Source organism: Nocardia sp. NPDC050435 (assembly GCF_040655395.1).
GTDB lineage: Bacteria > Actinomycetota > Actinomycetes > Mycobacteriales > Mycobacteriaceae > Nocardia.
In genome coordinates, this window is record NZ_JBFAJW010000002.1 from 115,344 (window position 1) to 166,066 (window position 50,723).

Sequence of the window (50,723 nt, forward strand, 5' to 3'; positions counted from 1 at the left end):
TCGATGGTGGGGACGGTGATGGTCCATTCCGGCAGGTCGGGCATGACCTGCCGGAGAGCGTTCCACGCATCCCGTAGCCCTTTGTTGATCACGTTTTCGAGGACCCATTTGATGGGCTCGGCCAGCGCGCGTTTGACGCCGGACCAGTGCAGCCAGATCGCGCCGACGCCGGTTTTGAAGTTGTTGGTCAAGCCTTCGAGAGCGGTACTGAGCTTGGGGAACATGTCCAACGTGATGTCGGCTATGTCCAAACCCATTGCCGGGCGAAGCTTTTGGAAGCTGACCAGTGCGCCTTCGGCGATCTGCTGGGTGAAGGTGATGTTCAGTCCGGCAGCCGCGATGCCGAGTTCGGTGAGCGCGGGTTCGGCGAGTTTGCGAGCGTCGACGATCGCTGAGGCCATCGCTGCGGTCTTGTCCGCAATCCCAGTGAGCGCTGGCGCGATCTGCTTGTCGTACGCCCCTGAGACCGTGTCGGCGAAGGCGCTGAAATTCGTCGCGCTGGATGTGAAGTCCGGTGCGGCGGCAGGGGCGACTTCGGCGGGCGTATCGGTGCCGGGCGCGGGTGTCGGTGCTGGTGCGGCGGCATCTGGTGCGGGCGTCGTCGACGGGGCCGGTGTGGTGGCCGGGTCGGTCGTTGCCGGTGGCGTGTTTGGTTGCGGGCCCGGCGTAGTGGGCGTGGCGGTGCCTGGCGCGGTGCGTTGGTTGCGGCTGCTGACGATTCCGCCCAGGTATCCCGGTGCGACGCCGAGAGCGCGGTTGTAGGCGGCCAGCTCCGTGATCAGGTTGCTGTACTCGATAGGGCTGGGGTTCTTCGCGAGCGCGCGCAGGGTTTGAGCGCGGAAGTCGATCATTTGATCGCGCGACATCGCCGCGATCTTGGGTGCGCTCTTGTCCAGGCTGGGGACGCGGTCGGTGAGCACTTCGGTGGGGGTGGAAGGCTTGTCGAGCGTTGCGCGTTGATTCGCGGTGAACCCGGTGTTGTACGGGTCGGCGTTGTCGCCGAACCAGGCAGGGTCGGTGGTGGCGAGCTTGGCGGCGTGCTCGGCGAGGTCGTTCAGTTTGGCCTTCGCTGGTTCGGTATCCAGATCGACCTTGAGCGGGTCCGCCAGCGCTTCAGGGATCAACCTGAACGAGGCCAGCAGGTCATCGATCTTCTGCTTGGGAACGTCGGCGTCGACAAGCATCTGCCGAAGGCGGTCCTGTAGACCCTGCATGGCTTCGATGCGTGCTGCGTGAGCTTCAGCTTCGGACTTGCCAGCGTCGCGGGCCGAAACGTAGGCGGCCGAACCGACTTCGGCGAAGCTGGTGGACAGTTGTTTGAGGCTGTCGCGCAGCTGGCGGCCGGAGTTGTCTAGGGTATCGATTTCGCCGTTGGCCTTGATCAGGCTGGCCAGCCACATGGGTTCGCCGTTGTCGCCGACCAGATTTCCGCTGAGGAGTTCGCTGATGCTGTCCAAGGCGGCGTTGGCGGACTGCTCGGCGTCTTCGAGGATCGTGGCGTCGCGACGCTGAGCCTCGAATGCTGCTGTCAGTTTGTCGACAGCGTCCGCTGCGCCGGTGGAGTTCTTGCGGATGCTGTCGTAGGCGCTGGCCATCCGGCTGGCATCGCGCACGGAGTCGTTGAACTCCGCGCGCAGGTATTTCAGCGTCGGCAAGAGGCTTTCACCTTCGGTGCCGGTCGCTCGGACCTTGGCGACCAATGCATCGAACTGAGCGTTGGTGCCCACCAGGGCGTCGCTGATGTCGGTGACTGGAAGGCGTAGCCGTTCAAGGGATGTCAGCGCGTTCTTGCCGTACTCGACGCCGCCCGCGTTGTAGTCCCAGTCGGTCCCCTTCAGTCCTGCGCTGTTGAAGGTGAGGCCAGCGCCGAGCGCCGACATCAGCACACCAAAGGTACTGACCTCGTTGTTCTTGAGCTGTTCGAAGCCCTTCTGGAATTCCCGGAACCTGTTGGCCATTTTGGCGCGCACGTTTTCGTCGGCGATGCCGTCCGCCTCGTTCAAGGCGTTGGTGAGGTCGCGACGGAAATCCGGGACGCTGGTGGCCCAGCCCTGGAACACATCTTTGGTGGACTGGATCTTGGACGCCACGTCAGAGGCTTTCGAGCCCAGAAGGCCAACCGTGAGGATGACGCCAGCGATGATGCCGCTCCAGCGGCCCAGGCCCCCGCCTATCGCAGACACCGTGTTCTGGACGCGGCTTAGCGCACCGCTGCGGGTGGCCATCCCGTTGACTCGGTTGTTGAACACATCCACATTCCGGGAGGCTGCGAAGAAGCCGCCGGAGATGGCGGTGACAATGCCGGAGACCGCGTTGAACGCTTTGATCGCCAGAACGCCGGTGACCAGCCACTCCAGTGCCGGAATCAACTCCGAGACAGCAGCGAACATGCTCGCCAGTAATCCGACCAAGTTCAGGATCGGGCCACCGACGTTTTGGAAGGCCGGAATCACGTCGCGGGCAATGACTTTCACGACGTCGGCGAGAATCGGGTAGAGGTCGTTCCATGCGTCGCGAGCGCCGTCGAAGAACGCGCGCAGCGAGTTCTGGCCCGAAGCCGAATCCAGCTTCTGGTGGAACTCGGTGACACGGCGTTCCAGACCGTCAAGCATCGAGTCGCCCTGGCTGCTCGTTGCGCGGAAGACCGCCTGGAGGACTCCGAAGGATTCCTTGATCACTCGGCCGAGCTGTTTGGACTTCTCGATGCCGGAGTCGATCATCATGGCCAGCTCGCCGCTGGCCCGCATTTTGCCGATCTTGTCGTCGAACTTCTCGATCACCTCGGTTACGCCGCCGAGGATTTGAGGCAAGAACGCCGATCCTGTCGTCGACAGATTCAGCAGTGACTGTGTCAGTGGCGCGAACGCATCACCTGCCAGCACGGCGGCGCGGCTGGTGTTGGTGAAGAAGGCTTCGAGGTTGGTTTGCGCGAGGTCGGTCGTCAGGTATCTCACGGCGCTGCGAAGCCCCGTGTTGATGCCGGTGGCGATCCCGGTCAGCCCGTCCTTGAGTGTGGGGAGTTGCTTGTCCCCGAGCAGTTGGACTTCGTCACCGAGACCGTCGAAAAGGCTGTCTTGCACCTGAGTTCGTAGCGCGCGCCATGAATCGCCCATCGCGCGAAGGTCTTCCACGAATTCCCGGGCGCGGGGCGAGAGGTTCTTCAGTGCTTCCTGGTACTTGCGTTCCCAGCTCGATGCATTCTCGGTCGCGGCGGCGAACGCTTCCTGCTGCGCCTCCAGCGCTTCGGTGATGCCGCGCTGAGCATCGGCGTTGGCTTCAGCGGTATCGCGCAGTGTGCGTTGCAGGTCGCGCTGCGCTTCGGCCTGAGCTTCGATGGCGTCAGTGACTGACCGCTTGGCGTTGACGACACCTTCGTCGCCTTCGATGCCCGCTCGGTTTGTCTCGGTGGCCTCTTCTCGCAATTGCTTGTTGCGGCGGCGGACGGCTTCGTAATCCTCGTCAGCGGCGGTGACGGCGAGCTGCAGTTCGGCGATGTCGAGGCCGTCCGCGTCGCCGGAGGAGAAGGCTTCGGCGAGGTTTTGCCGGGCTCGCAGGGTCGCGAGATACGCCTGTTTCTCCGAGGTGGCGCTACCACGTAGGGCGTCGTTGACGTCGCGAATGCGTAGCGCGGCGGCTTTGCGGGCGTCGTTCAGGCTCTTCTGCGCGTCCAGGGCGGTGCGCTGTGCGCGTTCTAGGCTGCGTTCGGCCGAGGCGACTGATTCTTGCCCCTGCACGGCCGTTCGCGAGGCCGACCGGTAGGCGTCCTCCACCGAGCGCTGGGCTTGCTGTACTCGTTTGGCGGCTGACTCACGGGCCTTGGTGTCAGCCTCGGAGTTCTTGGTCAGTTGGCTGGCGGCTTTGAACGCCGCGACGACGCCGCTACTGCCGACCACGATGGCGGCGATACCTGCAGCTGCGCCGGTGGCGAGGGCGGGCAGTACTGCCAAGGCCGACCCCGCCTGCAACAGCGAACCGACCAGCGGCACCAGATTCACCGCGCCGAGAGCGGCCAGCGCGAATCCGGTACCGGCGGCGACCTGACTTGTCGCGGTGAGCAGTCGGCCGGTCAGCAACAGTTTCTCGGTGAAGTTGCTCAGAGCCTTGGTGGTGCCTTGATCGATGCCCTCGAACATGCGGCGGGCAATCGGTAGGTTCACTCGGCGGTCGAGGGTGCCTTCGTCGCGCTGGAATGCTTTGCGGGAGTAGTCGCGGCGCAGCATGGCCGAGGAGTAGTCCTCGGCGGTGCTGACGCGGCGGGCACGCAACGCTGCGACTGTCCGTTCGGCGCGCGCGGTTTCCTCGGCTGTGGCAGCGGAGTTGCGCTGCAGCTCGGCATGGTGGGCTTCCGCCGCGTTGACTGCGTTGGTCGCGGCCTCGTAGGCGACGCGGGTCTTTGTGACGGCGCGTTCTGCGTTGTCCAAGCGCTCGGCGGACCGGGCGGCGTTGCGGATGGCGCGCCGATCGTCTTCGAGTGCCGACCCCAACGGCCGGTCTCTGAGGATGCTTTGGGCCTTCTCACGGATGCGATCCGAGGAGGACGCTGGGCGCGCGAAGATGCGGCGGATCTCGGTGCCGTCAGGATCAGGATCTGGGCTGGATTTCTGGAACGCTTTGCGGGCGGCGCGGTATCGAGCTGCTGACTGCTGCGGCTTCTGCCGCAGGGAGGTTTCGGTGGCGGCGGCCGCGTTGTATCGGGCTTCGGTTTCGCGCAGCAGTCGTTGCAGTCGGGTGAGTAGCTGGCGACCCGAGCGGCCGGGAAGCGCGCCGACCGTACCTTCGTTCTCGCTGTAGGCCAGTGCTTCCTGCAGCTGCTGGACCAGGCGCGCGCGCTCGGAGCGGCGCATGTTCCGTCCGCCGCCAGCAGTGCGGTTCTTGACCGCTTTGAGGTCGTCGCCCAGCGCACTCTTGTACGCGTCGCGGAGTTGCCGTTCCAGCTCGGTGCCGCGCGCGGCTTTGACCGCGCCTTGTAGCAATCGTTCCAGTTCCGGTGTGTTGCCGGAGACCGCATCGGCGCGGAACCGCAACCGTTTGACCTGACGATAACGGCGCTGTGCATCGCCGGTGAGCGCGGCCGCTTGCCCGGCGGCGGCGTTGTCGTGATCGACTTGGCGGGCTGCCGACTGCATCGCCTCGGCCAGTCGCTTTTGGGTGTCGTTGAGGCGCGGGTAGCGTGCCAATTCTTTGAGGACCAGGCCCTCACGTCTGCCGTATCGCTTAGCGGCGCGTGCTTGTCCCTCAGCTTGGCCTCGTGCGACCTGTTCGCCAGCCGTGCGCCCGGCTCGGCGGGCTGCGTTGTTGTCGACCGTGGGGGTGACGGTGCTTGCACGGTTGAAGCCTTCGCGGATCTGCTTCTCTGCCCGCTTCTGGGCGACTTCGTCGACGTAGGCTTCGACCTTGACGCGCTTGTTGTCGGGCAGACTTTCGATTTCCGCGCGGGCCTCGGCGGTGTCGACCTCGAGGCGGATGTGAGCGACGACGCCAGCGACGGCCGCTTGAGCGATGGCCTCGAACTTCTGCTTGAGGCCGGTGCCGTCGGGAGCCATCGCGATCTTCGCGGTGCCCGCGCTATATCGTGATGGCATTTCCGATCCTCTATTCGGTTGTCAGAACCCCAGTTCCGCCAGGGTGGCGTCAACTTCTTGCTTCTCGCGTCGGGCTCGTTCTCGGTCTACGGCGGATACTGGACGCGGGAGAGGCCGGACTTTGGGGGGCTTCTTGCCCTTCGGCAGGTTCACCGCGATCACCGTGGAGGTGAGCTGCTGGACGTAGTCGCACAGCAGCATCAGCAGGTAGGTTTCTTGGCTGTATCCGGCTGACGAGGTCACCCGAGGCAAAGACGGCTCGTCTTCGGATGCCTCTGCTAAACCTGCTGTCTCCCTCAGTGTTTCGAGGTCGACGATGCGGCGGGCAAGGTCTTCGTCCATGTCCTGGGCGGCTCTATATCGCGACCCGTGTGGGAGGTTGGACAGGAAGCGATACAGCTTGGGCCACCCGTAGTGTCCGCGCACGAAGTCCACTAGATCGATCTGCCAGTACTGGTGGAGGTCCCATTCGATGGACTCGCAGTGCTCTTGGAGCAGTACTACGAGTCCTGCTCTCCCCCCGGCAGTTCAGCGGCGCTCTCGTCCGGCGCGGCATCGAAGTGGGCGTTGATGTCTTCGACCAGCGCCATCGTCACTTCGACCGGCTCATCGCGGATCTCGTCCCAAACCAATGGGAAGGCGTCGCGACCGACCAGCGCCTGAATCAGCGATTCGAGGTCACGGACCGCGACGGTGCCTGCGCTGTCGAGCAGCGTTACCAGCGCCAGCGAGCGTTCCAGGGAATCGGGTGCGGAAATCAACACCGGCGGGTCGACGGCATCGAAAACGTAGGGTTCAGCGGGCTTGTAGTTCTTTTTGGCCTCGGCCTTGAGTTTGGCCCAGCGGCTGATCTTTGGCGCGGTCTTCTTCGCAGCCATAGGTTACTCCCCGATATTCAGTTGTTTGTCAGTGCTACTTGGGATCTCGCGCTACCGGGCGCGATTCGACGACAGCCTTACCGGTCTTACCCGCACCGTCATTTCCGGTTTCGGCGGGGACTCGCGCTGTCTGAGGTTCAGTCTTCCGCACATACCCGGCGCATACAAGATTATTGAGTTCCACTGCGTTGTAGCAGAGGTATTCGCGACCGTCCGGCGCGGTGAGAGTGACAGGGAACGGCGACATCGGTTTCTCCTGGAGGTTATCCCCGGCAGTTCGAGAGGGCCGCTCTGGTGCAGGCCGGGGAGGAACCTGCACCAGAGCGGAGTTCGAGGTCGATTACGGGGTCGCTGCCTCGAAACCGGCGTCGGCGGCGAGGGCCTTCCAACCGGGACCGCCGAAGATGTATCGCATGCTGTATCCGGCGACGTCGTCGACGAACGCGCGGCCGGTGATCGGGTATTCGATCGCCGATTCCTGGTTGAGCTGCTGCTCACCGACTTCGGTCACGCTGAACTTGGGGCATTCGCGGATCATGTAGATGCGGTTCGCGCCCGCGCCGTCGACGGAGAGAAACACCGCGCGCCGATAGGTGATGGAGGGTTCCACCGGATCGGCGTAGGCGGTCTCACCGGTGGTGGCGTCGTACTTCACGTTCGACAGGTCAGCGTTCGACCACAGTTCCAGGTTCAGCTTGTGGGTTTCCAAACCGGTCCAGGCGATCGTGGTCTTTCGGGAGATCATGTCCATACGAGCCGACTCCAGAAGGCCCCAGGCTTCTACTTCGGAGGTTTCAACCTCCGGTGTGAAAGTGGGCGCGTTCTCTTTCGAGACGTGGCCGATGCTCATGAAACCGGCCGTCTTCAGGTCGGTCAGATCCGAAGTCGCACCGATGAAATACTTTGTCGGCAACACCGTTGCGTAGGGGGCAAGCAGAACCGCTCCGGCCAAAGGCTTCCGGATCAGTTTCTGCTTGAGATCACGAATGGTTGAAAAATCCGCCATAGCAGGCTCCAAATATTCAGTTGTTATTCAGTTGTCAGAACGCGTCTTGCGCCCCGATATACTCTGCGGCTCGCGCCATCACCACCGAGTTGTCACCAAACAGCCCCAGCGCGGTGTTGCAGTTGCCGCACAGCAGCGCCCGAACTCGCATCGGTTCTCGATGCGAGTGGTCGACAACCAAGGGCCCCTTAGCGGGAGGCTGAATACAGATGCGACACCTTCCGCCTTGAGCCGACACGAGGCTGTTGTAGTCAGACCGGCTGATTCCGTAGCGGCGCAACAGTTTTCGATCTGCGGCACAACTTCGACACTGGCGCTCCAACCCGCCAGCCTTTGTCGCGTTGCGGTGGAACTCGCTGGCCGCCTTTAGTTCTCGGCATCGTGTGCAGCGAATCATTAGGGCTGCTCTCGGAAGCTGAGGAAGAAGCTGGCATCGACGAAGCGGTTGTCCTCGGTCAGGTCGGGGACCTGGGTAGTGCCGATCGCTTCCTCGGCAGCGTCGATGAGAACGCCTTCGACCTCGGTGCCGCCCGAGTTCAGCAGGCGCTTGCGGACCTGCCCGGCGGCGGCCCAGGCTTTGGGGCGGGTGTCGTCGATGACCACGACCGACATCAACGCCTTGTCGGTGACTCCCTCGGCGTCGACGCCACCCCCGATGCGATTGACGGCGATGATCGGGAACAGCGACGGCCACTGCTCACCATCGGGCAAACCCGTGCATGTGTAGCCGAGGTCGGCCAGCAAGTTCAGGCAGACCAGTTCGGCATCGGGGAACATCAATGGCCCTCGATCCATGCCACAATCGCGCGCGGGTCGCGACGGTTGTCGCCACCGAAGGTGTGCGCGCCTTGCGTGCGAGCGGGGAAAGAGCCGGGTGTCACACGCCGTTTGGCTTTGGGCCGAGGGTGACCCTTCGCTGCGGTTTGGGCCTTGCCGAACTCGACGGCGGCAGAGTAGTTCGTGACTGCTTCCACGATCGCGACCCACCGGTCCGGCTTGGCACCGAGGTTGCCGCTGCCGAGCTGAGTCGTAACGCGGACGTGGGAGGCCATGCGGCCGGTGACCCTAGGCGCGCGACCTGCGTAGAGGGCTTGGGCCTGGTAGCCGATCCGGCGCATGGTGTTGCGCATCTTCGGACCGACCATGATTTCGGCGATGGCGGGGTTTTGCCAACCGTCGCCGTCTCGGTGACCGGCGTAGTCGAAGCTTGAACTCATCCGCTCACTCGCTTCGCGTTCACCACGACGCCGGGGGCCCAGCCGGTCATCGGGGATTTCCAGGGTGCGGGTTTGCCGACGACTGAGTAGAGCTGCCCGTCTGGCAGTTCTACTTGGTCGGAGGCCAGGATGTCGGCCCCGCGCGGGCAGTAGAGAACGACGTCGCTGACGATGTTGGCGCGAAACTGTGCTTCACCGGCGGCGTTGTCGGCACTCGTTGCAGCCCAGTCGATTCCGACGCCAGCGATGGTGTGATGGGCGTCGTAGGACTGGTCGCCGAACTTGTCCCGGGCGGGCCGACGCAGAACGGTGATCGTGTCTCCGAATCCCATCACGACACCCACCGGCCCGCCTTGACGCCGATCATTCCGAAACGGCGTCGACGCGGGGCGAAGACTGCAAGCTCGGCGTCAGTGAAAAAGACCGCAGCTGCGGCATTTTCACCAAGTGCGTATGAGACTCGGAACGGTCCCACGGTCTGCTCGCGCGCGCCGGTCGGGTTGCGCATGACACGTAGGACGGCATCGACGACCAACCGGCGCGCATTGGCGGTCATGACCGGCGATACCAGTACGGACGCGGCGAGGCTAGGAACCTTGGCTTTCAGGAGCGCTTCAGCGTCGGCGATGCGGGCCTCGATCCATGGCGTCTGGTCGGGAGCCAGTTCGCCTTCGAAGCGTGCCGTGACGTCGGCGACGGTCGCGTAATCGCCCACTAGCCAGAGGCTTTCGCGGTCGCCTTGCGGGGCGCGCGCTTGGCGGTTTCCGGCTCGTCGGCGAGACTGTCGGGCTTGTCGAGAACGGTGGCGGGCGGGATCTCCCACACATCGGGATTGGTGATCGCCGATGCGGCCCAAGCCGGGATCTCGCTTCCAGGACCGAACTCGTGGTTCTCACCGGTGTGGTCCTGGACGTGGACATAGGTATTCAGTTGTGGCATTGCGTTTTCCCCATTTGTGCCGGGTGTCCGCGTCGACGCGGTCACCCGGCTGCTCGACCAGTGATCAGAAGACGTCGGCGACCATCAGCGCTTCCGGCCGTTCGAGAACGGGCAGCAGCAAGCTGTCGACGACGGTGGTTTCCCGGTACGGCGGGCCATCCTTGATGACGACGCCAGTCAGGCCGGGCGCATCGGCGAAGCTCAAGTCGGTCTGGGCGGCCGAGACCAGCTCCAGGGCGGTGGCAGTGATCCCCCAAGCGACGTAGGCGAACGGCGAGCTCGCGGGCGGCAGGAAGATCACGCGATCCTCCGGGATCACTCGGGTATCGACGCCCTGCACGTTGATCACCGTGTCGTACACAGCCGCGATCGGAGGCAGGTTGAAATCCTCCAACACGCTGTTCACGATCGTTCGCGACACGATCTGCGGAGTGCCCGCGACCGAGTTCGCATAGGCCCGGAACTCAGCGTTCCTCTGCAACAGTCCGGCGATCTTGCGGGAGATGATCATGCCCGAAGGCGGGGCACCGACGTCCTTGGTGTACTTCTCGACCCAGGTGGTCAGGTCGGTCACGACCGGCGCGGTCGCGACTGTGGTCCAAGGCGTTGCGGCCGCCACAAAGTGATCGGCAGGCACCTGATAGTCCGCGGTGAGGCTGACCCCGTTCTCGTTCAGGGTGATCTTGCCGGTCGTCAAGAGCTCGCCACGAGCGACCTCGACACGGTTGCGGATCGCCCGCACCCCGGACTCGAGATCGTTGTAGATGGCGTTGGTGATCGCACCCGTGTTGCCGCCGTCCTGGCGGGCCTTCTCCAGCTGCAAACGCTCCAACTCGCCCTTGTTGCCCTGCACGCTCATCGGCAGCAGATCAACTTCGCGAGTGGTGAACGAATCTCGTTCCAGCTGAGGGATATTGCCATCAAACGAACGAAAGACGGCAGTGCGATTCACCCGCGTCACATTCGCGAGCCGCACTGTCTGCTCTTCGACGAGCTTGTCCGGAACAAACTGGGCCAGAACATGATCCGCTGGCGTGGGGACCTGCCGCACAAACCACGTTGCATCATCGGGCGTTACCGGCCCGTCAAAAATCAGAGGCATGGAAATCCTTATTCAATTGTGTTGTTCGCGCGGCGGATCAGAAGAACTTGAACCAGCCAGCCAAATCGGTCTTCGCAGCCGCGTCCAGGCCATGCCCGGAAGGAAGCTTGTTCTCCTGAATCAGGCCGACGCCAACCCACAGAGGCGCGGATTCCTTGCCGGTCGTATCGGTGGGCGTAAATGCGTCCCAAAGGAAACCAGCCGCGACTTCACGGCCATCAGTGGCAGTGTTGTCATAAGGGCCGTACAAACCGCTTGCGGTGATCTTGCCCAGCACAATGCCGGATGGCAGGTACCCCTTCGGGTAATGGGTTGCGGGCGTAAACTTCGACATGTCCAGAGTGACCGAGGCACGGCCCCTCTGCTCGGACTGATCGGCGTAAACCCAAACCCGCGAATCGCCGTACCGGATACCGGTCTGGCGCACAGCGATATTGCTCATTACAAACCCCTCCAGGGGAAACTAGAAGAAATTCACGGCGTCTGCTCGGAACCGAACCGTCGCGCAGCCTCGGCGCGCCCACCCTCACCGCGCTTGCTCTTGACCTGCGAGGTGCTGCCCTGACCGAAGTTCGGACGCTGCGCATTGGCCACACCAGACGGCTTGTCGCCGTACATGTCGGTGAGGTGCTTGACCACCTTGTCTCCGTCGACATGGCCGTCCGAGTCGAGGAAGGCGGTCGCGTTGACCGTGTCGAGCCAGCCGTCGAGTTTGGCTCCGGCCAACACGATCGAGGCGTAACCCCGCATCTCGGCGGCCCGCAGCTGCGGAAGTAGCTCGTCGCGGGCGGCGGCTGCCGCCTCGGCCTTCGCCGCTTCCAGCGCTTCGGAATGAGCGCGCTGTTCGTCGGTCAGCTGTGCGCTTTCCAGTTCACTGATTCGGTCGCGCAGCTTCTGCGCATCCTCGGCAGTGACGGAGTCCTTGAGAGCCTTGGCGTTGGCCTCATGCTTACGGCTCTGGTGCTTCCAATACGCCACCAGCTGCTCAGTGCTCATCTCGGCCAGCGGAGTGTCCTCCGGGAAGCCGTGGCGGCCGACCTTCGGCGTGGGGCTGGTGTCCGGATCTGGCACCGGCGGCGTTTCGATGTCGGCGGGCTCGCCTGTCTTGGCATCGGGGCGCGAGGACGGTTCGTTCATATTCAGTTGTTCCCTGTCGGGGTGGGGTGTTGGCCGCCCTGGCGGGCCGCCTGGAATGGACTCAGGGTTGTGAGTCCCTATGGGAGTGCGTTCAATTCGCGAGCGAAGGCGTCCAGGTCCACAGGTTTCTGACGCTGTGTCGCGAGTTCACGGGGCACTGTTTCGCGGCGGGCCGGAACCAGGACTGCTTGCAGTTCGCCGTGGTTGTCGACTTTGTAGCGTGTCCGCTTCAGTTGCTCGCGGCCAGTTCCACCAGCGTCACCGTAGAGTCGTTTCAGATCCTCGCGGTTCAGCTCGTCCCCGGGGTCGTTATCGGCCGTGACTGGCAGAGTTTCGCAACAACAGTGATCGTGGATAGGCTTCAATTCCTCTACGGTGTAGAGGCGATCAGAGGCCGCGATGCACAACCCGCACGAACCGGACTTCGACTCTTCAGGATGGATGACTCGTCGCCATCCGATTACAGCGACACCTTGCCGGGTCGCTTCCTTGAGAATCAAATGTTCGGCTTCTCGTTCTGCAAGAGCCAAATTGGTTCCTGCAATGATTTTCGCACGCTGAATCGTGGCTTCAAGAGCTTTCGCAGGATCAGTTCCTGTCGACACTGCTGCTCTGTACTGGCGAGCCGGTCGGTTGAACGGTTCGGTTGTCGAAAGCCGCTGCGACTCAATGCCTCCAGAGAGAACCACCGTCGGCTTAGCGAACTGCGATGCGGCTTCTTCGGAGAAGAACCGCACTTCCGGCGGCACCTCGGGAAAGAAGTCCTCCAGCTCTAAGCCGAGCTCTCGGAAGTACACGAGCTGAGCCGCCGTTGCCAGCGACACCATTGCGCCCTGGGCGGCCACCGACAGTTCAGCGGCGGCCGCCGCGAACTCCCCCACCGCCTCGCCGTCCCAGGGATCGGTTCGACGCCAACGCGCTTCGATCCGGGCAGAGGTCGACGCGATGATCGCGTCGCGTCGCGCCGCGCGCGAGAGGATCACTCTGCGCAACACCGCCGACACCGTCATCAGGCCGCCGCCGGTTCAGTCGGCGCGTCGTCCTGAGCCTGCGCACGCGCAACGCTGTCACCACCGGCTGGGGCGACAAATCCGCCGAACCCAGCGTCCAGCGACATCGATTCCTGAATCAGCTCTGCTTCGTTGAGTTTCGCCTCTTCAGGGCTCATCTCCAAGATGTTGACCAACTGGCGCTTCCTGGAAAGCACTCCTCGAGTCTTCGCGATCGCGTCGGCGCGGGCCTGCAGGCTGGACCTGTCGACCTTGGCCCACAGCAGACGCACACCCCGCGTCCGGGCTTCCTGGGCGGCCAACGCGAAGGCGATCTGCCACACCAGTTTCCATGGACTCGTCTGCCGCGCCTGGCGGTCAGTAATCTTGTCCACCAATGCTTCTCGCATGAGGCTTGCACCTTCTGCGGTTTGATTCGCCGCATCCGGGGTGATGATATGCAGCGGCGTCCTGGTCGCGGCGGCGAACTCCTTGACATCATCTCTGATCGCGGTAATCAATGGGGTCAGGTCAGCTTGCTCAGACTCCCAAAAATCTACGCCTTCCGGCACAAGCCATAGTGCGCCCGGATCGGCCTGAAAGAGGTCGACCAGCTCATCATCAGAGACGGTTCGAATGAAGTTCTCGGAATCGTCTTCCTGACTGAAATCCTCAGCGCCATCAAGGTTTCCACGTACCGCGCGTTGCCGGAAACTTTGGTACCACCCGACGACAATGCGCTGAAAAACCCCGTCCATAATTCTGTCCAACAGATCGATGTGCGGTTCGAACTCTCCCATGCTCAGCTTGTTCTCGAACCGCACAGCAGGAATTCCCCCGAGCAGTTCCAAGCCAACCGTCGATTCGGTAGCGACCAACTCCCACTCGTCGAGTTTGAAACTTGTCGAATACTGCCCAACCTCGCGCCGCCACGTGTGCCGGACGCCAGGAACGAACAGCACCGCCACCTGCTGATCAGCCAGGTCATCGGTGAAGAACTTCACGAACGCGGTGAGCTTGCGCGGGTTGAGGGGATCACGTTGTCCCACTGCGTTTCTCGGGTCCTCGGCGAGCATCAGTGGAAATTCGTCAGCACTGTCGGGCGCGGGCGGCACAATCGACACGTACGCTTCGCCGAGGACGAATAGATAGGTTTGCAGATCACGTTGCAGCGCTGCGAAACCCGACTCGTCTGCGATCTGCCGACCGAGGTCGTCGCCGTCTACGTCCTTATCTGCTTCGGTCGTGACACCCTGCAGGATACTGCGATCGGTCATGACATCGACGCTCATCGTCGCGTAGTTTGATCGCGCTTTTCGCATAACCTCTTTGAAGGTCGGCTTGTATTTATCCGACACAGTCGGCAACGGTGGGTCGCCGATGTAGTAGGACCACAACAAGCTCAACCGCTCCCGCCTGGTTTTGGGGGTATTCGCGGTGACCGCTCGCCGTTCGGGGAGTTCTTCGTCGAACTTTTTCATGAGATGTTCGAACCATTGCTCGGGTGTCCAATCGGACCCGGCGGTTGCCTCTTCTGCCATATTCAGTTGTCTCTAACGCAGTCTGGCCGCGACACGACGTTTGCGCGGCAATCCGATCCCCTTCGCGACAGCATCAAGTCGGCACTGCCATGCGAGCACCGATGCGACCGCCGCATCGATCTTGTTGGGGCTGTCTGGGTGTTCTTTCGCGATCTGGACACCTTTGGTGGTGATGCGGCGGCGAGCGTTCAGAACGTGGGCGGTCAAGGTGGCGTCGCCGGTATGGCGCAGCTGCTGGTCGAGCACGGCGTTTTCGAACTCTTCAAGAGCCTTCACGCTCTTGAGGGCTCGTTCACCGGTCATCCACCACTCGATCGGATGGGGGCCTGTCGACTTCACCTGCAGGCCGGGGCCGTAGCGGGCCTCCCAGCCAGCGACCACCGATTCCCAGCGGGCGGGGTCGGCGTAGAAGCCGACAACTCGGTACTCGGCGAATGCCTGCCTGACTGCTGCGTGGACGTCGTGTTCGGGAACCTCCCACCCCTCGGCGAACACCCCCGGCGGCTGCTCCCACACCTTGAGTGGAAAGACCACACCATCGGAGACGCGGCACCCGATCAACGCAGACGCATCGGTCACGCCGCGCCGTCGACGACGGCTGCCGTCGAACCCGAGAACGATCACGTCGCGCGGCCGAATGGGCGGGAATTCCAGAACTTCGGGGCCGCATGCGTCCCACTCGTATTTGGCTAGCCACGCGTTCTCAGCCGAGGTCGCACAGTTGAACCAGTAGCGGAACGAGGAGACGACATCGTTGCGAGGGTCGGCGATTGCTTCGATCAGGCCGTCGATGTCGTTCCATTCGGCGGCGTCGCCGTATGCGTCGATCAGCGCCGCCCGGACTTTGGCTTCGTCGTCGAGCTCGTCCGGGCGAATGTCGCCCCATCGGTGGTCGAACAGCTGTCGGGGATGTTTGCGGAGCTTGCCCGCTACGGCGTCCTTGACCAGCTCGTAGGTTTGCTCGGCGACAGAGTCTTCGCCGGGGGCATACATCGTCGAGGTTTCCAAGGCGAAGGTCTGCGCGGACTTGCGGCGCTTGCGTAGGTTCCTGGTCAAGGTCTTGTAGACCTGGCGCAGTTCGGGCCGGTTGTAGAGGTGAGTTTCGTCGAACAGGACAACGGTTTCCTTGCCGCCATCCTTGGACGCCGAAGACGCCGAGATCGGCAGAATGCGGCCGCCGCCTGGGATGAGGATGCGCGTCAAACCGGCGTCGTCGCGGCGGCGCATCGCCACTGCGAGCGGACCTTCTGTGCAGTTGAGCAGGATGGTGTCGTAGACCAGTCCCGCTTGCCCTTCTTCGGTTGCTACGCAGCGGATCTCGGGGTTCTTGAGCGTTTGGCCCATCGGCTCGCCGGGTGCATAGACGTACTCAAAGCCAGCCCCCCAGGGGTCGCGATAGATCTCGCCGCCCTCGGCCCAGCCAGCGAAGCGGCACGGACCCAGTCCTTCGAAAAGACCTACGAACGAAGCGATTTCGCTCTTCGCGCAGCCTTTGCTGCGGCTTAGGAAGGCGTGGTCGTAGAGTCGGCGGCCAGTCTCGTCCTGGGCGTAGAGGTCGACCAAGAATGCGCAGTACTCGTCGATGATCGGCGCGCACGGGTCGCCGCCGACATCGCCAGGTCCATGCACGGCAAAGAACTCCAGCCAGGCAACACACAGCCATCCCAGAGATCGGTCCCGGTCATGCTCCGGATGGTGGACTACGTCATGAGGCACGCGCCCGACCTGTCAGCCGAGCACGCCGCTCCTGAGCGAAAGACACCACAGTGTCGTCGACGGCTTCGGGAGCCTCCGGGTCGTCATCCTCATCGGAGACGATCTTGATTCGGGCCTTCGTGAGGTCGTCTTCGGTCAATCGGAGCGCGACACCCCACGCCGAGATGAGCGCCTTCAATCCTTCGCTGGACCCTGTGCTCAGGTAGCGGCTAGCGGCTGGCAGCGACATGTGCAGCTCAAGCCAGGTGCCAGCGCCCCACAAGCGTGCTTGAGGCAGCTGCGCCAATTCGGTATAGAGCATCCGAGCCGCGTCACTGCACGTCACCCACTCCGGGATGGGCGGAATCGCACCATCGAAGGGTTCATCGGGTAGTTCCGTCCAGCCGTCACCACCGATATAAGGGTCGCTGTTGGTGCGGGCCCGTTGATCGGGGTTCTTGGGCGGCGGACCTGGTCGTCGTCCAGCCATATTCAGTTGTCTCCCTGCCGGGGCTTCGTCTTGGTGGTCTCGCCTGACGGCGTCGCCGGTAGTGCTTGCCGCGCGTGCACTGCGCGGCTGATAGCGAAAGTGCGTTGTTTTCATCCGGATTCAGACACTCGGACTGGCAGGCGCACCCCTGCCCGTGGCCAGGACGGGGAGAATCGAACTCCCGCAGGCGGTTTTGGAGACCGCTGCTCTACCACTGAGCTACGTCCCATAGGTTGGGCCGCCAACCGGCGGCCCAACTCCGGCGACTAGGCCGCCGGAAGATCCTCGATCTCGCCATCGGTCGCGTCGGCGTGCTCACGCAGGTTGCCAACCAGCGCGTCCAGGCGCGAGAAGTCGATGGGCTCAGCCGGAGGGTTGGCCTTCAAGTTCTTGACCTCGTCGTGAATCTTCACGACGGTGTTTCGGATCGCAGCAATGGCGTCGGCGACGCTGTCGATCTTTTCCTGATTACTCATGAGCAATGCCCTTATCTCTGCGAGCTGATCGGCCATCGTGAGAACGGCCGCAATGACAATCCACACGGCGTGACCTCTTTCGTGGATTTCTCCCCGGTTCCTCCGCGAGGATTCGAACCTCGAACCCGCCACCGGAAGACGGGGTCCACCATTTGGACGCACGACGGAGGATGAGCCGAAGCGCAACCGAGGCGATCACACCACCGGCGCGCATCGAGCTAAATGACAAGAGTCTTATGCCGAGTAGGTACCGACGAGCTCGATAATGACCGGCAGAGCCCAGGTCGCGAACTTGATCAGAGTGATGGCAAATGTGACGAACGGATCAATCATCTGTATCCCGGGTGCTTTCTCTTATGGTCACGATGAATCAGCGCGCGGCGGTTGACCTTCCACGCCGCACGAGACTCCCCATGGGTTTTCCGTTTGTGACACGGCAGGCACACCGCCTGCAGGTTGTCCATCGAGTCCAGGCCACCCGACTTGCGGTTAGCCCGATGATCGACGTCCGAGGCGACCAAAACACAACCAGGAAGACGCAATTGGCATTCTCGGCGGTCGCGGGCGAGAACTAGCGGACGATTACGCCGAAGCTCAGGCGAATCGTTCTGACCTTCGTTCGACCACGCCACAGCCACGCCCCAGAATCACAAAACTATTGCCCTACACCATGATCCCAAGGCGAAGCGTGCCAGGCCAGATGATCAACCATTCGTATCGGGCCGACGATGTCAGTCCGGGCGCGTAACCTCATTGCCATGGAAGCCGTGCCACTACCGCAGGCGCTGATCGACGTCTACCGACAGCCCATCTTCTATAGAGGGGCGACCCACCTGAGCACCATTGCCTGCCCGGCATGCGATCAGACGGCCGACTTCGAGAATGACGGGGCCGGACATCTTCGAGTGCGCGAGCACAACTGGCCTGGCACCGAAGCCGCTTGCCCGACTTCCGGTGTCCCGGTCGTCGACGCCTAGATCCTCAACTTGGACCACTTGCCAGATTATAGGAACTACACCTATGCTCTCTGGCATGGCCCCACGCCCTCCGCACCGCATCGAACTCGACCTGCGTCGCCAGGTCGCCTCCGTGATCCAGGACGAGATTGCCGCGCGCGAGCTCACCCAGGCACAGGTGCGCGAGATCCTGAACATTGCCCAGCCGGACGTCTCTTACCTGAAGAACGGCAAGGTTGAGCGGTTCAGTCTGAGCCAACTGATCGCCCACGCGGAGAAGCTTGGGATCACGCTCAGTCTGTCGATGACCTCCAGCCGGGCGTAGCCGCTTCCCCCTGAGCGAAGATCCTCGGAACCCGTATGCGCACCTAGCCACAGAGCGGTGCGGGGGCGAGTCGCCCCCGGGGGAGGGGTCCCCGGCCCCCTCGAATTAGCTGGTGAGCTGCGGTAAATGCCTGCCGAGTTGCTGGCCGCGCGACACGCCGATAGCCATTGACTTAGCACTGCTCGCAATGTAATTCACGCTGGCTCGCTGGCTCGCTGGCTCGCTGGCTCGCTGGCTCGCTGGCTCGCTGGCTCGCTGGCTCGCTGGCTCGCTGGCTCGCTGGCTCGCTGGCTCGCTGAGAAACATCCTCTGACCTGCGCCTTAAAGAAAGTGCTTGCCAAAATATAGGTGTCATGCCTATATTTGGAGCACGCCGCCCGGCAGGGGCAGCGGGCAAGGGTTCTGAGGCTCAGCCTCCCCGGTACCGCGTGGCGGAAGTCCCGAATCATCGGGCATTCGACGCAAGGCCAGCGTTTCGACGCGAGGCAACGCGTTTTGTGAGCCTGCGCATTGGCATGAATATGCGCTAACGAGGTGCTAGCGGGATATCACTCGCTGCACGTGGGGCCGCCGCATAGGGGCAACCACGTCACGGCCGGACGGTGTGATAAGCAGCCGATTAGACCGGGAGCGGTCTATTAGTCCTAAAAGACAATAGCGTGTTCTGTAGTGGATACTTCCGCGCAGCGTGTCCAAGCCCCTGAGTATTGGGGTTGCGGCGGATTGACAACAGAGACTAGTGAGCAGCCACCTAGGGACAGGTGTGCTGGTAGACGCCCCGAACGGGGGTCACGGTCCTTTGGAGACGGCTACAGCGGCGTTTACTCACGTCGATATCTATATCTACCGGGTCGCGGTAGGTCCCTTCTGGATAAGTTGCTTCTGCTGCATATCCATTGGCTGGGTTCGATTCCCAGGCGATCCACCAATCTGAATTGAATTGCATTCTACGAATGCGTACCACAGGAGAAGTCTATGAAAAATAAGGACGTCTACACACATCCTCGGACAGGTGCGCACGTGGTCATAGCCGCGTTTACCTACCTCGACGACAATGGCGAAAAGGTCCGTGTGAGCAATATCCGGGTAGATAGCCCCCTCAACGTCGGCGTTCGCAAGGGCCTGCGGAAGCTCGGTTACAAGCGTGTCTTGGAAGTCACGAGCTACCGGTATCTGACGAATCGGGAAGTCACGCAGACAACCGTTCTGCGGACCGAGCGCGCGGTTGCGGACTATGCGCAGGAGTCTCTGCGCAAGCGGAACCCGAACACTGTTTCCGGTGCTGACTTCGCATCCAGCGCTGTCAGTGCGCGGCGGTACAGCCGGGCAAAGCAGCGGCAGATGAGTCTGACACCTGGCCAGATGACAAAGGGACAGGTGGATGCGATGGCGCGAGCTGCGATCCGTTCCGGGCTGGCATAGCCGAGTAAATGGTTCGAATTGGTAGGTGAGCCAGCGTCTTTGGCGCTGGCTCACTGGTTGATTCGAGCGAATCGACTGTTCTGATGGAGGTTGGCAGATATGGCGACACGTGTATCGCGCAAGGCGGCGGAATCGGTATTGGAGAAGATCAAGACTCACTTTTCCGAACAGGGCTGGGATTGGTTTGAGAATGGCCCGAACCTGCGGGGGCATGATCATGAGGAGTTGCGCCCGGGGTCGTGGTCCATCGACTGGGAGGACGGGCCCGATGAGTGGGCCTACACGGTGTCGTGCCTCGCTGGCGAGACGCCTGGATTTGTGTCGAAGACAGTCCTTTTGCAACCGATCAATCTGTGTGTCCTTGGCGTGCATCCTGTGTAACTGAGCGAGTCGGTTGGTGGCCCAGCATCTTTCGAGGTGCTGGGCCACTTGTCGATTCGATGGAGATCGACTGTATGGCAGAAAGGTAGAGAGTCGTGGGGCTCTTGGATGACATGGTGAGCGGCTATGTGGATGCACAGCTGTGGACTCATCATGACGAGTTTCGACCGTCGTGCGATTGCCATCAGGGGAATCCGCAGGACGCTTGTCATTACTCGATGTTGGACGAACGATTCGACGCGTCGGATCTGGATTCGTCGTACGTTTCGGCGTTGCGAGAAGAGTTTTCGGAATTGCTGCAAGTTCATCCGTTAGCGGTCCGCATGTGGGTTTCCCGGTATGGCGCAACGGATTTCGGTCACAACTACCTGTTGAACCGAGAACGGGTCGGCGCTGGCTTCTGGGATCGAGGCGCGGGCGAGCTCGGTGACTATCTCGCGGACATCGCTCGTCACGCGGGTTCGGCGTCTCACCTCTGGGACAACGGGTCCGGGGTGTTGGTCGCGGCGTGAGGGCAGCTATTCGGCACGTGAGCCACTCCGCTCCTTGGATCGGGGTGGCTCACCTGTCGGCTAGGTGGTCGGCGGTTAGTTCTCAAGTGAAGGAGATAGGTATGACTGCGGCGTTGGAGGATGTCCGGCCGAAGGTGATGCTTCGGAAGGCGACCGACACCGGTATGCGAGTGCGTGGCATCTCGTTGCACGGGGAGCCTGTTCGCGGGACGGTAATCATGGCCGATGCCGAATCGGTGGCGGTGATCCCGCTGGGTTCGGCGCACCGCGCAGTGGTGAAGTTCCTCGATCCAGGTTCGGTTCGGTTGGACGAAACCACCGTGGAGACTCCTCGGACGATTGCGCAGCCGTGGGTGATGAGGGCTCTGCGTAGGTATGAGGCCGAGGTCGGCCGCTTGGTGACGTGGCGCGATCAGATGGCGGAGGACGCCCGGGAGTTCGCGGACGAGAACAAGCTGTGTGAAGAGTTCGACAACTTCATGGAGAAATGGGGTATGGAGGGCCGCGAGCGCGACTACTCGGCCACGGTCAGTATCGAGTTCACGGTAACTCTGGAGGGCAGCGCGCGATCCACGGACAAGTTCCGGGACTCGATCACACAGGAGAGGGTCGAACAGGAGGTTTCGAGCTACCTCCGCAGCTACTTCGACCGCTCCGATTGGGAGATCGACGACATCGAATCCTGAATTCGACTTCACCGGTTGCGCGTTCACCGCAAAGGGCGGGTGCTGATATCTGGCACTCGCCCTTTGCTGTGTCGTGCGCCGGTGACGGTTGTCGAGGGTGTGCATCTGTTGCGCACCTTGGACTGCCGTGTTCGGACAAAGGAAAGGGAAACGGTATGGCAGGTGTGGTGTGCGTGGAAGGCGAGATGTATCAAGTACTCAGTAGAAGGCGTATGGCGACGTCGACGCGGGCTTGCTATGGGCAGTCGCGGTTCACGTTGCGTCGGGTGTCGGATAACTCGACGTGGGTGACGTTCGGTCGGCGAGTTCCGGCGAATGCCGAGCTTCTGAAGCTGGGAGCGTGTTCGGCGTGAACGACGTCGTTGTGGTGAATGGCGAGCGATACCAGGAAGTCTCGCGGAGGTCGACATCGGATTCCGGTGCGAAGTTCTACGGGCGGTTCGTGTTCACGTTGAAGAAGCTGAACGACGGTTCTCTGTGGACGGCGTACGGCAAACGTGTTTCGCATAATTCCCGGCTGACGCCGGTTTCATAGCGAACGAATTGGTGGGTCTATACAGGGCGCAAACCTTGCGGGGTTTGTGCCCTGAGTTGTCCATACCAACTGAGTGAATGGAGTAGCAGATGGGCAAACGTGGCCGTGGATACGGTCCGGGTTCGGTGCGGCGGGAACGGCAGATCCGGCGCGCGATGAAGGCGGGCGGTGGCCGTGTGGGTCGTGGCCGTCTCGTGGTTTCGGTTGCGGGGCCGGTGGTTTCGGGCGCGAAGGCAGGCGGGTAGGTCGATGGCGTTTTCCACGATCAAAGCCAAGTACGCGACGCCGTGTCGCCGCTGCGGGCAATCGATTGCTGTCGGTGCGTCCATGCGTTACGGCGGGCGCGGCAGGACTTACCACTTGCGGAAGGACTGCACGGGTAGCGCGGCGGCCGGAGGTTCGCAGCGTTCTGTGTCGGCGTACTTCCCGAGTTCTGGAGAAACGGTCTACCGCAACGCTCGCGGTCGGTGCGAGGACGCACCGTGCTGTGGGTGCTGCACGTAGGTCAAGCATTTTGTAATCGAGAAAGGAATAATGGATGGGTAATACGGTTCCGTTCGCGGACTTGTTCAGGGTGTTGTCGGACGCTCACCTTTTCGCGGGCGGCGACGCTACGTTGCCGATGCTGCAATGTGTGCGGTTGGAGGCCAGCGAGACTCAGTTGGTGGCGGTTGCCACTGACCGATTCTTGGTGGGTGTCGCACGTACGGACAACTACGAGGGGGCGGCCTTCACGGCGAATGTCCCGCTGTCGTTCGTGAAGCAGGTGCTGAAGGCTTGGCGGCCGCTCAAGAGAATGATGTGGCGCGCTGATGTCGAGGTGACCGAGACTGAGGTGGTTTTCACCCTGCCGGATGGCCAGTCAATGTCGCATCGGCTCTCGGACTTCGAGTTCGTCAAGTGGCGGGCGCTGTTCCAGGGGGTCGAGGGCAGCAGCGATAGCCCGGCAGTCTTGGGGTTGAATCCGGCGTATTTCGCGAAGTTCGCGAAAGTCGAGTCTGCCCGTCATGTGGTGTGGCGCACGTCCGCCGCTCGGCCAAATCTGGTCACGATCGGCAGCAACTTTCAGGGCTTGCTGATGCCGGTGCGGCTCGAGGAGGCACAGAAGGAGGACGTGCTGACGGACTGGATGTCGGAACTCGTGACCTCGGGCTGATCGGGAAGTCTCGGATAGTTTCCACTCCCCTGTGCCTGCTCGTCAGGCGCAGGGTATGGGGTGCCTATCCCCCTGTCTGATCTTGCGCGCCCGTCTTGCGCGTGAATTCTCGTTCTCTCGAAGTGGAGTACTTCTATGGGCAATCCTGCCGTCTTTCAGTTCCGTCTTCCGGATGGGAGCGCCACCTACTATTTGCATTGGGCTGATCCGGGCTTTCAAATCCCGGTGATCGCCGAGTGGATTGCGGAAACGCTGCTGGCCGGTGGCTCGCTCACCTTGGCCAGCTGGGAAGCCTGGTTCGTCGACCACTATGTCGAAGAGCAGACGGGCTTGGTGCGGATGGAGCGAACCAAGCTCACCGCCCGGACAGACCCGCACGTGAGCCACGGTGCCTTACATCGCTTCCGGTTGACGGTGACGGCGCGCAGTTTCGAGTTCGAGGCCCTGAGTTGGATGTACAACGGCGGGTACTGGGAGACGGTCGCTGTTGCACGCTCGGCCCGTGCGTTGCTGCAAGAGGGCGTGAATCAGGTTCGCCTGCTTCGGCGTCGGGCAAGTTCGATGCGGAGAGCACGGGGTCTGCGCCCCGACCAGCGGAGTTGGGTGGGGTCGGTGTCGGCGTACGGCGATTGGCTGCGGCAGTGCGAGGAGCGCGTGGAGAAGTTCGACGCGGCCTTTCCTCCTCCCACCGGTTCCGGCGATGCCGGTTAAGAGTCGAGCGTGGCCGGGTGATCCTGGGTGCTGGGCGGGTCTGTGGTGCCGAGTTGTCGGGCACAGGGTGAAGGCCACCGACTACGGGCTGACCTACTGCGGCCGCTGTGCCGCGCTGACCTCTCGCCGTGCGCCGCGTGCCTGGGTTCGCCGTCTTTGGCTGCGCTTTGAGGGCAGGCTTGCGCGCCCGAGAAATGAGAGCGCCTGAATGGGTTTGGTTCTGTTGGCTGCGCTCGGCATCGCCGGTTTAGCGGTACTCGCTCTTCTTCTCTGGTGAATCGATTCCACTCCCCTGTATCTCGTTGAGAGGTACGGGGTTTGGGGTGTCGATACCCCGCGATCGAACAAGATTGGAGGCACTGTTGAGCCCATACTCAACGCATTACAAAGATCTGACGCTGTACTGCTTGGACCAGGACGCGCACGAGCGAACGTGCGGGTACTGGTACACCGTCCGAGCTGGCGGCACGGCGCACGTCGCCTTTCGGAATACGGACGATCTGGAAGAATGGCTGACAGTGTGCGCTCTCGCGCTGCCGCTCCCCGTACCGTATGAGCGCGGAACTTCTCAGTTCCAACAGATTATCGGCTGCTACAACAGCATCTCTCACCGCGACGTGCAGGTGTTCGGTGCGATACAGCCGATTGTCTGTATTCCGTTCTTGGAGAACGCCGAATACACCCTCGGGAAAGTCACCGAGGACGCGAACGGCGTGCGGTCGGTGCACTTCCTGAACGTGAACGATCGCGACGGCGTGTTCCCATGGCCGCGAAGGCGGCATTTCAACGAGCGCCGAAAAGACGTCCTGGATTACATCGCAACGCGTCCTGCGTTGGCGTTTCCCACCGAGTGAGTTAGGTACAGAATTCTATGAGCATTGATGAGTTCCGCACGGATTCCGGCGAACTGGACATGGTGATCGTCGGCTACATGCACGCCTACCCCCGCCATCCGGCACCCGGGCAGACCTTTGAATCGTTCGAGGGAATCACCGTCCCCGAGGTTCGCCGCTACGACGTCGCCGCCTACGTGCTGGTGTGCCTGGAAATGGCGACCAAAGTCACGACGATCGACGTGGATTCGGGTACCTCGTCGTCGCGGTATGAGACCGGCATGTTCGGACTCTCAGGAAAGCCGCACTGGTACTTGCAGCCCGTCGACGTGCACGACGAGAACGGTTGGGTGACTTCGCATGAGCGGTTCGCGGCCGGGCACCCCACGGTGCACCTGCCGGAAACGGTCCGGCGGTTGGTGCTGGCTGCTGGCCGGTCGGATGTCCCGATCGGGCCCGTGAAGGTGCACAACTACTCGCTGGACGAGGAAGCCCGACGCGAACGCGCGAGGCGGCAGTGAGCGAAGGGGCGACACGATGACGAGTTTCGATCCGAGCACGGCACCGGACCCGACCACTCTGCTTCTGCGCTCGACGATGTGGGCGCTGGATGCACTCGGCAATTCTGTGACCCGCGACGACGGCGAGTACTTCACCGCACTCGCGGATTGGGCGGCACAGAACGACGTGTTGACCAACGAACAGATCCGCGACGCCTACTGGTGGCGTGGTCGCAAGCGGATCGAATCGGGACTCAAACCCGTCTCATTCGAACTGCCCGAGAGATTCAAGTCCGACACCTAGACCGTCACAGGTTGTTCGGGTTGTGCCAGTGCGCCCATTGCCGGTTGGGCACTGGGTTCGTCGTTGCAGGTTCGCCGCCGCCGGTTGTCGGCGGCGGGTGGTTCGATTCCACCGACGACACGATGCAGGCTGCCAATCGGGTAGCTGCACTGTCGAAAGGTCACTAGATGGTCAGTCTCATCAAAAAGGTCCAAGACGACGTTCTTGTCAGCTTGTCCGACGATGCCCAGCCCGTCGTGTACGTGGGCTACACCGATCCCGCTCGAACCGAAGATCGGTTAGCGATCTGGATAGGTCGCAGCGATCTCGACGGCACCCTGCTTGTCCAGATCGACACGTTGGGGCCGGAGCGGGTGCGCGTGAATGTGAACGACGGAGCGGTCTATGACGCAGCTCCTGACGAGGGTGACCATCATTTTGACCTGGTGGGCGACTACTTCAACGAGCTCACCGCGCGATTCACGCAGGTCGCCACACACGCGGCCTGACGCATCGCAGGCAGAGGGCAGGTGGTCGCGGATTCGCATCGCACACCGCGACCAGTCCGCAGTGTGCGATGCGCCTGCCAGATTCAACACCGATAGCTAGCTCACACAGTGCGTGGGCTGTCTTCGCAGGTTGCGCCAAGATTGTCTGTGGTGGGTGGTTCGATTCCACCCGAAGACGCGACGTGGCCGCTATCGGGGCGGCCGCCGAAGTCGAGGAGTGATGGAGAGTTGCCGAACCGATCGCAACTACGTCAAGAGTTCTACGAGGACATGTTGGACGATTCTGCGGGCGCGGTGCGCTACTGGGCCCACGTGAAGTGGGCTCCGCTGAACGGAGAGCCGAACAAACAGATGGTCGTCCAAGAGGCCGACGAGGACGGCTCGGTCGACGACGGTACCCCGGAGCTCTTCGTCACCGTCGAGGACATCGCACGCGGCTGGCAACTGCTGCTGGCGTGGGAGAAGGCAGGCAAGTTCCACCACTGCGGTTCCTCGGACGCGGTGCAGCGTGCGGAGCGGTCGCTGACCAACCGCGACGGCGGCCACGACTATGACGCATGTGTAGCCGACGCTGTCGTCCAGCTGGCCACGCTCGGCGAGATCAGGTACGGGTAGGCCATGCCCAAGCGTGGAATGACCCAGGATTGGCGGGTGCGCTACCACTACACGACCCAACGCGTGCCGGTCTTCGATGAGGACGGCTACTCGACCGGTGAGTGGATACACGAACCCCGCACACCGTTGAGCGGAGTACAGGTCGTCGCCTACGAGGACCGAGCGCGGCGGTCTGCTCAGCAGATCGTCGAGCTACTGGGCTGGGCCGAGGTGTACTACGTTCCGCCGGAATCGGCGCGCACGCAGAAGAGTTGGGTGCTGGTCGCTCAGTATCCGCCGCTGGGCGCGGCGGGGGTGACGTGCTTGCGTTGCGGTGCCGAACTTGTGCCGGTGGACGAGGACTTTCGGATCACAGGGCATGCCGCGCCTGCTGGCGGCGTCTGTGACGGCGAGCATGCCGGGCTGTCCCGGGAAGACGCGGCGGCGGTGGTGGTGGCGGTGCGGGAGCGCTTCGGGGCATGGATCGAGCGGGGGTCGGAGCCCCGGCTGTATGACCACGTGCACGAGGGCTTGCGTGCCGGGTCGTTCTCGATCGGTTGGGAAGGCGGGCCGCGTGATTGGGCTCTGGCGGTTGTCGACGGCGGTTGCGATGCCGAGGTGCTGACCGAGCTGGTCGGTGCGCTCGGCGTCCCGCGCGACGTCGTCGCCGAACGGCTACGAATCTCACCGATAGCGGGTCTGCCGCACGTGTTTCTGGAACCGATCAATTCGTTTACCCTTGGTGTCTATCCTGCATAGGCGTCGGCATGCCGATGCCGGTCGTGGCGATATTGTTCTGGGGTGCTGCTTTGCTATTTCCGATAGGAGATTTAACTTCTGATGAGTGATCTTCCACCGTTCGTATGCGCTAGATGCAATGCGGGTCTATACATGCGAAAGACCGCCTACGGCATCCAGTACGAGCATCCGAGCTTCGGGAATAATGATCACGCTCCACAGCCGGTACCTGCGCCTCCGGATTGGGAAGGCGGAGTGTGTGACTTCTGTGGCGTTGGTAGGCCGCAATGGATAGTCCCGGTCGCGGACTTCACGATCCCGTTCAATCCGGATAGCTTCAGTAGCGGCAACTGGGGTGCGTGTGAAACCTGCGCTGAATTGATCGCCGGAAACCGATGGGATGCGTTGACTCGACGGGTTGTTCCTATCAAGGCGGCAAGCGTTGGACGGTCCGATGCTGATGCTTTCGCTCAATTGACCGCGCAAGTGGGCCCATTGTTCGCTAGCGTTCGAGCGAACCTCATGGGGCCGATGCGGAAGCTTGATCAGGCTGGTTCGTGATGGCGGAGGCGCGAGTCCTCGCGGGCCGGTTGCTGGTCGTCGATTGGGACTACTTCTTCCCCAACCCCGCATTAGAGGCTGTGTATCGTCCCGAAGTCCTCGATTACGACTGGTTCCACCGCGAGAATCGCTACATGATCTTCGACGTCTGGGACCTGCGGGCGATGACGTTCATGCGCCGCTGGGCGGCCGCCGATGAAGCCACACGCGGCGAGCTCACGTTCCCACGTTGCCAACGCTATGAGAGCTTCTGGCAAAGGTTCGACCTGTCGGAGACCTTCGGGGTTCTGGTGTCAGAATCCAACTCTGCCGCAGGGTTGATCCTGCCGGAGACCTACGGCATCGACGCCGATGGATGGGAAGAGGTCTGGCTCTTCGACGCACACCACGATTGCGGTTACCCGTCCTCCGAGCATTTGACCGAGGTTGACGAGTTCGACTGCGGTAGTTGGATGATCGAGCATCACAAGCGTGGCTCGGACTTGCACGTACGGTATCCGTGGTGGCGGGCCAGTGAAGACGGGGCGACGTTCTACGACGCAGAAGAAGGCCCCTTGGTGCCGGTTGAGCGGCGGTTGGACAGATGGCCCGCCTCTACCTCCGATGATGTTCCGGTGGGCCCCTGGGACGCGGTGTTGGTGTGTCGCAGCGGCGCGTGGGTGCCGAGTTGGAACGATGACCAGTTCGAAGAGTTCATTACCCTTCCGAAGCTGGGGACAACGTGGATTGAGGAAACCATTGAGTCGGGTCCCCGACCGCAGCCCGACGTGGCCTCGTTGTGGACGCAGATTGCCGAGCTCGACAAAATGCGGCAGGAATCGCGCGATGCGCTGGAACTGCGACACTTGCTCGATACTTCGAGCTCCGAGAGCAGCGATTTTTTCGACTAGCGCAGCGTAAGTATTCCAACTATTGGGTACTAGCTCACGTGGACGCCGAGCGCTCCTATTCGCAGCGTTCAATTGTGTGTTGACAGAAGAACATTCGGGTGATTTGATCGAATCCAAATATTAGAGGGAAGGTGTTGAATGCCACGCACGACACGTCAAGTTATCGACGCTATCGCTAAAGATCAGCGGTTCACTCGCGCCGAGGTCGAAGAGATGCAATCCGAGGTTTCGCAGATGGTCGAGAATGCCGGAGCATGGATTGAACGTTTCAATACCATCGCTGACGCCGCAGACTTGGACATTGATACCGACGGGTTGGCCGATATAAAAGATCCAGTGAACGATTCATCGCGACCGTTCAGAGCCGTCGCGCAAGCAATCGAGACGCTTCATGCGGCTACCGACCTCGCTCGTGGCGTCGTTGAGGTTCTGGAGGAGTTCACTCACGCCTGGTCGGCCATGGAGGGCTACGCGGAGACCTGGCTTGATGAGGCTGCCGACCGAGACGAACGCGCCGAAGCCAGAGAAGAGCTCATCGGGTGCGCTGACGAGCTCTCGAACAAGCTCGCCGATGTCGACGCGTACAGCATCGATCTCGCGGACATTCCGGGATAGAGCCAAGGCAGCAAACCCTTGGCTGGTGAAAGGAGATGCAATGACCGGTGACGAGTTGAAGGCCGCCGCCGAAGGGCAAGCCAAAGCGCAAGGCACAGTGTCCTGCACGTACACCTATCGCGAGAACGACGCTGACGGCAACGAGGTCGTCAGCCGCTCGGCCACGTGGACGCGAGGGATCGACCCGGACACGTTCTAGCTGATCCGCGACACGCTGATGTAGGTCCGCTGCCATATGGGCAGCGGACCTTTTTGATGCCCGTACCTGGGCTGATCGGAGGTTGAATGAACGTTTGGGCAATGCTGGCTGCTGGGAAGTCGAGACTTCGGCGCGAAGAAGCTGAAGACGCCAGCTACACCGACACAGTTGCGTCGGCCAAAATGGACTGGGAAGACGCCAAGGCGGCGGTGCGGGCCGCGAGGACCGATCCAGGATTGCGCGAAGACCCAGCGGCGATGACCGTCTTGGAAGGCGCTGCGTGGCGCGCAAGCCAGGTATACACCGCTGCGGTGTGTGGCATCCTTCCCGGTGATCAGGTAGACCGTTGACTAGGCCGTTCGAAAGCTGGCGCGCCTGTGGGAGGAGGTACTGATGACAGATGATCGTGTCGACCGTGACGCGTTGGCCACTGAACAGGTCGTCCTTCAACCGCTGAGCGCGTCGAGCGTGTCAGCGACACTGCGCAAGCTCGGGTACCGAACTGTCGCGCCAGAACAACGACATCAGCGCGAGGGGATGTATGTCTCCAAGAGCGGGCTTCCGCGTCAAATCTCGGTGGACATCGGCCTGGCGGGTGAGACTGAAACGACCCGCGTCGCCGACCGGGTTGCGCGGAGCCTGCGCGATGCGGGATACACGGTAGAACACGACGGAGGCCGCCGAATGACGGTCTATCGTGTCGCGGTCTTCGATCCGGCGTTAGCCGATACCCCGATCGGTCGTGTCCGCCACGCGGTGCGAGAGCACCGACGATGGATCGAGAATGACACTGGTCGCCAGCTGACGGTGAAGATAGGGCCGATCGACTTCGTCGTGATCCGGTACTCCCCGAAGACAGGCCGCCTGACCAAACTATGGCGGTCAGGTTCCGCCAACAGCACCAAACCTGGAGTCGGACTCAACGAGGTCGAGGCGACCGGCGAGCTGCTTGAGCAAGCCTTGGCTTGGGTCGTCGGTGACCAAAGCCCTTCGACTCCATCCTCCACCCGGGCGCATGAACCCGAATCGGCTCCCATGCCGGATGCCAACGCGGGCCGGGAAGATCGCGCCGAGATTCCCGGGTTGGGCCGATCGGTACGGCGGACACACGACCAGACTCCCGGCCGACCAACGAAACCTCCACTGAAGGACAGTCGCTACGGAATTCCCTACGGCCGCTACATCGTTGACGACCGGCGATACTGGCTGAAATACGATCCGAACTATGTGACCGGCTATCTGTGGCGATACGACCAAACCCGAAAGAAATGGCAGCGGGACATCGATAAACCGGAGCACGATCGCGTCATCGCGACCCTCCAATCAGAGGCGTACTCGCAAGCCATCCAATACGGAATGCTTACCGGGCATTGTTCGAAATGCGGCAACAAGTTGAGCCGCGACGACTCCAAGAAGCTCGGCATGGGCGAGGACTGTGCGCGAGAGAGCTTCCCGGACGAGATCGACCACATCTTCGATTCCCCGAATCTTGGTTCGACATAACTTAATTCACCGACAGACAAGCGCTCATTGCGACGGCGCGCATCCAACCGGGTGCGCGCCTTTTTTGTATTTGAAAGGAGGTGCGTCATGCCTGATGTTCAGGTCATCCGCGCCGATGGAGAGTTGGAAGTGCGCGTACCCGGCAATGCGTTGTTCGACGTCGAGGCCGCGAGTCTCGGCGCGCAGACTTTCGACGACACCGACTCCTGGTTCTTCCATATCGTCGACGAGACTCGGGTACGTGCTCTGTGCCGCAGGTTCTACGGCACAGACGGCTCCGACGAGGCACGGGTGATGGTGCGACTGCAACTGCACCACCATGCGCGCTACTGGCAACAGGCGCGCGCGGCTGGGGTCTTGTTGGTATCGCGCGACAAGCCCGATGAGGGTGTGCGGTTCGCACCGGACGTGAGTTTGGTGGCTGGCGAGTTCCCGCGTACGGCAGGCACCCAGATCGCTCCTCAGCTCGGCAATCAGTCGCCGGTGTTGCTGGAGGTGCGGAACGTTCCGGCCGGGATGGCGCAGAAGATGGTCGCGGAAGATGAGGCAGTAGTCGTGACAGCGGTCGACCGGCTAGCAGTTCTTCGGTCGGAACTGACAGCGATCGAGGCCCGTCGACGCGCCATCCGCTCCGAGGTTCGCTCTATCGAGGAGCTGGAGGCTTGGGAGAAGCATAAGCCTGCCGGATCACAGGCGGATTGATATCGCCTCACCCTTCGCGAGCTGCACGAAGGGTGAGGCAACTTCGCTTCCCTCGTCAGCGTGGTCGGCGATCAGGACGGAAAGCGCGCATCCCAATCGCTGAACCGCTGACGTCCCAACTCGTCGATGAAGTCCTTGATAACGACACGATCGGCGGTCGTGAACGCTCCAATGCGTTCGCGGCCCCACTGCTGATCCGCCAGCCGCTGAAGTTCGGAGGCTGACATCGTGTGCAGGGCAGCGGAACTGGTAACTGTCGGCTCGCCGCCAGCGGCGATCGTGGCGACACTGCCGGGGGCCCAGCCCAAAGCTTGTTCGATCTGCGCGTAGGTACCGGCTGAGACCGCGTGATCTCCGCGTTCCACGGTGCCGAGCACCCGAGTGCTCAGGCCGCAGAGGTCGGCGAGCTCTTCGCGGGACGTGATGCGCAGCTCCCTTCGTCGGGCGTGCACCTTCTCGCCTACGCGGACCAGGTTCGCATCGCGATTCACCGAAACATTCTGTCGTGCATGCGCATCGCTGTCGACATGCTCATGCGGGTCGGGCCCGTAATCCGGGCAAGCAGCGGTTCCGCCAGCGATCCCCAGACTGTCCGGCCTTTCCGGTTCGGACCCCAAACCCCGCCTGACAAACCAGGCGGAAATCGGCGCGCGCTCGCCCTGAGCGCGCGCCTTCTCTGTATCGAGAACAGGAGAACACAATGAGAGTTCAAAGCATCCTCGCTGTCGCCCTCACGAGCGCGGCCCTGGTCCTGGGCAACGCGACTGTTGCGACGGCTCAGCCTGCACCCCCGGCCGCTACGGTCGACTTCCAGCAGTTCCGCGCCGCCGGGTACACCCGGGTCGAGGCGGACGAGGAGGGCAGGCCGAAGATGGAATGCAATGAGTTCCACGACGGGGAGAAGGTGTCTACGCTGTGGAAGGGCAAGGAGCGCAAGTTCATTTGCGACTTCCACCTGCCGATCTTCAGCAATAACGGCAAATGGGCGTGGCTGGAACTCATGCTGGCTTGATAGTGAGGTGACTGTGATGGATGCCGTGGAACGCTTGCCTGACAATCCGCGCCTGCGCGCGATTCTCGCTCATGCGGAGGAGATCGCTCGACAGGCCGGTCTGAAGGCAGTCGGGGCCGAGCACGTCCAGTTGGCGATCCTGCATGACGCAGGTGCTATCCCGACCAAGGTCATACAGCAACTGGGGTGGGAGCCAGGCAAGTTGGCTGAGCGCCTTCAGGCCGTATTGACCTCGCCGGGGTATACCGGACGAGTTGCCTAGGCACACCATCACCTGACAAGCCGCGTGTGTTGCGCCGATTCCTACTCGGCGCAACACACGCGGCGCTGTCGAACCTAGCCGCTCCGCGCCACCAGCACGTGTGCATGCCCCCATCGACGCCATGCGCGCAGTCGGCGCACAGCTGAAGAGCCTGAGCGGCGTGAAAGGATCTTCAAGCATGAGAATCATCAACGATCTTGCGGAGTTGCTTCCCGCTCTATGACTACCCGACGTGACATAGAAGCCCTCGCCATCGAGCATGGCTGGGAACTGGGCACCAAGCAGACTGGTGACGGGTGGGACAGGGTCGGATCTCGTCCCACATTCGATCGCGACCGCAATGAGATCGAGGTCGACTGGACTGATTCCGGCCAGATCTACTACGCGAAGAACTGGGAGACCGGTGACGTCATCCGCTACCACCATCGCGGCAAACGTCAGACGATGACGAAATGGTTGGCCGCCGACCGGTCACCGAGAGAGTGAGTTTCGCCCCACGGAGGTGTGGACGCGAGCTAGCATTGCCGGAACTCCCTTTCCGAAGACGACGTAAGTCGATCTGTGGCGAGAATCGGCGAGCCAGAGGACTGCCTACCCTGCGCATTGCAGGAGAGATCTGGGCGGTCCTCGCTTTATGTGCAGTGTGGGAAACCGAGCTGACTGGCTCGGCCTCCCTCCACATGGCTGTTACTTGACGGGTTCGTATCCAGTGACTGTCCGCGTGACTTCTGCGACGCGTTCGAAGGGGCCGTCGTAGGTCAACTCGCCGTATGAGTCATAGGTGCCGCTCTTGCGGTAGTGCGACACGGTGCCATCGGTGCGGGTGATGCGGAAGATGATGCCTGCGGGCGCGGTTGAGCCCTGGGGGTGGCCATCGCTGTAGCGCTGCTGGCTCCGGTCGTCGGCGAGGGTGTCGACGACGTCGACGGTGCCGTACCCCTTGATGTCGGCGTGGCTGGACCACCCCCATCCGCTCCACGGCTTGGCCTGCTCGATCCGGTAGTTGGCTTCGTAGAGATCGAAGTTGGGGTCTGTCATGAGCTTTGCTCCTAGGCGGCGAGCGGTTCGTAGACGGTCACAAGCTTTTCCTGGGCGACCCGTTCGGTGGTGGGCCCTTCGTAGTAGCCGCCGTTGTGGCTCTGGTACCAGCCGTCACGGTGGAAGATCCGCACGTTCTCGTCGGAGTCGGTGACGGAGAAGATGAAGTAGTAGCTGTCGCCCTGGCCCTCGCCGCCGTGCTCGTCGAGGATGCGGGCGGCACCGATGCCGGGCAAGACAACGAAGCTGGCGTCCTTGGCGTCCTTGACGAGGTCCCAGTAGAACTCGTGCCACACGTTGTTGCCGGGGTCGCCGCTGTCGAAGTCCTCGTCCTGGTCCTCGTCCTGGTCGTAGAGCCGGTTGAGGGCGGCGTGCAGTTCATCGATGGTGTACGGCATGGTTCTCCTGTATGCAGTTGTGGATCAATGAGTTTCAGGGTCGTTCGTAGGTGGTGGCGGTCTTTTCGACGGGTTCGACTCGGTAGAATTCCCCCTCCCAGTAGACCGAGCGGAAGTAGTGCGAGTACTTGCCGTCTTTGCGGAAGTAGTCGGGGTCGCTGCCGTCGCGGTGGTCGATACGGATCACGAGATGAGCTGGGCTGTAACCGCTTTGGTCGGCGCGGATGGTTTCGACGTATCGTTCGAGGATCGTGGCCGTGCAGGTGCCGAGGTCGAAGGTGCCGAATTCGACAAGTTGGCGGTCGAGCTTTCCCCAGGTGGCTTTGTCTGCCAGCAGAAATCGCGCGGTGCTGGTGTTCACGCGGCGTCGTCGTCGATGACGGTGAAGCTGGTGACGAGCTTGGTGGTCGGGGTGACCTCGTGCAGGTGGCCGTCCCAGCGGCTGTCCCAGGAGTCCCAGTAGCCAGTGACCCGGTAGTGGCGAACGGTGCCGTCGTCGGCGGTGATGCGAACCACGAGGTACATATCGCCGGGGCTGATATCGGCGTCGACCTTCTCGACGACGCCGAGGCCGTCGATGATCACTGCGGGTGCGTCGCTGACAGCGGTGTAGATGGCCCACCAGCCGCGCGCGAGCGCGCCGGTGCGAACCCGGAAGTCGCGGGCGAGCAGCAGACGTTGAACTTCGAGTACATCCATGGCTAGTTGCCTTCCAGGCTGATCAGGTAGCGGGTGTTGGCGAGGTGGTGGGCGACGTAGTCGAGGTCGGGGTGGACGAACTCGGCGTAGTGCTCGGCGATGAACCGGCTGGAGCGGCCCTTGGTCAAGCTGGTGATGGTGCGGCGCAGAGCCCACCGGTAGGCGGCGAGGGGGCTGGCGGTGTAGCCGGACGGGATGATGATGCGTTCCAGCGCCGTCGCGTAGATCTCCTCGCGAAAGAGCCTGACCTGATCGTGGTGTGACAGCGCCCAGATTTTGGCCATGTCCATTTCGACATCCGCGCCGTCGCGAAGGACATCCTCATACAGCGGCTTTCCGGGTTGATAGGCCACCGACCTGTGCAAGCTGTCGTGGTCGTAGACCCGTGTCACGGCGTCGGTGAAGAAGCTGCGGTTGTCCTGGTCGAGATTGACCGGCTTGCGGCCGTGCAAGCGCTCCCACGCCTTGTAGAGCAGCGTGTAGAGGTCGTCGTCGACCTTCGCTCCGTGCGCCTGGAGGATGGTGAAGTCGCGCATGTGTTTGGCCCAGGAGCCGTTGCGCAGATCCCAGCCCGCGTGGCTGAGTTTGAGGGTGGCCAGCTCGTCGAGCGTGGCCACACGCACGGTGCCTTCGGTCAGCCAGTCCATGAAGGACTCGTCCCACCACACATCGAAGCGAAGGCCGAAATCCTCGTTGCCGGTGAGGAATTCGCGGTTGTCGGCGACGTAGTCGAAATCGTTGGGTTCGCGGCCCAGATCCACACCGTGCTTTCCGGCGGCGTGGGAGCCGATCAGCAGTGTCCTCACGCTGCCTCGTTCCGTTCGAGGGTGTCGGCGGATCGCAGCTGGCGGGCGTAGGCGGCGGCCGCACCTTGCAGGTAGGTGTTGAGCGGCATGCCCAGCAACTCGGCGGCCTCGGTGATCTCGGCCATGGTGCCCGCGCTGAATCGCAGTTCGAAGGATTCAGCCACGGTCGGCCAGTCGGCGAGGACATCGCGGAATCGCTGGGCGATCAGTGCGGTGTGGGTTTCGTCGAGCGGCGGGGCCTGGTCGATGGCTTCGGCGACGCTGTCACGGTGAACGCTGGCGTGCATGGCTTTGAGCAGTCCGATTTCCCGGTGGATGCGGTCGACCGCGCGTTCGAGGTAGGCGGCGGCGCGTTCGAGGGTGGCGATTTCGGCCAGAGTGTTGTCCATGTCAGCTTCCGAGTGTTGAGCCGAGCTGGTGGTAGAGGTCCAGGCGCGGCGGGAGGACGTTGAGAAGGTGGGCGGCGGTGTAGGTGATGGCGAAGATGGTTGCCAGGCGGTGGGTTTCGAGCAGGCGATCTACGGCGTGGGAGATCAGCTGGCCTTCGGGAGCGGCGATCTCGTAGACCAGGACCGCGACGGCGAGGCCGACGATTGCCCGCTCCCCCGTGAGCTGAGCCCGGCACCGGGCGGTGCTCAGCACTGGTCGTCCGTGTCGTCGCGGGGGTAGTCCTCCTCGCCGTCCCAATCGGATTCGATGCAGGCGCAGCCGTCTTCGTGGCCGTTGCATTCCGGGCCCGGGTCGTAGAAGTCGCTCATGGGATTTCCTGAAGCTCGACGGTGAACTGCAGCCCGAAGTGGCGGGCGATGACTTGCAGCGGGACGAGCAGCTGGCGGGCAATGGCCACCAGCTCATCACGGGGCGGCTGTCCGCCTCCCGCGCTGGCGGAGACGGCGGGCAGGCCGATGACCGTTGCGGGCGGCTGGCCGGTCATGGCGTTGGCGGGTCGGGCCTCAGAAGTCGGCATCGGGATCACCCACCCTGTACACGTTCAGTCCGAGCTCGTGCCACATCCGCACGACCTGCAAGCGGTCGTCGAAGACGCCGATCACATTGAACCGGGGCCGGATCTCGCGATCGAAGATTTCGTACTTCACGACGTTGTCGGGCCGGTTGTCGCCCGTTTCACGCATGTGCAGCTCATCCCACGCGATTTCCTTGCGGTCGAGCCAGCGTTCGGTGTCGTCCATGCACAGATCGGGGCGGCCGGAGACGACGATGACAGTCAGCCGGGCGTCGTTCTCGACCAGGGCGTTGACGATGCGTCGCGTCGTCGGCATCAGCGGGTCGCTGATGACGTGTTCCCAGTCGTAGGGGCCGCGCCAGCTGTTGTCGGCCAGGGTGCCGTCCATGTCCACGATCACCGCGTCGGGGAGCGTCGTGTCGGGCTTGTAGCGCTCGATCTTCAGCTGGGCGAAGTCAGCCTTGACCTCGGGCCAGGGTGGGGGGAACCGTTTGAACCATGCCTGGATCGCTTCGACCGGCACGTGGTGGCCGCCAGCGGCGACACGGGATTCCACGTTGGCGATGCACTGCTGTTCGGTGGCGGTGACGTCGAGGCAGCGGAACGCGGCTCCGTGAGCGTGGGCGAGGTTGGCCCACGCGCGAGCGTGGCGCAGCGGTCCGTGGGTGGCGTCGATGACGGGGTTCGCGCCGCCGTGCAGTGCGGCGACGGCGGCCGCGCGCATCATGGCCGTGATCAGGTTCTCCTGCTTCGGTGACAGGATTCCGCTTTGCCCGTAACACATTTCGCGGAACGCGTCGCGGGACAAGCGCACTGTGTTGGGTTCGGACGCGGCCAGGCGGCGGGCGAGTTTGGTTTTGCCTGAGCCTTGTGGGCCTCTGGTGATGGAAAGTGTTGGCATGGTTCAGATCTCGATGTCGATGTCGGTGTCGAATGTCAGCGCGAGCACGTCGCTTCCCCGGTTGGGGTAGTCGACGCGCACGGCGGTGTAGGTGCTCAGCTGGCCGACTGCGGTGATGATGGCGCGGCGGCGGCCGCCGCCTTTGCCGGTGAGGATGGTCTGGCCCACGTGTTCGGGGCCGAGGTCGCGGGCTTTCACGCGGCCGCCTGCATGGGGGCGTTGCGGGCGTTGCGGCGGCCGATTTCGGAGCGGTAGATCACGAAAGACCGCTCGCGGGTGAGCATCCGGTTGGTCAGCACGATCGTCACGCCGTCCGGGATGACGCGGGGGTTGCCTTTCCAGGTGCGGTCGACGGTGCCGATGCGGTCGCGGATGATCAGCGACGCGGCGATGAGCGCTTCGCGGTTGTGGGCGTCGCTGGACCGCAGCTTCAGCACGGTGCGGTCGACGTGGAGCGAAAGCGTGGTGTAGCCGGTGGGGCTCACCTTGACCTCCAGATCGGGGGCCGCCGGGCTGGTGGTGGGTGCGGTCATCGCTGGCTCCTGTTCGCGAGGGCGGGGTGGTTGAGCGTGTGGGCGGCGGTGATGAGCCGCGCGGCGAGCGCAAGCGCCGAGTCCTGGGTCAGCCACAGCCGATCGCCGGAGCCGTCGAAACTGATCCGTCCGGCTTCGTGGCGGGCGCTGACGTTGATGGCTGGTTCGGTGAGGGGCCAGCTGGTAGAGCCGGGCTCGACAGAGACCGATCGGCCGGGGGCAGGCAGTGCGACGGCGACCAGGCGCGCCAGCAGCAGTTCGGCGATGTCGTCGAGGCTGAACAGTCCTTCGAGCATCACTTCGTCGGTCGTGCCGTCCGATCGCACCCGGGGGGCCGACACCGGCATGTGCGAGGCGGCGTTGTCTTCGAAGGCGGCCAGCAGTGCTTCGGCCAGCTGCTCGTGGTTGAGGAGGCCGGTCATGCTGCGGCCTGCAATTCGGTTGCGCCTTCGATGGATTCGATGTCGGCGTGCCCGGCGTCGAGTTCCTTGGTTTCGTAGCGAAGGAAGCCGGGACTTTTGGCCTTGAGCAGCAGTGGCTTGAGGCCATCGCGGCGGACCACCACGCCCTCGTCGGGCTGTTTGCCGGGGTCGAGGGGGATGGCGTGCCGGTATCCGGCCTCGAAGTAGCGGGTGTCCATCCACTGGTCCGGATCGAAGTCTGCGGCGCGGCCGCGCCACAGGACGGGCACGGTCTTCAGACCGAGGGTCGAGCAGAACTCTTCGACCTGATCCCAGGTGAGGTCGAGCTGAACGCCTTGGGGGTTCACGACAGCGACCCGGTAGATCAGCAGCTCGGCTTTGCCGTGCGGGATGCGGTAGGTGTAGTCCTTCTGGATCGGGCTGCCGTCGAGGTTCCAACCGATGAGCTCGCCGTAGGCGATGTAGCCCTGGGGCAACAGGCCGTCGAGGATGCGGCCGTAGTGCGTCCAGAGGTCGACGCCGTCGACGGTGGCGTAGAAGTGGTTCTGGTCGGCGTTGCCGATGTCCTTGATGACGCGGCGGCTGCCGTAGACCGGTGCGTAGTCGTGGGTCTGGATCGGCACGCCGGTCTTGCGGGCAACCCAGTGGCCGAGGCGCTGCAGCAGCCGCGCCGGGGCGGGGATGGCGGCCAGGGTGTTCGCGACGCGGTGGGAGGTGCCGTGCACCTTCTGAGTGACCGTGATCTGGTCGTCGTCGTCGAGCAGCTGCCGCTGTCGCCACCAGTTGGCGGTGTCCAGGTGCTCGGGAAAGTGCTTGCTGGCGATCCGTGTCTGCTTGGGGGTCTGCAGCTTCGGCGCGCTGCTGGCGCGGGTGGGGACGACGTATTTGCGGCACAGCTCGATGCCGCCGAGCGTGTCGAAGGTGTCGTGTTCGCGCAGCAGGCTCGGGTCCAGGCCCAGCCAGGTCAGCGAGGCCAGCGGCATCAGCAACGCGTCGGAGCGGTGCGAGCCGAGCTTGAGGGCCCGCACGCGACGGTTCGGTTCCAGGTACCCGGTGACGGTCGGGTCGGCGTTGAGGCTGGCGTCGCGGAACAGATTCAGTGCCCGGCAGTAGTCGGCGGACAGCTGTACTTCCGTGGGAAAGTACAGGGCCAGGTCTCCGGGCTGGTAGGTGTCTTTGGCGGTGATCGCCTGGCGTCCCAGGACGGGGACACCGACGATGCGGTCACGGCCTGCCAGCGGGATGAGAGCGGGAATACGCACGACGATGGCGGCGTATTCGGGATTTTGGGGTCGCGGAAGCTGCACGATAAGTCCTATGAAACTTGTTGTGGGGCTCTGAGTTTCAGAGATTTATCGCGCAGCAGATTCCCGCGCAGACCGTCGCGATCGATGCGACGATTTCCAGCTTTCGTTGAGCTGGACTCAGCCGAGGCCGGTAGTGGGTGTAGTCGATCACGGCGTGCCCGAGCAGGGCCGCCGCGAGGAGAATGACGGTTTGGATCAACCAGAACATCGTGAATAGTCCTGGGGGTTCACGTTTTTAGGCGGCGAGATTGTGTTCTGCCACGCAGCGTTGGATGCGGTTCTCCGGAATGTGCTGTTCGGCGTGCAGCTGGTCGGCGATGGACGCGTTCAGATACAGGCGAGCGAAGACGTTTCGGGGAACGTGGATGATGGGTTCAGCGGGCCGGGGTGCTGCGTTGGCGCGCCTGTTCTTCTTGCGGACTTTGTCGAGCTCGGTGACGGCTTTGCGGCAGGTGGCGCATCGTTCGCCGCGTCGCCGGTGTCGTCCGAACATCGCTTCGGTGCCGCATTCGGGGACCGGGCGAGGAGTAGGGGTTTTGTAGCGCGCTTCGGCTTCTTTGCACGCGGCGCACGCGGATTGGTTCGCGCGCCGATGCCGGGCGTAGCCGGTGCGGGTTCCACGGCGGTCCCCGCAAGCGGGATTCATGCCGCCTGAAGCCGGAAAGGAATGGGTAACATCGGACTACCAGGCGTGGCCGGTTGAATCCTGCTGGGCCGGAGCAGCTTTACCGTATTGGGCGGCTTTGCGGCGGGAGGGTTGATCTTGTCGGGCATGCTGGCAAATCTAGCAGCAGTGTTGCTCGGTCACCAAGCAACAGTCGAAAACAATTGCATGTGACCTACGACACATAGCCCCTTCGGCAGAAGGGGCGTAAGTGCGCGAACGCGATTGCGGCGGATGCGGTCTCGCGATTGATGGTCGACGATCGGACAGACCCCCGGTCAGGCTCCGGGGGCCGCCGCATTTGAGCGTTGTCCCCGCCAGACCCTCACCACGGGCGCTGGCGGCAGTGACCGCGAACCATTAGTCGGCGCGGATTCGGCGGCGGACCCCGCTCTCGGGCCAACTGCGAAGTCATAGCCTGTCCACGAAGTCAGACGCCTCGCACTTCCTGGGCCTGCGGTCCCCTGTTCCCGTGGCCGATCTCGAACTCCACGCGCTGCCCCTCATCGAGCGAACGGAAACCCGAGCCGACGACGCCGGTGTAGTGCACGAAAACATCGGGCCCCCCACCGTCTGGCGCGATGAAGCCGAAGCCCTTCTCACTGTTGAACCACTTCACTACGCCCTGAGCCATGTCAGGTATTCCTCTCACTCATTCTTTCATCCCGGATGAACGATTGCCGGGCCCTGCACCGGGCGTTCCGCCGAACCCATTGCAGTGTTCAGCATTACAAGCTGCCCGGAAGATTCATGTGGGTATTGCTGCTGGCGCGCAATGACTTTCGCACGGAGGTCGGTGTATTCGCGACGAGCACGGACATGTGATCGCAGCAAGTTCAAATTGGGTTTCTGATTCAGGAGCGGGGCGACCATGCGGTCAGCGTCATATTGGGACCATGTGTCGACAACGGCTGTGATTTTCTGCCCGAAACCATGGCAACCGACAGCGTTGTTGATGCCATCCTGCAAGGGCGGAAGGACATAGTCAGCGACGGTGTAGACGCCCAGATCCTCCAGCACCACACCGCCGTGCAAGGTATCGGAGATGGCCAGTTCCTCTTCAGGGCGGACCCATTGAGTCCGTTTCGCGATCATGTAGGTCACTAGCAAGATCGGCCGTCCGGGATGGAAAACGGGAATTATCATCTGAGCCGCCTGCACGATCTCGCAAGCGGTCGGCAGTAGGCACGCCCGCCGTGGAACCTTGTATCCCACCCTTCGCCCCCTAATCAGCGAACGAATGACTGTCACGCCAGTTCTGTTGGTCCAACGCTCTTGCGGCCGACCAGAGGTATTGGAGATCTCCACTGGGGCGCTCCGGCACTTCGGCCGCGACGCGAAATCGAGTAGCAGAAAGCTCAGAGCCACTGGTACGCACGAGATCCCACCGATTGCCCCGAGCATCGAAAATGGCAACAGCCTTCGCCAGTTGAGGTTTGGTGAACGGCGCGACCGGTGCCGCGCTGGCCTTCCGAACGATCTCGTCCAGTTCGCCGACTCCGTCAGGGGTGACTTGCGCTTCGTAGTACAGCCCGAAACCCCACATCATCAGCGGTGCTTCTGCCTGCAGGACCATCGCGGCGTCCACATACGGATGTGTCGATTCGGACCGAGGGAAGCTGGCAGATACCTCGCTCAGCGAGAGGTAGGAGAACGTAACCTCGCCGGTTTCGGGCTGCGTACCCAGTGCATATATGACCGCCTCGCCACCACCCGCGTGGCGCTTGAGTATTGCGTAGGTCAGGCTGTGAACCATAGCTGTCTGCGGGTACCGGATGCCCGCAAGATGTTCTTCGGTCACTTCCAATCACCCTCTACGCCAACCCAAACTTCTCGGCCCGCCTCGGTGATCAACCATTTCTTGTCGCCTCCAGTGGTGCCCGGCACGACCCTCGCCAACTTCAGCTTCTTCAGCGCCTTCAGCGTTACGCCCTGCCCACCTGGCGAGCCGCAGTCTCGCGCGACCGCGATCCAATGAGCAGTCTTCCCTTCAGACTGCCGGGCCAACACCCGGAGCGTATCCACCTGCGCCATCGTGTAATTCGTCTTCTTAATGCTTTTGGTGCCAACTGCCATCAGAGTTCCTATCGTCACTCGACGAGTTCAATGTTTACGGCTTCCGGGTTCCGTCTATCAGTCGTGACGGTGAACCGGAGCTGCTGTCCTTGTTCCAGATACTTCGGCTCATCAACGGTTGGCGGTGCAGGCACCTCGGAACTCCGAACCAAGACATCTTCACCATCGCTACAGGTGACGAATCCAAATCCGCCGTCTCTGTTGAACCATTTCACTCGGCCGTGGCGGACACCGGGCGACGATCCGCCACGCCTATCCAACTGAACACTCACGAGACATTCTCCTCTGAAGCATCCTGCGACCCGCCTAGACTGTTCTCAGCCAGTCGTTTGAGTTCGTCCATTTCGCGACTCTCGCAAGCTCTTTCGAGCCCGCTATTGATCAGTCGCCCTTTCGAGTTGCTAATCGTCAGTCGCAGAGTTCCGTCAGCTCTCAGTACGATGATCGTGGCCGTTCCGGAGTAGAACCGCTTGGTCAAAGTCCGTTGTGATTCCGGTCCCGAGAGACGCCATCCGTTGATGGCATCGGACGCGGTGATGCGATTCCATTGCGGCACCGCAGGAGCCAGTTGCCGTCGTTCATCGGAGCGGTCCCCCTTCCACCTGAGGCGTTCGAAGGATTGCCAAGCGGACTCGTCCGTCATTGCGTCCCTCCCCTGGCCTGTGTGCCGAGGTTCTGGATCATGGATCGCCGCCGCCCTCGGCGCGCTTGCTCCGGCGGGTGTCGACCTTTTTGGCGCGGGCGATCAGCTGGAGAAGATCGGGGAACTTGGTTCGAGGTCCCGGCCCGCTGGCCCATACACGGCGGTCATCTCCGGCGGTAGGAAGGCCAAGGCGACCGCCGAACGCAACGTGAACCTTCGATCCGCAGACGGTATGCACCGGGAGAAGCCCTGCAGTGAAGTCAACAGCTGGCGGTGGTCCACAGAGGAAGATCAATCGCGCAGCTTGCCCCTGCAGGGTGGGGTTCCAGAGCATCACCGAAACATCGGAAGGAAGAGCTTTCGACCTCAGCAATGCTCTCCCAACCGGCTCGGTCACGCTCAGCGAGGTGATTTCGGAATCCTTGCCCGCCTGCACGTACAGATCGCGCGAATAGGAGTCGAACTCAGCAGGGATGCCGAACCGTTGATAGTTGTCCAACTGCTGCTGAATGTCGTCTGGGATGCGGATGGTCTCGGTCATATCTACTCGCTTCTCAGTGGGTGGCGGCAGCCCAGCCGCCTGAAGTAGTGGCGACGTCGAGGCGGCAGAAGATCACCGGGACGCACCCGCCCCCGCCAATCTGCGCTGGTTCCGCTGGTCCTCTGCGCGCTTGCGTTCGAGCAATTCGCCCAGGGTCGCTGCACGCTGAACATGCAGCGGTTCAACGCGTTTCACGCGCGGCCGCCGATCGAACGTCGACGCGCCCGGCGGAGGCGGGCGCATCCGATCCGTTGGAGGGTCATACTCGAAAGGCTCACCCCAGCGCGCCATTTCCAACCGCACCGCGAGTTTCATTGCCAAGCAGATACAGGGCGCGACAGTGACCATCACGAAGGTCGAGATCAGCAAGGAGAGCGTCACCGTAGCTCCATTCCGATAGCGGGTCGTGTCGACGGTGTCGGCCAAAAGCCGTAGACCGATGGACGGGATCGATTGCTGAAGCTCATCTGCCTTCTCGCATTTCGGTAGACGGGTTAGACGTCTGGCAGCGCATGTCGCGGTTCGAAAGCAGCTGCCGGAGCGTGTAATTGGGGGGAATAGAGCCCGGTCGACTTGGCCACAGGTAGCCCTCTTCAGACGGCAGTCGCGGCCAGTGGAGTGCGTTGTCCGGCACGACCGCAACGTTCGAGCCAGGCGGGCGATGGTTCGGCCAGTCGGCTACGAAGTTCATCGCGGCCGTCCAGCACGCAGCGACATGGATTTGGATTCCGGCCGCGAACGTCAAGATGAGATGCACGTCCGGCTCCATCGGCCTGGGTGTCTCCGAGTTCGGCATGTCATCGCCTACTCATCAACTGGATCAAAGACTTTGAAACTGGCGGGATCTCGTTGGAGGACGGTTCCTGCAATGCCATTCCGACCAGTTCCAACGGGGTAAGGCCGAGTTCAGCTGCGAGGCCGCGAATCTCGGCTAGCGCTTCAACTGCTCGAATCGCGGTCGCCGCCTGGGATTCGGTCAGCTTCCGGCCACGGAGGTAAGTCACGACCCATACGCCCTGGCCGACGGGCGCTGCCTGATGGCGTGATTGGTCGCTGGTCATCAGTGCGTGTACAGACATGGTCCCTGCTTCCTGTCTGACGAATACAGGTGCGAACTGATCAACGATGGTGAGCGGCACCACAACTGACGGTAGCGCTGTCAAGTTGACAACGCAACATGCAGCGGGTGCTTTTCCGAAAGCGGTACGATCTGCCCATCAGAAGGAAGGGAGCCTGCCGTGCCGAAGAGCCCGACCGTGGCGCGCATGGAGTTGCTGCTTCGCCTCAGCCAATGGAGGACCGAGTCGAAGATCGATCCAGCGACGGGCGCGAAAGCCCTCGGAATCGGCACAAACTACTGGCACCAGTTGTTTTCGGACCGTCGCGCTCTGACCGATGAGCACTTCAATGCGATGCTCCGGCTGTTCGGAATCGCGCAGGGCTCTGAGGACGAGCGTGAACTGATCGACCTTCGCAAGACGGCCCGCGAACGCGGCTGGTGGATGGACTACGCCACCCTTTTCGACGAGGCAACACGCCGACTGCTGGGACTTGAGTATGGAGCGCAAAGCATCCAGACCTACGAAGGTCTGCTGATTCCGGGCCTGCTCCAAACTGAGAACTACGCGCGGGCGATCATGGCCTCGGACATTGCGCGAGTACGACCTGTCGACGCCGGGCTATACATCGAAGCGCGCTTGCGTCGACAGCAGCGCTTGAAGGATGAAGACCCTCTTCAGTTGACGGCCATCATCAACGAGGCCGCCTTGATTCAGGAGATCGGCGGCGCAGAGGTGCAGCGGGAGCAGCTTCTACACCTGTCGAGCATGATGCGCACCCGGCCGGACACGATCGACATCCGCGTCGTTCCGCTCACCGCTCGCGAGCGACCGATCTTGCTCGGTAGCCCGTTCCATATTCTGTACTTCGAAAGCCCGCTTACGTTTCCTGTCGTCTACCACGAGTCGGTGGTGATACGAGGGATCATCGACGAGCAACCCCGCGTGCGCGAGCTGCGCATCATCTTTGAAAGTCAGCTGGAGCGGTCGCTGAGTCGTGAAGCGACGTTGACGCTGATTGACGAAATCGCAGATAGGATAGCCTGAAAATATGAGCGCTTTTTACCCCGTCAGCAGCAACAACGGCGGCTTCTTCAAGTCGTCGTACTCCAATGACGGCCAAGGCTGCGTGGAAATCTGCTTCGACGGCGAACGCGTGCTCATCCGCGACAGCAAGTACACAGGCGAGCCAAGTCAGCAACCAGCTATCGCCGTTTCGGCTTCTCAATGGGACTCAGTGCTGGCCTTGGTCCTGAGCATGGAACCAGGTGCCAGCGGAGGCGTGAAGCTCGCACTGCATGAGGACGGCGGTGCCCTCTTTACCGGCCCCAGCGCAGGCAACTCCGAGCAGGACGTGAAGCTTGTCTACAACCTCACGGAGTGGGACGCCTTCCTAAAGGGCATCAAGGACGGCGAGTTCACGCGCCGCTAAACACTGACAACAGCTCGTCAGCCCGGCACAGCGGTGGTAGCACGCGGTGCCGGGCTTTCGTGTTGTAGCTGGAGCCGCCACTTCGTGCCGATCTCGATGCCTCCACAGCGGCCCTACCAGGGAGTATCGTTCGGAACATAAGCGTTTCCGTTCGACGTGAAGCGAGGTAGATGATGGCTGCGAAGTTTGAGATCTACACGGGTGAAGACGGGAAGCCGCGCTGGCGGCTGGTTGCGCCCAACGGCGAGAAGATCGCCTACGGTCAGGGGTTCGCCAGCAAGGCCGGGGCCGAGGTCAGCATTTCAGCGGTGCGCACGCATGCGGCTACTGCCAGGGTTGTTGACCTGACCTAGCAAGTCGGCCGCCTCTCGGCAGGAGCGAGCAAACCGACCGGCATATATTTGCTATTGGTATGCTCGCAGCTGTGTCTGTGCCAGCGCCGATGTTGGCGACCGCTGGGCGGCCGCCCGAGGATTCGCGCCTCTGGGCACGGGAGCTGAAGTGGGACGGCATGCGAGCGGTGGCCGTGGTTTCAGCTGGTCAGTGTCGGTTCTACAGTCGCAATCTACGCAACGTCACGCCAGCGTTCCCGGAGCTGGCGGCCGAGGTCGGAGCGTTGGCCGGAAAACGCTCGATGATCATCGACGGCGAGATCATCGCCCCTGAACCTTCAACTGGCGCACCGTCTTTCGTGCGCCTACAGCACCGAATGCATGTCGCACGGCCAACCGTCGAGTTGATCCGGGCATATCCCACTCAACTGTTTGCTTTCGATGTGCTGGAGATCGAGGGTCGCTCGACGATGGCGTTGCCCTACTCGGAACGCCGGTCGCGCCTCGTCGACCTGGAGATCAACGCCCCCCTGGTGCGCACTCCCCCGTCGTGGACCGATGTGGGCTCGGATGATCTTCTCGTTCTGGCCCAGCAACACCACCTCGAGGGGATCGTTTCCAAGCGGCTGGACTCGGTGTATCGCCCTGGTCAGAGATCGCGGTTGTGGGTCAAAACCCCGTTGCGGCGGTCGACGGACGTCATCGTTTCCGGGTGGGTCGCGGGAAGCGACGGAGGGCGGAGTCTCGGGTCGTTGGTTCTCGGGGCCTACAACGACTCGGGCCAGCTGGTGTATGTCGGCCACGTGGGCAGCGGCTTCAGCTCGGCCGCCGCCCAGAGCCTTCGCCAGCGGCTGGACGGCCTCGCTCAGGACGACCATCCGTTCGATTTGCCGCCGCCGCGTCAACGACTGGTGGCGACCAGATGGGTGAGGCCGACGATCGTCGGTTCAGTGCATTATCGAGAGTTCGTCGGCGCGCTCCGCCACGCTAGCTGGCAGGGTGTCCGGCTCGACGTCGAAGCCCGCGCTGTCCATCTCCCGCCATAAGCCGATCGCGCACGAACGCGACCACCGAAGCTGTTGCAGCGTCGCGGTTTCAGGAGTTGGGTGGCTGTCGACAGACGCAGTCCGCGTCGCGGTCGGGGGTGTAGACCGTCCAGCCACACAGTTGGCAGTAGTGCGTCCTGTGGCCCGTCCGGGTCTCGGTCCTGCATGGGGCCCATCCGACCAGTGCTCGCCATGGCTCGTCGGGATGGCGCTCCGCCCGTTGGGGGCATTCCTTGGGGGCTTGTTCGACCCATCGTCCTTCGGCCAGCTTGATGAGTGGGGGTTCCACCGATACCTCCTCGCGTCACCTAGATTGTCGAACCTATGTTCGATTATCCTATTCGCAGGAGGTGCTGAGGATGGAGCTGCTGGATAGGGACCTGGAGGCGCTGATCGGCGCGGTCATCGACGCGATCCGCGCGGCGCATGAAGCGGACCCTTTCGCTCCGGCCGGTGATGATGCTCTCCTGGGCCATGTCCGTCGTGAGGTCAACCCGGCCGCCGAGCCTGCGCTGATCCTGGATGTCCTGCGGTTGCTGTGGATGCCGCAGCTCGCCTACGGCCCCGCCGAGACCCGGCAAGCAGTCCTGATGCGCATTCGGGAGTTGACCGGCGAGTTCGTGACCGAGCCGCCAGAGGACATCGCCGATGATCCAGACCTTGTCAATCAGTGGCACGAGCGCAACCGTGTCCCGGCGCACGAGGCCGCCGCCTAGGACAGCCCTGGCAAGTCGATCTCGCGCGATCCCTATACCTGGGCTGCAATCCCCCTGAACCTATTGTCCTGGTTGGCATTCGGGGTGGCGCGCCCAAATCTGCGCCGATGATCGATTACTGTGCCGCCCCGTGCTGAAGTTGCTGCGTCGCGGTCCGATACTGGCGGTCTGGATTGCGCAGCTGCTATCCATCCTGGGCGACAGGTTTTTTGCCCTGGCGATCATGTGGCTGGCATTAGAGCGGTCCGGACCGATCGCGATGGGCTTGGTCGCGATTGCCGAAAGCGTGCCGTTCGTGATTGTCGGCATGGTCGGGCACCGGCTGTTGACTCGTGTCGCCTCGCTGCCGGTCCTGGCCGTGATCGATGGCGGCCGCGCCGTGTTGGTTCTCGCGATCCCCTGGGCTTGGGCGACAGGCGGAACGCCCGGCATGCTTGTGGTGGTGGCGGCCCTGGGGGTGCTCGGGGCGGTGTTTGATCCGTCGTTGGGCAGCTTGGTGCCCGAGCTCGTCGACGATCTCGAACGGCCCGCGCTCGTCGCGCTGATGGATTTGACCGGACGCATCGCCCGGATCGCGGGTCCGGCGGCGGCGGCCGTTGTGTTGCTGGTGGCCCCGATGACGGCGTTGTTCGCCGCTGACGCCGCGACCTTCGTCATCTCGGGTTTGGCGCTGGCTTGGGTGGCGCGCGCCCGCGTCTTGGCGCACAACCACTCGGCAGCCGTGCCCGGCGCTGGAGTCGCAGCGCCGACGCGTGCTCGGCAGCTGCTGCGCGCGCATCCGGAGTTGCTGGCGGCGTTCGCGGTTCAGGGGGCCGGTTATTTCTTGACCGCCTTGCCCGCGATCGGGTTGCCGTTGCTGCTCGCTCATCACCTCGGTGTCGGGCCCGCCGTCTACGGGTGGGTGATGACCGCCAGCGGAGTTGCGGCGTTGCTCGGTAACCTGACAGCCTCGCGGCTGCGGGCGGGCAGCGGGTTCACGGGTCGGTTCTGCGCGGGGTGGGGGGCCAGCGGGCTGTTGATGGTGGGCACGGGCGCTGTCTCGAACTTGGGGTTGGTGGTCGTCTGCGCTGTCGCGGCGGGGTTCGTGACGCCGTTCATCGGCATTGCGATGGCGACGCGGCTCACCGGGTTCGCGGGCCCGCAGCGGCTGCGGTTGTTCTCGGTCAATCACATGGTGATGCGGGGCGCGGGAACCGCTGGGATGGCGACGGTTCCGGCGTTGATTGCCGACAATCCGGCGCGGGGGTTCGTGCTCGGCGGGTCCGCGTTGGCGGCGGTGGCGTTGCTGGGTTGGGTGCTGGCACCGGCGGCCGGCGGCCGGAAGATTCGGCACGCGCACGTGGTGGAGACCGCGCCTGCGGCCTCCACCACGAGGTCATGAGGTCGGATCAGGACGCGTCGACCAGGTAGTGGGTGACGCTGATGCCCTCCACGGGCAGGCCGATGCGCTCGTAGATCCGCTTGTGCATCGTCCCGAAGGTCGCCTCACGACGCTCCTGATAGAACGCCTGGTCGTACCAGGCGACTCCGAGGATCACGGTCCCGCCGCCGTGGGGGTTGTCCGGGTCGGCCTCCCAGTAGGTGTTGGCCCAGTCCCACAGCATGAGCTCTTCCGGGCGGTTGCGCAGCTTCTCGTCGGATTCGGCGAGGGCAGCCACGGTCCTTTCGGCGATCTCGGCGGTCGGGCACTCGAAGCGGCAATCCGACATCGCGTACAGCGCCTTGTCGCCTCGGCGTGGCGTGCCGGGTCCTTCGCCGACCAGGACCCGAATGCGGGTGATCGGGTTCTCGGGGATCAACTTCATCGTCGGTGCGGGTGCAGTAGGTGCGGACATGGTCGTCGCCTCTCTCTCGACTTGTGTTCCCCCGCAACGGCTACGGCTGCGGAAGTGTGAGGGGCATCCATCCCGGCCGTGCGCTGGCGCTGCCGCGCCGGAACGCGGCAGGGGTGCAGTAGCGGATGTTGAGCCCGATCCGTGGGTGGTCGGTGGTGTTGGGGCCGGAGCGGTGCAGTAACCGGACGTCGAAATGCAGTGCCTGCCCGGCGCTCATCGGCATAGCGGTGTAGCGAACCCAGTCGTCGACCGCGTCGGCGGCGGTCAGGCCGCGCCCTCGGCGTGTGGGCGGTCCGTATTCGTGAGGCAGGTACCCCCACGCGTGTGAGCCGGGCACAGCCTCGATTCCGCCTGCTTCGGTGCTGGCGTCGCTGA

General features: G+C 62.8%; 77 protein-coding genes and 1 tRNA gene (2 of these 78 cut by a window edge). 30 read left to right on the plus strand and 48 right to left on the minus strand.

Translation table 11 applies throughout. The annotated features are described in order from the left end of the window. From AB0I43_RS04700 to AB0I43_RS04795, 20 genes are all read right to left on the minus strand, one after another. Nucleotides 1-5,582 carry the 5' portion of a transglycosylase SLT domain-containing protein gene (locus AB0I43_RS04700; protein ID WP_357431265.1) on the minus strand. 1,828 nt of this gene lie to the left of the window's left edge, so only the first 5,582 of its 7,410 coding nucleotides appear in the window; its start codon is at nt 5,580-5,582; its stop codon lies off the left edge, out of view. Between the two features lie 21 nt (nt 5,583-5,603). Beyond that, nucleotides 5,604-5,924, minus strand: a complete 321-nt coding sequence (locus tag AB0I43_RS04705) for a hypothetical protein (protein WP_357431267.1) — start codon at nt 5,922-5,924, stop codon at nt 5,604-5,606. A 158-nt stretch (nt 5,925-6,082) separates the two neighbouring features. Continuing rightward, nucleotides 6,083-6,460 (minus strand): hypothetical protein, encoded by a 378-nt coding sequence (locus AB0I43_RS04710; protein ID WP_357431269.1) that lies wholly within the window; start codon nt 6,458-6,460, stop codon nt 6,083-6,085. Nucleotides 6,461-6,800: 340 nt separating this feature from the next. Further along, the gene (locus tag AB0I43_RS04715; RefSeq protein WP_357431271.1) at nt 6,801-7,478 is read right to left on the minus strand and encodes a hypothetical protein; all 678 of its coding nucleotides are present in this window, start codon (nt 7,476-7,478) and stop codon (nt 6,801-6,803) included. 22 nt (nt 7,479-7,500) lie between these two features. Then, nucleotides 7,501-7,863 (minus strand): endonuclease domain-containing protein, encoded by a 363-nt coding sequence (locus tag AB0I43_RS04720; protein ID WP_357431273.1) that lies wholly within the window; start codon nt 7,861-7,863, stop codon nt 7,501-7,503. Continuing rightward, nucleotides 7,863-8,243 (minus strand): hypothetical protein, encoded by a 381-nt coding sequence (locus AB0I43_RS04725; protein ID WP_357431275.1) that lies wholly within the window; start codon nt 8,241-8,243, stop codon nt 7,863-7,865. Before AB0I43_RS04725 ends, AB0I43_RS04720 begins: the two co-directional genes overlap by 1 nt. Continuing rightward, nucleotides 8,243-8,683 (minus strand): hypothetical protein, encoded by a 441-nt coding sequence (locus AB0I43_RS04730; RefSeq protein WP_357431277.1) that lies wholly within the window; start codon nt 8,681-8,683, stop codon nt 8,243-8,245. The genes AB0I43_RS04725 and AB0I43_RS04730 overlap by 1 nt, the downstream gene beginning before the upstream one ends. After that, a complete protein-coding gene (locus AB0I43_RS04735) occupies nt 8,680-9,015 on the minus strand; it encodes a hypothetical protein (protein WP_357431279.1) in 336 nt (111 codons plus the stop codon). Before AB0I43_RS04735 ends, AB0I43_RS04730 begins: the two co-directional genes overlap by 4 nt. Next, nucleotides 9,015-9,398, minus strand: coding sequence for a hypothetical protein (locus AB0I43_RS04740; protein ID WP_357431281.1), 384 nt, complete (start codon nt 9,396-9,398; stop codon nt 9,015-9,017). The genes AB0I43_RS04735 and AB0I43_RS04740 overlap by 1 nt, the downstream gene beginning before the upstream one ends. Next, a complete protein-coding gene (locus tag AB0I43_RS04745) occupies nt 9,398-9,622 on the minus strand; it encodes a hypothetical protein (protein ID WP_357431283.1) in 225 nt (74 codons plus the stop codon). The genes AB0I43_RS04740 and AB0I43_RS04745 overlap by 1 nt, the downstream gene beginning before the upstream one ends. A gap of 64 nt (nt 9,623-9,686) precedes the next feature. Next, the gene (locus AB0I43_RS04750) at nt 9,687-10,724 is read right to left on the minus strand and encodes a major capsid protein (RefSeq protein WP_357431285.1); all 1,038 of its coding nucleotides are present in this window, start codon (nt 10,722-10,724) and stop codon (nt 9,687-9,689) included. Nucleotides 10,725-10,761: 37 nt separating this feature from the next. After that, a complete protein-coding gene (locus AB0I43_RS04755; protein ID WP_357431287.1) occupies nt 10,762-11,166 on the minus strand; it encodes a head decoration protein in 405 nt (134 codons plus the stop codon). 32 nt (nt 11,167-11,198) lie between these two features. After that, nucleotides 11,199-11,861 (minus strand): hypothetical protein, encoded by a 663-nt coding sequence (locus AB0I43_RS04760; RefSeq protein ID WP_357431289.1) that lies wholly within the window; start codon nt 11,859-11,861, stop codon nt 11,199-11,201. A gap of 77 nt (nt 11,862-11,938) precedes the next feature. Next, entirely contained in the window at nt 11,939-12,871 is a 933-nt protein-coding gene (locus AB0I43_RS04765) for a hypothetical protein (protein WP_357431291.1), read from the minus strand. Beyond that, entirely contained in the window at nt 12,871-14,391 is a 1,521-nt protein-coding gene (locus tag AB0I43_RS04770; RefSeq protein ID WP_357431293.1) for a phage portal protein, read from the minus strand. The genes AB0I43_RS04765 and AB0I43_RS04770 overlap by 1 nt, the downstream gene beginning before the upstream one ends. 12 nt (nt 14,392-14,403) lie before the next feature. Beyond that, nucleotides 14,404-16,107: a hypothetical protein gene (locus tag AB0I43_RS04775; RefSeq protein WP_357431295.1), complete on the minus strand. Its 1,704-nt coding sequence runs from the start codon at nt 16,105-16,107 to the stop codon at nt 14,404-14,406. Beyond that, nucleotides 16,097-16,576, minus strand: coding sequence for a hypothetical protein (locus tag AB0I43_RS04780; RefSeq protein WP_357431297.1), 480 nt, complete (start codon nt 16,574-16,576; stop codon nt 16,097-16,099). Before AB0I43_RS04780 ends, AB0I43_RS04775 begins: the two co-directional genes overlap by 11 nt. 155 nt (nt 16,577-16,731) lie before the next feature. Then, a tRNA-Trp gene (locus AB0I43_RS04785) sits at nt 16,732-16,805 on the minus strand. A 37-nt stretch (nt 16,806-16,842) separates the two neighbouring features. Next, a complete protein-coding gene (locus AB0I43_RS04790; RefSeq protein ID WP_357431299.1) occupies nt 16,843-17,118 on the minus strand; it encodes a hypothetical protein in 276 nt (91 codons plus the stop codon). Between the two features lie 263 nt (nt 17,119-17,381). Beyond that, a complete protein-coding gene (locus tag AB0I43_RS04795) occupies nt 17,382-17,690 on the minus strand; it encodes an HNH endonuclease signature motif containing protein (RefSeq protein ID WP_357431301.1) in 309 nt (102 codons plus the stop codon). A gap of 120 nt (nt 17,691-17,810) precedes the next feature. Here AB0I43_RS04795 and AB0I43_RS04800 point away from each other — a divergent pair, with 120 nt between their 5' ends. From AB0I43_RS04800 to AB0I43_RS04900, 21 genes are all read left to right on the plus strand, one after another. Then, complete coding sequence (locus AB0I43_RS04800; RefSeq protein WP_357431303.1) at nt 17,811-18,029, plus strand: hypothetical protein; 219 nt, start codon at nt 17,811-17,813, stop codon at nt 18,027-18,029. Nucleotides 18,030-18,084: 55 nt separating this feature from the next. Then, entirely contained in the window at nt 18,085-18,333 is a 249-nt protein-coding gene (locus AB0I43_RS04805; RefSeq protein ID WP_357431305.1) for an XRE family transcriptional regulator, read from the plus strand. 975 nt (nt 18,334-19,308) lie between these two features. After that, nucleotides 19,309-19,755 (plus strand): hypothetical protein, encoded by a 447-nt coding sequence (locus tag AB0I43_RS04810; RefSeq protein ID WP_357431306.1) that lies wholly within the window; start codon nt 19,309-19,311, stop codon nt 19,753-19,755. 99 nt (nt 19,756-19,854) lie between these two features. Next, nucleotides 19,855-20,136 (plus strand): hypothetical protein, encoded by a 282-nt coding sequence (locus tag AB0I43_RS04815; protein ID WP_357431308.1) that lies wholly within the window; start codon nt 19,855-19,857, stop codon nt 20,134-20,136. 95 nt (nt 20,137-20,231) lie between these two features. Then, entirely contained in the window at nt 20,232-20,648 is a 417-nt protein-coding gene (locus AB0I43_RS04820; RefSeq protein ID WP_357431310.1) for a hypothetical protein, read from the plus strand. A 101-nt stretch (nt 20,649-20,749) separates the two neighbouring features. Next, the gene (locus AB0I43_RS04825; protein ID WP_357431312.1) at nt 20,750-21,334 is read left to right on the plus strand and encodes a hypothetical protein; all 585 of its coding nucleotides are present in this window, start codon (nt 20,750-20,752) and stop codon (nt 21,332-21,334) included. Nucleotides 21,335-21,683: 349 nt separating this feature from the next. Then, nucleotides 21,684-21,869, plus strand: a complete 186-nt coding sequence (locus tag AB0I43_RS04830; RefSeq protein WP_357431314.1) for a hypothetical protein — start codon at nt 21,684-21,686, stop codon at nt 21,867-21,869. Between the two features lie 538 nt (nt 21,870-22,407). Further along, nucleotides 22,408-23,025 (plus strand): hypothetical protein, encoded by a 618-nt coding sequence (locus AB0I43_RS04835; RefSeq protein ID WP_357431316.1) that lies wholly within the window; start codon nt 22,408-22,410, stop codon nt 23,023-23,025. Between the two features lie 135 nt (nt 23,026-23,160). Next, complete coding sequence (locus AB0I43_RS04840; RefSeq protein ID WP_357431318.1) at nt 23,161-23,736, plus strand: hypothetical protein; 576 nt, start codon at nt 23,161-23,163, stop codon at nt 23,734-23,736. Nucleotides 23,737-24,143: 407 nt separating this feature from the next. Next, on the plus strand, nt 24,144-24,590 hold the full coding sequence (locus AB0I43_RS04845) for a hypothetical protein (protein WP_357431320.1): 447 nt from the start codon (nt 24,144-24,146) through the stop codon (nt 24,588-24,590). A gap of 17 nt (nt 24,591-24,607) precedes the next feature. Then, the gene (locus AB0I43_RS04850) at nt 24,608-25,090 is read left to right on the plus strand and encodes a hypothetical protein (protein ID WP_357431322.1); all 483 of its coding nucleotides are present in this window, start codon (nt 24,608-24,610) and stop codon (nt 25,088-25,090) included. Nucleotides 25,091-25,106: 16 nt separating this feature from the next. Beyond that, nucleotides 25,107-25,373, plus strand: a complete 267-nt coding sequence (locus AB0I43_RS04855) for a hypothetical protein (protein WP_357431324.1) — start codon at nt 25,107-25,109, stop codon at nt 25,371-25,373. A 167-nt stretch (nt 25,374-25,540) separates the two neighbouring features. After that, the gene (locus AB0I43_RS04860; RefSeq protein WP_357431326.1) at nt 25,541-25,861 is read left to right on the plus strand and encodes a hypothetical protein; all 321 of its coding nucleotides are present in this window, start codon (nt 25,541-25,543) and stop codon (nt 25,859-25,861) included. 270 nt (nt 25,862-26,131) lie between these two features. After that, complete coding sequence (locus tag AB0I43_RS04865; protein ID WP_357431328.1) at nt 26,132-26,476, plus strand: hypothetical protein; 345 nt, start codon at nt 26,132-26,134, stop codon at nt 26,474-26,476. A 3-nt stretch (nt 26,477-26,479) separates the two neighbouring features. After that, nucleotides 26,480-27,214: a hypothetical protein gene (locus tag AB0I43_RS04870; RefSeq protein WP_357431330.1), complete on the plus strand. Its 735-nt coding sequence runs from the start codon at nt 26,480-26,482 to the stop codon at nt 27,212-27,214. A 539-nt stretch (nt 27,215-27,753) separates the two neighbouring features. After that, the gene (locus tag AB0I43_RS04875; protein ID WP_357431332.1) at nt 27,754-28,644 is read left to right on the plus strand and encodes a hypothetical protein; all 891 of its coding nucleotides are present in this window, start codon (nt 27,754-27,756) and stop codon (nt 28,642-28,644) included. A gap of 138 nt (nt 28,645-28,782) precedes the next feature. Continuing rightward, nucleotides 28,783-29,259, plus strand: a complete 477-nt coding sequence (locus AB0I43_RS04880) for a hypothetical protein (RefSeq protein WP_357431333.1) — start codon at nt 28,783-28,785, stop codon at nt 29,257-29,259. Between the two features lie 40 nt (nt 29,260-29,299). Beyond that, nucleotides 29,300-29,458 carry a hypothetical protein gene (locus tag AB0I43_RS04885; protein ID WP_357431335.1) on the plus strand — a complete coding sequence of 53 codons (159 nt, stop codon included), beginning with the start codon at nt 29,300-29,302 and terminating at the stop codon, nt 29,456-29,458. Nucleotides 29,459-29,544: 86 nt separating this feature from the next. Further along, nucleotides 29,545-29,808 (plus strand): hypothetical protein, encoded by a 264-nt coding sequence (locus AB0I43_RS04890; protein WP_357431337.1) that lies wholly within the window; start codon nt 29,545-29,547, stop codon nt 29,806-29,808. Nucleotides 29,809-29,851: 43 nt separating this feature from the next. Further along, the gene (locus tag AB0I43_RS04895) at nt 29,852-30,961 is read left to right on the plus strand and encodes a DUF6011 domain-containing protein (protein ID WP_357431339.1); all 1,110 of its coding nucleotides are present in this window, start codon (nt 29,852-29,854) and stop codon (nt 30,959-30,961) included. Nucleotides 30,962-31,048: 87 nt separating this feature from the next. Continuing rightward, the gene (locus AB0I43_RS04900) at nt 31,049-31,663 is read left to right on the plus strand and encodes a hypothetical protein (protein WP_357431341.1); all 615 of its coding nucleotides are present in this window, start codon (nt 31,049-31,051) and stop codon (nt 31,661-31,663) included. A gap of 71 nt (nt 31,664-31,734) precedes the next feature. Here AB0I43_RS04900 and AB0I43_RS04905 read toward each other — a convergent pair whose 3' ends face one another. Next, entirely contained in the window at nt 31,735-32,154 is a 420-nt protein-coding gene (locus tag AB0I43_RS04905) for a helix-turn-helix domain-containing protein (RefSeq protein ID WP_357431343.1), read from the minus strand. A gap of 209 nt (nt 32,155-32,363) precedes the next feature. On the opposite strand from AB0I43_RS04905, the gene AB0I43_RS04910 reads away from it, so the two are divergent. The 3 genes from AB0I43_RS04910 (at nt 32,364) to AB0I43_RS04920 (ending at nt 33,423) form a co-directional block, all read left to right on the plus strand. Further along, nucleotides 32,364-32,675: a hypothetical protein gene (locus AB0I43_RS04910; protein ID WP_357431345.1), complete on the plus strand. Its 312-nt coding sequence runs from the start codon at nt 32,364-32,366 to the stop codon at nt 32,673-32,675. 16 nt (nt 32,676-32,691) lie between these two features. Continuing rightward, nucleotides 32,692-32,937, plus strand: a complete 246-nt coding sequence (locus AB0I43_RS04915) for a Clp protease N-terminal domain-containing protein (protein ID WP_357431347.1) — start codon at nt 32,692-32,694, stop codon at nt 32,935-32,937. 219 nt (nt 32,938-33,156) lie between these two features. Further along, entirely contained in the window at nt 33,157-33,423 is a 267-nt protein-coding gene (locus AB0I43_RS04920) for a hypothetical protein (RefSeq protein WP_357431349.1), read from the plus strand. Between the two features lie 201 nt (nt 33,424-33,624). Here AB0I43_RS04920 and AB0I43_RS04925 read toward each other — a convergent pair whose 3' ends face one another. From AB0I43_RS04925 to AB0I43_RS05045, 25 genes are all read right to left on the minus strand, one after another. Next, complete coding sequence (locus AB0I43_RS04925) at nt 33,625-33,975, minus strand: hypothetical protein (RefSeq protein ID WP_357431351.1); 351 nt, start codon at nt 33,973-33,975, stop codon at nt 33,625-33,627. 11 nt (nt 33,976-33,986) lie between these two features. Beyond that, nucleotides 33,987-34,373 carry a hypothetical protein gene (locus AB0I43_RS04930; protein ID WP_357431353.1) on the minus strand — a complete coding sequence of 129 codons (387 nt, stop codon included), beginning with the start codon at nt 34,371-34,373 and terminating at the stop codon, nt 33,987-33,989. A 34-nt stretch (nt 34,374-34,407) separates the two neighbouring features. Continuing rightward, a complete protein-coding gene (locus AB0I43_RS04935) occupies nt 34,408-34,734 on the minus strand; it encodes a hypothetical protein (protein WP_357431355.1) in 327 nt (108 codons plus the stop codon). Then, the gene (locus tag AB0I43_RS04940; protein ID WP_357431357.1) at nt 34,731-35,072 is read right to left on the minus strand and encodes a hypothetical protein; all 342 of its coding nucleotides are present in this window, start codon (nt 35,070-35,072) and stop codon (nt 34,731-34,733) included. The genes AB0I43_RS04935 and AB0I43_RS04940 overlap by 4 nt, the downstream gene beginning before the upstream one ends. Nucleotides 35,073-35,074: 2 nt before the next feature. Beyond that, complete coding sequence (locus tag AB0I43_RS04945) at nt 35,075-35,878, minus strand: hypothetical protein (protein WP_357431359.1); 804 nt, start codon at nt 35,876-35,878, stop codon at nt 35,075-35,077. Next, nucleotides 35,875-36,267, minus strand: coding sequence for a hypothetical protein (locus AB0I43_RS04950; protein ID WP_357431361.1), 393 nt, complete (start codon nt 36,265-36,267; stop codon nt 35,875-35,877). Before AB0I43_RS04950 ends, AB0I43_RS04945 begins: the two co-directional genes overlap by 4 nt. Before the next feature lies 1 nt (nt 36,268). Continuing rightward, nucleotides 36,269-36,520 carry a hypothetical protein gene (locus AB0I43_RS04955; RefSeq protein ID WP_357431362.1) on the minus strand — a complete coding sequence of 84 codons (252 nt, stop codon included), beginning with the start codon at nt 36,518-36,520 and terminating at the stop codon, nt 36,269-36,271. Then, nucleotides 36,514-36,636 carry a hypothetical protein gene (locus AB0I43_RS04960; protein ID WP_357431364.1) on the minus strand — a complete coding sequence of 41 codons (123 nt, stop codon included), beginning with the start codon at nt 36,634-36,636 and terminating at the stop codon, nt 36,514-36,516. Before AB0I43_RS04960 ends, AB0I43_RS04955 begins: the two co-directional genes overlap by 7 nt. Continuing rightward, nucleotides 36,633-36,845 carry a hypothetical protein gene (locus AB0I43_RS04965; protein WP_357431366.1) on the minus strand — a complete coding sequence of 71 codons (213 nt, stop codon included), beginning with the start codon at nt 36,843-36,845 and terminating at the stop codon, nt 36,633-36,635. The genes AB0I43_RS04960 and AB0I43_RS04965 overlap by 4 nt, the downstream gene beginning before the upstream one ends. Further along, on the minus strand, nt 36,832-37,743 hold the full coding sequence (locus tag AB0I43_RS04970; RefSeq protein ID WP_357431368.1) for an AAA family ATPase: 912 nt from the start codon (nt 37,741-37,743) through the stop codon (nt 36,832-36,834). The genes AB0I43_RS04965 and AB0I43_RS04970 overlap by 14 nt, the downstream gene beginning before the upstream one ends. 3 nt (nt 37,744-37,746) lie before the next feature. After that, a complete protein-coding gene (locus tag AB0I43_RS04975; protein ID WP_357431370.1) occupies nt 37,747-37,941 on the minus strand; it encodes a hypothetical protein in 195 nt (64 codons plus the stop codon). Beyond that, nucleotides 37,938-38,276 carry a hypothetical protein gene (locus AB0I43_RS04980; RefSeq protein ID WP_357431372.1) on the minus strand — a complete coding sequence of 113 codons (339 nt, stop codon included), beginning with the start codon at nt 38,274-38,276 and terminating at the stop codon, nt 37,938-37,940. Before AB0I43_RS04980 ends, AB0I43_RS04975 begins: the two co-directional genes overlap by 4 nt. Continuing rightward, nucleotides 38,273-38,698, minus strand: coding sequence for a hypothetical protein (locus tag AB0I43_RS04985; RefSeq protein WP_357431374.1), 426 nt, complete (start codon nt 38,696-38,698; stop codon nt 38,273-38,275). Before AB0I43_RS04985 ends, AB0I43_RS04980 begins: the two co-directional genes overlap by 4 nt. Further along, nucleotides 38,695-40,005 (minus strand): RNA ligase family protein, encoded by a 1,311-nt coding sequence (locus AB0I43_RS04990; RefSeq protein ID WP_357431376.1) that lies wholly within the window; start codon nt 40,003-40,005, stop codon nt 38,695-38,697. The genes AB0I43_RS04985 and AB0I43_RS04990 overlap by 4 nt, the downstream gene beginning before the upstream one ends. 37 nt (nt 40,006-40,042) lie before the next feature. After that, nucleotides 40,043-40,213 (minus strand): hypothetical protein, encoded by a 171-nt coding sequence (locus AB0I43_RS04995; RefSeq protein WP_357431378.1) that lies wholly within the window; start codon nt 40,211-40,213, stop codon nt 40,043-40,045. A 27-nt stretch (nt 40,214-40,240) separates the two neighbouring features. Beyond that, nucleotides 40,241-40,651 carry a hypothetical protein gene (locus AB0I43_RS05000; protein WP_357431380.1) on the minus strand — a complete coding sequence of 137 codons (411 nt, stop codon included), beginning with the start codon at nt 40,649-40,651 and terminating at the stop codon, nt 40,241-40,243. Between the two features lie 448 nt (nt 40,652-41,099). After that, on the minus strand, nt 41,100-41,303 hold the full coding sequence (locus tag AB0I43_RS05005) for a cold-shock protein (protein WP_357431382.1): 204 nt from the start codon (nt 41,301-41,303) through the stop codon (nt 41,100-41,102). Between the two features lie 26 nt (nt 41,304-41,329). Further along, the gene (locus AB0I43_RS05010; protein WP_357431384.1) at nt 41,330-41,773 is read right to left on the minus strand and encodes a hypothetical protein; all 444 of its coding nucleotides are present in this window, start codon (nt 41,771-41,773) and stop codon (nt 41,330-41,332) included. 121 nt (nt 41,774-41,894) lie between these two features. After that, nucleotides 41,895-42,470: a hypothetical protein gene (locus tag AB0I43_RS05015; protein ID WP_357431386.1), complete on the minus strand. Its 576-nt coding sequence runs from the start codon at nt 42,468-42,470 to the stop codon at nt 41,895-41,897. After that, entirely contained in the window at nt 42,467-42,745 is a 279-nt protein-coding gene (locus AB0I43_RS05020; RefSeq protein ID WP_357431388.1) for a hypothetical protein, read from the minus strand. The genes AB0I43_RS05015 and AB0I43_RS05020 overlap by 4 nt, the downstream gene beginning before the upstream one ends. 14 nt (nt 42,746-42,759) lie before the next feature. Further along, complete coding sequence (locus tag AB0I43_RS05025) at nt 42,760-43,017, minus strand: cold shock domain-containing protein (RefSeq protein WP_357431389.1); 258 nt, start codon at nt 43,015-43,017, stop codon at nt 42,760-42,762. Then, a complete protein-coding gene (locus AB0I43_RS05030) occupies nt 43,014-43,388 on the minus strand; it encodes a hypothetical protein (RefSeq protein WP_357431391.1) in 375 nt (124 codons plus the stop codon). Before AB0I43_RS05030 ends, AB0I43_RS05025 begins: the two co-directional genes overlap by 4 nt. A gap of 37 nt (nt 43,389-43,425) precedes the next feature. Then, entirely contained in the window at nt 43,426-43,929 is a 504-nt protein-coding gene (locus tag AB0I43_RS05035; protein ID WP_357431393.1) for a hypothetical protein, read from the minus strand. A gap of 72 nt (nt 43,930-44,001) precedes the next feature. Next, entirely contained in the window at nt 44,002-44,310 is a 309-nt protein-coding gene (locus tag AB0I43_RS05040) for a hypothetical protein (protein WP_357431395.1), read from the minus strand. A gap of 416 nt (nt 44,311-44,726) precedes the next feature. Continuing rightward, on the minus strand, nt 44,727-45,068 hold the full coding sequence (locus AB0I43_RS05045; protein WP_357431397.1) for a hypothetical protein: 342 nt from the start codon (nt 45,066-45,068) through the stop codon (nt 44,727-44,729). Between the two features lie 99 nt (nt 45,069-45,167). On the opposite strand from AB0I43_RS05045, the gene AB0I43_RS05050 reads away from it, so the two are divergent. From AB0I43_RS05050 to AB0I43_RS05075, 6 genes are all read left to right on the plus strand, one after another. Then, complete coding sequence (locus AB0I43_RS05050) at nt 45,168-46,034, plus strand: DUF5753 domain-containing protein (RefSeq protein WP_357431399.1); 867 nt, start codon at nt 45,168-45,170, stop codon at nt 46,032-46,034. A 4-nt stretch (nt 46,035-46,038) separates the two neighbouring features. After that, nucleotides 46,039-46,419: a DUF397 domain-containing protein gene (locus AB0I43_RS05055; protein WP_357431401.1), complete on the plus strand. Its 381-nt coding sequence runs from the start codon at nt 46,039-46,041 to the stop codon at nt 46,417-46,419. Nucleotides 46,420-46,589: 170 nt separating this feature from the next. Further along, nucleotides 46,590-46,772 (plus strand): DUF1508 domain-containing protein, encoded by a 183-nt coding sequence (locus tag AB0I43_RS05060; RefSeq protein ID WP_357431403.1) that lies wholly within the window; start codon nt 46,590-46,592, stop codon nt 46,770-46,772. Nucleotides 46,773-46,843: 71 nt separating this feature from the next. After that, a complete protein-coding gene (locus AB0I43_RS05065; RefSeq protein ID WP_357431405.1) occupies nt 46,844-47,797 on the plus strand; it encodes an ATP-dependent DNA ligase in 954 nt (317 codons plus the stop codon). Between the two features lie 359 nt (nt 47,798-48,156). Beyond that, nucleotides 48,157-48,513: a hypothetical protein gene (locus AB0I43_RS05070; protein WP_357431407.1), complete on the plus strand. Its 357-nt coding sequence runs from the start codon at nt 48,157-48,159 to the stop codon at nt 48,511-48,513. 130 nt (nt 48,514-48,643) lie between these two features. Next, nucleotides 48,644-49,894 carry an MFS transporter gene (locus AB0I43_RS05075; protein ID WP_357431409.1) on the plus strand — a complete coding sequence of 417 codons (1,251 nt, stop codon included), beginning with the start codon at nt 48,644-48,646 and terminating at the stop codon, nt 49,892-49,894. A 7-nt stretch (nt 49,895-49,901) separates the two neighbouring features. Here AB0I43_RS05075 and AB0I43_RS05080 read toward each other — a convergent pair whose 3' ends face one another. Both AB0I43_RS05080 and AB0I43_RS05085 read right to left on the minus strand, forming a co-directional pair. After that, on the minus strand, nt 49,902-50,348 hold the full coding sequence (locus AB0I43_RS05080; RefSeq protein ID WP_357431411.1) for a hypothetical protein: 447 nt from the start codon (nt 50,346-50,348) through the stop codon (nt 49,902-49,904). A gap of 40 nt (nt 50,349-50,388) precedes the next feature. Next, nucleotides 50,389-50,723: the 3' end of a phytanoyl-CoA dioxygenase family protein gene (locus AB0I43_RS05085; RefSeq protein WP_357431413.1), read on the minus strand. The gene runs 370 nt beyond the window's last position; the window shows 335 of its 705 coding nt (coding positions 371-705); the start codon falls outside the window, past its right edge; its stop codon occupies nt 50,389-50,391.

What these genes read in the sequence shown, in the direction of transcription:
- AB0I43_RS04705 (WP_357431267.1), bottom strand. Translation starts at nt 5,924, where the DNA reads ATGGACGAAGACCTTGCCCGCCGCATCGTCGACCTCGAAACACTGAGG.
- AB0I43_RS04710 (WP_357431269.1), bottom strand. Translation starts at nt 6,460, where the DNA reads ATGGCTGCGAAGAAGACCGCGCCAAAGATCAGCCGCTGGGCCAAACTC.
- AB0I43_RS04720 (WP_357431273.1), bottom strand. Translation starts at nt 7,863, where the DNA reads ATGATTCGCTGCACACGATGCCGAGAACTAAAGGCGGCCAGCGAGTTC.
- AB0I43_RS04725 (WP_357431275.1), bottom strand. Translation starts at nt 8,243, where the DNA reads ATGTTCCCCGATGCCGAACTGGTCTGCCTGAACTTGCTGGCCGACCTC.
- AB0I43_RS04730 (WP_357431277.1), bottom strand. Translation starts at nt 8,683, where the DNA reads ATGAGTTCAAGCTTCGACTACGCCGGTCACCGAGACGGCGACGGTTGG.
- AB0I43_RS04735 (WP_357431279.1), bottom strand. Translation starts at nt 9,015, where the DNA reads ATGGGATTCGGAGACACGATCACCGTTCTGCGTCGGCCCGCCCGGGAC.
- AB0I43_RS04745 (WP_357431283.1), bottom strand. Translation starts at nt 9,622, where the DNA reads ATGCCACAACTGAATACCTATGTCCACGTCCAGGACCACACCGGTGAG.
- AB0I43_RS04750 (WP_357431285.1), bottom strand. Translation starts at nt 10,724, where the DNA reads ATGCCTCTGATTTTTGACGGGCCGGTAACGCCCGATGATGCAACGTGG.
- AB0I43_RS04755 (WP_357431287.1), bottom strand. Translation starts at nt 11,166, where the DNA reads ATGAGCAATATCGCTGTGCGCCAGACCGGTATCCGGTACGGCGATTCG.
- AB0I43_RS04760 (WP_357431289.1), bottom strand. Translation starts at nt 11,861, where the DNA reads ATGAACGAACCGTCCTCGCGCCCCGATGCCAAGACAGGCGAGCCCGCC.
- AB0I43_RS04765 (WP_357431291.1), bottom strand. Translation starts at nt 12,871, where the DNA reads ATGACGGTGTCGGCGGTGTTGCGCAGAGTGATCCTCTCGCGCGCGGCG.
- AB0I43_RS04770 (WP_357431293.1), bottom strand. Translation starts at nt 14,391, where the DNA reads ATGGCAGAAGAGGCAACCGCCGGGTCCGATTGGACACCCGAGCAATGG.
- AB0I43_RS04780 (WP_357431297.1), bottom strand. Translation starts at nt 16,576, where the DNA reads ATGGCTGGACGACGACCAGGTCCGCCGCCCAAGAACCCCGATCAACGG.
- AB0I43_RS04800 (WP_357431303.1), top strand. Translation starts at nt 17,811, where the DNA reads ATGGAAGCCGTGCCACTACCGCAGGCGCTGATCGACGTCTACCGACAG.
- AB0I43_RS04805 (WP_357431305.1), top strand. Translation starts at nt 18,085, where the DNA reads ATGGCCCCACGCCCTCCGCACCGCATCGAACTCGACCTGCGTCGCCAG.
- AB0I43_RS04810 (WP_357431306.1), top strand. Translation starts at nt 19,309, where the DNA reads ATGAAAAATAAGGACGTCTACACACATCCTCGGACAGGTGCGCACGTG.
- AB0I43_RS04815 (WP_357431308.1), top strand. Translation starts at nt 19,855, where the DNA reads ATGGCGACACGTGTATCGCGCAAGGCGGCGGAATCGGTATTGGAGAAG.
- AB0I43_RS04825 (WP_357431312.1), top strand. Translation starts at nt 20,750, where the DNA reads ATGACTGCGGCGTTGGAGGATGTCCGGCCGAAGGTGATGCTTCGGAAG.
- AB0I43_RS04835 (WP_357431316.1), top strand. Translation starts at nt 22,408, where the DNA reads ATGGGTAATACGGTTCCGTTCGCGGACTTGTTCAGGGTGTTGTCGGAC.
- AB0I43_RS04840 (WP_357431318.1), top strand. Translation starts at nt 23,161, where the DNA reads ATGGGCAATCCTGCCGTCTTTCAGTTCCGTCTTCCGGATGGGAGCGCC.
- AB0I43_RS04850 (WP_357431322.1), top strand. Translation starts at nt 24,608, where the DNA reads ATGAGCATTGATGAGTTCCGCACGGATTCCGGCGAACTGGACATGGTG.
- AB0I43_RS04855 (WP_357431324.1), top strand. Translation starts at nt 25,107, where the DNA reads ATGACGAGTTTCGATCCGAGCACGGCACCGGACCCGACCACTCTGCTT.
- AB0I43_RS04860 (WP_357431326.1), top strand. Translation starts at nt 25,541, where the DNA reads ATGGTCAGTCTCATCAAAAAGGTCCAAGACGACGTTCTTGTCAGCTTG.
- AB0I43_RS04865 (WP_357431328.1), top strand. Translation starts at nt 26,132, where the DNA reads ATGTTGGACGATTCTGCGGGCGCGGTGCGCTACTGGGCCCACGTGAAG.
- AB0I43_RS04870 (WP_357431330.1), top strand. Translation starts at nt 26,480, where the DNA reads ATGCCCAAGCGTGGAATGACCCAGGATTGGCGGGTGCGCTACCACTAC.
- AB0I43_RS04875 (WP_357431332.1), top strand. Translation starts at nt 27,754, where the DNA reads ATGGCGGAGGCGCGAGTCCTCGCGGGCCGGTTGCTGGTCGTCGATTGG.
- AB0I43_RS04880 (WP_357431333.1), top strand. Translation starts at nt 28,783, where the DNA reads ATGCCACGCACGACACGTCAAGTTATCGACGCTATCGCTAAAGATCAG.
- AB0I43_RS04885 (WP_357431335.1), top strand. Translation starts at nt 29,300, where the DNA reads ATGACCGGTGACGAGTTGAAGGCCGCCGCCGAAGGGCAAGCCAAAGCG.
- AB0I43_RS04890 (WP_357431337.1), top strand. Translation starts at nt 29,545, where the DNA reads ATGAACGTTTGGGCAATGCTGGCTGCTGGGAAGTCGAGACTTCGGCGC.
- AB0I43_RS04895 (WP_357431339.1), top strand. Translation starts at nt 29,852, where the DNA reads ATGACAGATGATCGTGTCGACCGTGACGCGTTGGCCACTGAACAGGTC.
- AB0I43_RS04900 (WP_357431341.1), top strand. Translation starts at nt 31,049, where the DNA reads ATGCCTGATGTTCAGGTCATCCGCGCCGATGGAGAGTTGGAAGTGCGC.
- AB0I43_RS04910 (WP_357431345.1), top strand. Translation starts at nt 32,364, where the DNA reads ATGAGAGTTCAAAGCATCCTCGCTGTCGCCCTCACGAGCGCGGCCCTG.
- AB0I43_RS04915 (WP_357431347.1), top strand. Translation starts at nt 32,692, where the DNA reads ATGGATGCCGTGGAACGCTTGCCTGACAATCCGCGCCTGCGCGCGATT.
- AB0I43_RS04920 (WP_357431349.1), top strand. Translation starts at nt 33,157, where the DNA reads ATGACTACCCGACGTGACATAGAAGCCCTCGCCATCGAGCATGGCTGG.
- AB0I43_RS04925 (WP_357431351.1), bottom strand. Translation starts at nt 33,975, where the DNA reads ATGACAGACCCCAACTTCGATCTCTACGAAGCCAACTACCGGATCGAG.
- AB0I43_RS04930 (WP_357431353.1), bottom strand. Translation starts at nt 34,373, where the DNA reads ATGCCGTACACCATCGATGAACTGCACGCCGCCCTCAACCGGCTCTAC.
- AB0I43_RS04940 (WP_357431357.1), bottom strand. Translation starts at nt 35,072, where the DNA reads ATGGATGTACTCGAAGTTCAACGTCTGCTGCTCGCCCGCGACTTCCGG.
- AB0I43_RS04950 (WP_357431361.1), bottom strand. Translation starts at nt 36,267, where the DNA reads ATGGACAACACTCTGGCCGAAATCGCCACCCTCGAACGCGCCGCCGCC.
- AB0I43_RS04960 (WP_357431364.1), bottom strand. Translation starts at nt 36,636, where the DNA reads ATGAGCGACTTCTACGACCCGGGCCCGGAATGCAACGGCCACGAAGAC.
- AB0I43_RS04965 (WP_357431366.1), bottom strand. Translation starts at nt 36,845, where the DNA reads ATGCCGACTTCTGAGGCCCGACCCGCCAACGCCATGACCGGCCAGCCG.
- AB0I43_RS04970 (WP_357431368.1), bottom strand. Translation starts at nt 37,743, where the DNA reads ATGCCAACACTTTCCATCACCAGAGGCCCACAAGGCTCAGGCAAAACC.
- AB0I43_RS04980 (WP_357431372.1), bottom strand. Translation starts at nt 38,276, where the DNA reads ATGACCGCACCCACCACCAGCCCGGCGGCCCCCGATCTGGAGGTCAAG.
- AB0I43_RS04985 (WP_357431374.1), bottom strand. Translation starts at nt 38,698, where the DNA reads ATGACCGGCCTCCTCAACCACGAGCAGCTGGCCGAAGCACTGCTGGCC.
- AB0I43_RS04995 (WP_357431378.1), bottom strand. Translation starts at nt 40,213, where the DNA reads ATGTTCTGGTTGATCCAAACCGTCATTCTCCTCGCGGCGGCCCTGCTC.
- AB0I43_RS05000 (WP_357431380.1), bottom strand. Translation starts at nt 40,651, where the DNA reads ATGAATCCCGCTTGCGGGGACCGCCGTGGAACCCGCACCGGCTACGCC.
- AB0I43_RS05005 (WP_357431382.1), bottom strand. Translation starts at nt 41,303, where the DNA reads ATGGCTCAGGGCGTAGTGAAGTGGTTCAACAGTGAGAAGGGCTTCGGC.
- AB0I43_RS05020 (WP_357431388.1), bottom strand. Translation starts at nt 42,745, where the DNA reads ATGGCAGTTGGCACCAAAAGCATTAAGAAGACGAATTACACGATGGCG.
- AB0I43_RS05030 (WP_357431391.1), bottom strand. Translation starts at nt 43,388, where the DNA reads ATGACGGACGAGTCCGCTTGGCAATCCTTCGAACGCCTCAGGTGGAAG.
- AB0I43_RS05035 (WP_357431393.1), bottom strand. Translation starts at nt 43,929, where the DNA reads ATGACCGAGACCATCCGCATCCCAGACGACATTCAGCAGCAGTTGGAC.
- AB0I43_RS05055 (WP_357431401.1), top strand. Translation starts at nt 46,039, where the DNA reads ATGAGCGCTTTTTACCCCGTCAGCAGCAACAACGGCGGCTTCTTCAAG.
- AB0I43_RS05060 (WP_357431403.1), top strand. Translation starts at nt 46,590, where the DNA reads ATGATGGCTGCGAAGTTTGAGATCTACACGGGTGAAGACGGGAAGCCG.
- AB0I43_RS05070 (WP_357431407.1), top strand. Translation starts at nt 48,157, where the DNA reads ATGGAGCTGCTGGATAGGGACCTGGAGGCGCTGATCGGCGCGGTCATC.
- AB0I43_RS05080 (WP_357431411.1), bottom strand. Translation starts at nt 50,348, where the DNA reads ATGTCCGCACCTACTGCACCCGCACCGACGATGAAGTTGATCCCCGAG.